The organism is Frankia umida, assembly GCF_023242945.1.
Lineage (GTDB): Bacteria > Actinomycetota > Actinomycetes > Frankiales > Frankiaceae > Frankia > Frankia umida.
This window is the reverse complement of record NZ_JALKFT010000033.1, coordinates 1-57,671: the sequence shown is the minus strand read 5'-3', so window position 1 is coordinate 57,671 and position 57,671 is coordinate 1. Positions and strand designations below refer to the sequence as shown.

Sequence of the window (57,671 nt, the reverse complement as noted above, 5' to 3'; positions counted from 1 at the left end):
GGGCTCGGTGATGTGTATATGAGACTGGTGGGTGAGGTGGTGGTGCCAGTGGTGGGCGGCGGCGTCGGGGTCGTGGTTGGTGAGGTGGGTGAGGAGGTGGTGGTGGGTGGTGTGGTGGTGGTGGAGGGTGTCGAGGGTGGGGGGTTCGGTGTCGTGGGTGGTGGCGTCGAGGATGTGGCGGAGCATGTGGGTGAGGGTGGTGAGGGTGTGGTTGGTGGGGGTGGTGTCGGGGGGTGGGGTGAGCAGGAGGGTGTGGAAGTGGAGGTGGTGGGTGTGCAGGGTGGTGGGGTCGGGGTTGGGGGTGTCGAGGAGGTGGGTGGTGGTGGTGAGGTGGTGGGTGAGGGTGGTGAGGTGGGTGTCGGTGATGGTGGTGGCGAGGAGGCGGATGGTGGTGGTTTCGAGGTGGGTGTGGGCGGTGTGGATGTCGGCGAGGGTGGTGTGCTGGTGTTCGAGGACGAGGGCGGTGTAGCGGGCGGCGACGTCGCCGCCGGGGGTGTGGACGCGGGCGCCGCCGTGGGCGCCGCGGCGGACGCTGATGAGGGCTTCGGATTCCAGGACGCGGAAGGCTTCGCGCAGGGTGGGTCGGGAGACGCCGAACTGTTCCATGAGGACGGCTTCGGGGGGTAGGGCGTCGCCTTCGTGGAGTTCACCGCGCACGATCTGGCGGCGTAGGTGGGCGGCGACGAGTTCGGCGGTCTTGGGTACCCGGACGTGCCGACCGACCCGGTTCGCCGATCCGGTCGCCTGCGCGGGCACCCCTGCGGCGCGCAGGCTCGCGGCCAGTACACCCGGTGCCAGGCCGCGCGCCGTAGTCGTAGTCGTAGCCGTAGCCGGTGCGGGCGGCGCGGACGTCGCAGCCGCCGGCGGGGGCGCTGCCGCCGGCGAGGTCGAACGGGCGCCGCCAGGGTGGGCCGCGCGCGCCGCGGGGGGCCGGGGGGTGACGGTTCTCGCGGTGCGGGTGCGGGTGGGCGGGAACGCGCTCATGGGTTGCACCTTTCCGGGCTGAATCCGGGCTTGGGCTGAATCCGGTTCTGCGTCCAGTGGGATCTGATCCGCGCAGGGACGGTCGACGTCGCCGGTGGGTGCATATCTCCACATCCGGTGCGGTGGGCCATCCGCGCAGGCAAACCGACCAGCCGAACCATACCGCGTCGCATTGCTCAAATAGGCCGCTCGATAAAGAATAAGTGGTCTTTTGGGTAGCGGAGTGCGCTGGGTCGTGAAAATCGCCTACATCGCCCGATGTCAAGTATGCCGACGAATTCTCCGTGTCCTCTGAGTGGTCCGATGATCGGTGCTGGGAGGGCGGTTGACGGTCACGCGCCTGGTTTCGGCCTCATGGTCGGCGACGGGATTCCGTACGGGGCGAGCCGGGCGCGTCGTTTCTTCTTGGCAGCCACCTGAAGGTGGTGGTTTGTCGAACTGGTGCGAGGGTCGGAGCGCCGAGTTCGGGTGCCGGGTCGGTAGGGCTGCTGGTGGAACCGCTGGTCGCGCGCTATCGGTGTGGGTCCGGAGGCATCCAGGGTGGCGTCGAATCGTTCGGGAGGCGGCGTGGATCGTCGCCAATGTCGATCGCCACAGTTGGTTACTCTCCGGGATCGATGCAGGTAAAAAGCGTCGCCGCGAACCTCCGCGGGCGGATCTTCGCGGCCGTGTCAAAACGGTTGGCGTGCGGCGCGCGGGTACCGGATGGGCGGTGCTGGCCGGTTCTGGTGGACGGTGCGCGACCGAGGGGTGCGGCAGTCGCGACATCGCGAGTACGACTTGTCCCTTATGACCGCTATGGCGGTCTTTTTGGTGTCGTGAATATCACCTTGCCTTATCATTTGGTTTTCAATCCCAAGGCGTGCTAAATGTGGTGGTCGGTTGCGCGTCAAGGGGGAGTCAATGATCGTTGCGGCTGCTGTTCACCAGCACGCAAGCCAGGACCTGCTGTTCGTCGCCGTGTCGATCGGCCTCGCCCTGATCGGTTCGTTTGCGGCCCTGGTCAGCGCGATCCGCATCCCCCTGTCCGCCGGGCGGGAGCGTGTCCGGTGGACAGGGGCCGCCGCTGTCTCGCTGGGGGGCGGGGCGATCTGGTCGATGCATTTCATCGGAATGATCGGCTACCATGTATCAGGGCTGGATCTGCGTTACGGCCTGCCCTATACCGGGCTCTCGCTTCTCATCGCCATCAGTGCGTCCGCATTGGGGCTCACCCTGGTCGCCCGGCATCCGCGCAGCCTGGGCTGGCTGGGTGTCAGTGGGCTGGTCGCCGGGCTTGGCGTCGCGGCCATGCACTACACCGGGATGGCGGCGATGCACACCGGCGGCGAGGTGACCTACCGGGTGCCGGTGGTCGCGCTCTCGGTGGCCATCGCGGTCGCGGCCGCCACCGCCGCGTTGTGGATCGCATTCCGTGTGCGGACCGGCCGCCATGTCGTCTTCGCCTCGATGGTCATGGCGGCGGCCGTGTGCGGCATGCATTACACGGCGATGGCCGCCACCCGCGTCTCGGCCGACCCGGCCCTGCTCGCGGGCGATGAACTGCGCATTGACGGTGCGGACCCGATCGCCCTCGCCCCGATCGTCTGCGTGATCGCCTTCTCGGTGCTGGCCGTGGTCATCTTCTCCGCGATGGGCGGTGTGACCGAGTCCGGTGCGCTGTCGATGGCCCGGACCACGCAGGTACGACGGGTCGTCCCGGTCACCCCGGTCACCCCGGTCATCCCGGTGCCCACCTACAGCGACGAGTACCTGCCGCCCGCGCCGGTGCCGGTGTGGCGGGGCAGCTTCTCCGAGCCGCCGAGCTCGCACTGATCGCACGGTCGCGGTCATCGGCCCGGCCCGACGTACCGTGAGTCGGTGAGCCTGTTCGACCCGGCCGACCTGTTCGACGTGGCGGCGGCGTCCCGACCCGCCCGGCCGGGCAGGTCCACGCCCGCCACCTCGGACGCCGCCGCGTCCACCTCCACTGGGACCTCGTCCGCTGGGACCTCGTCCGCTGGGACCCTGGCCGCGGAGCCGCTCGCCTCTCGGCTGCGACCGGCGACGCTGGACGAGATCGTCGGCCAGCGTCATCTGCTGGGAGCGGGCAGTCCGCTGCGGCGCCTGGTCGAGGGCGGCGGCACGACCTCGGTGATCCTCTGGGGGCCGCCCGGCACGGGCAAGACGACGCTGGCCCACATCGTGTCGAAGGCGACCGGGCGGCGTTTTCGGGAACTGTCCGCCGTCACGGCCGGGGTGCGTGACGTCCGGGCGATCATCGACGAGGCCAGGGCCGCGCGGGGCAGCTCGGGCGCCCGCACGGTGCTGTTCATCGACGAGGTGCACCGCTTCACCCGCACCCAGCAGGACGCCCTGTTGCCATCGGTGGAACACGGCTGGGTGACACTCGTCGCCGCGACCACCGAGAACCCGTTCTTCTCGGTGGTGAGTCCGTTGCTGTCCCGCTCGCTGCTGCTCACCCTCGAGCCACTGACCGAGGACGACATCCGTGGCGTGCTCGACCGCGCCCTGCGCGACCCGAGGGGTTACGGCGGTCGGATCGAGCTGACCATCCCGGCGCGCGAGCACGTCGTCCGGCTCGCCGGAGGGGACGCCCGCCGGGCCCTGACCATCCTGGAAGCCGGTGCGGAGGCCGTGCTCGCCGAGGCGGCGGGCGAGAGCGGGGCCGCGGACACGGACACGGGCGCGGCGGCGGGCAAAGCCGAGGCGGCGGTGGCCGTCCAGCTGGATGTGCGGGTGCTGGAGCAGGCGGTCAACCGGGCGGCGGTGCGTTACGACCGGTCCGGGGACCAGCACTACGACGTGGTCAGCGCGTTCATCAAGTCGATGCGCGGCGGGGATCCGGATGCCGCCCTGCACTACCTGGCCCGGATGCTGGCCGCCGGTGAGGACCCGCGGTTCGTCGCCCGGCGCATGATCATTCTGGCCAGCGAGGACGTGGGGATGGCCGACCCGGGGGCGCTCGGAGTCGCGGTCGCGGCGGCGCAGGCCCTGGACCTGGTCGGACTGCCCGAGGCACGCCTCGCGCTGGCCCAGGCGGTGATCCACCTGGCGCTCGCGCCGAAGTCGAACGCGGTGATCCGGGCGATGGACGCGGCCACGGCGGACGTCCGGGCCGGGCTGGCCGGCTCCGTCCCACCGCCGTTGCGGGACGCCCACTACGTGGGTGCCGCGCGCGCCGGCAGCGGGGACGGCTACCGGTATCCGCACGACGAGCCCGCTGGCGTGGTGCGCCAGCAGTATCCGCCGGACGGCCTGGTCGGTACCGACTACTACACCCCGGGCGGCAACGGTTTCGAACGGCGCGCGTCCGAGCGGCTGCGGGACCTGCGCGCCGTCGTCCGCGGCACGGCCACCGATCCGACCACCGGCGCGGCCAGCGGCCCCGACCCCGACGATGCGCGGGCCTGACGGCCGACGATGCGCGGGCCTGACGGCCGGCGATGGACGGACACCGCCAGGACATCGGCGGCGGGGACCCGCGAGTGGTGGTGGGGGCTACCCGTGGTCGAGGCGGCTGCCTCGGTAAGGTCAACCACCGACCCATAACGACGATGATCCCTTTACGGTGATGATCCCCTTACGACGGATGATCCCGCATGACGACGGAGGCAGGGAGCACATATGTCCGGTGGAGCGGTCGCGGGCCTGATCGCGTCCGGCGCGTTCGCGGTGCTCGCGCTCTTCGGCTGTTTCGTCCTGCTCAAACTCGGCCGCATCTTTGACGAGGCGGCAGCGCGCGTGCGTCAGACCGGCCTTGTCATCGACGAGGGGACCGCCCGGGTCCGCCAGGCCGGGGCAACGGTGGACGAGGTCAATGTGGCACTTGCCCACGTGAACAAGGAGCTTGACCGGGTCGACGCGATCACGGCGAACGTCCAGTCGATCACCACGAACGTCTCGTCGCTGACGTCGCTGTTCGCCGCGACCCTCGGCGGTCCGATGGTGCGGGTGGCCGCGTTCAGCTACGGCGTGCGCAAGGCCGCGGCCAAGCGGACCCGATCCGAGGTCGAGTCGCGGGTCAGGACGCAGCTCAAGACCGAGAAGGCGACGCGACGCGGCGGCGGTGCGGCGCCGGGTGGCGACGGTTCGCCGCTGGCGCAGGCCACCGGTACCGCTGGTGGGTCGCGGGGAGGCCACTAGATGTCGCGTGTCTTCTATCTGGCTTTCGGCGCGGCGGCGGGTGTGGTCGTGGTGCGACAGGCCGCGAAGGCCGCCGCGGCGCTCACGCCGACCAGCCTCGCCGGATCTCTCGTACAGTCACTGCAGGAGTTCCTCGCGGATGTCCGTGAGGCCGCGGCGGAGCGGGAGGAGGAGATCCGTGGTGCGCTCGGGCTGGACCGCGACCCGGATGACGACCTCGCCGCTCCGGTCGACGACCTCGAGCGGACGATGCGGCTGGTCCCCGGCGCCCGCCCGTCCTGACCGGCCGCCGGCAGCCGCAGGGGCGGCACCGCCGCTCCGCGCCGGATGACGATGCTCCTCCCACCAGTCTGGACGAAACGATGGACACGGCCGAGATCCGCAGCCGCTTTCTGAACCACTTCGCCGCGCGTGAGCACACCGTGGTCCCCAGCGCCTCCCTGATCGCGCCGGACCCGACGTTGCTGCTGGTCAACGCCGGCATGGTGCCGTTCAAGCCGTACTTCCTCGGTGATCTGGCGCCGCCGTGGCCGCGGGCGGCCAGTGTGCAGAAGGTCGTGCGGACCGTCGACATCGAGAACGTCGGGCGGACCACCCGGCACGCCTCGTTCTTCCAGATGTGCGGCAACTTCTCCTTCGGCGACTACTTCAAGGCCGAGGCGATCCCGTTCGCCTTCGAGCTGCTCGTCGACGGCTTCGGCTTCAAGCCGGACGACCTGTGGGCCACCGTCTACCTCGACGACGACGAGGCCGAGGGGATCTGGCGCGAGCTGCTGCCCGCGGAGCGCATCCAGCGCCGCGACAAGGAGGACAACTACTGGTCGATGGGCGTGCCGGGCCCGTGCGGTCCGTGCAGCGAGATCTACTTCGATCGGGGGCCCGACCACGGCCGCGACGGCGGCCCGGTGGCCGACGAGAACCGTTACCTCGAGGTCTGGAACCTCGTGTTCATGCAGTTCGAGCGCGGTGAGGGCGCCGGCTACGACTATCCGATCCTGCGCGAGCTGCCGAGCCGCAACATCGACACCGGCATGGGCCTCGAGCGGATGGCCGTCATCCTCCAGGGCGTCGAGAACGTCTACGAGATCGACATCTCCCGTCCGGTGCTGGACGTCGCGAGTCGACTCACCGGCCGCCGCTACGGTGCCGACCCGGACTCCGACGTGCGGCTGCGGGTGATCGCCGACCACTCCCGCACCGCCGCGATGCTGATCTCCGACGGCATCACGCCGTCCAACGAGGGTCGTGGCTATGTGCTGCGCCGGCTGCTGCGCCGGGCGGTGCGCGACGCCCGACTGCTCGGCGCGCGCGAGCCGGTGATGGAGCGGTTGTTCGAGGTCATCGGCACCGCGATGGGTCCGATCTACCCCGAACTCGTCAACGACGCCGAGACGATCACCCGGGTGGCGGTCGCCGAGGAGATGGCGTTCGCCGAGACCCTGCGCACCGGCACGACGATCTTCGACACCGCGGTCCGGCAGGTCCGGGCCACCGGGGCGACGACGCTGGCCGGTGACGAGGCGTTCAAGCTGCACGACACCTACGGGTTCCCGATCGACCTGACGCTGGAGATGGCCGCCGAGGCGGGGCTCTCGGTCGACGAGGCGGGGTTCCGCCGGCTGATGGAACGTCAGCGCCAGACCGCCAAGGCCGACCGGGCCGCCCGGCGCATCGGCAACCTCGACCTGTCCGCGTTTCGCCCGATCCTGGCCGCGGCCGGCCCGACGACGTTCACCGGCTACGAGGAGCTGACCCGCGAGTCCTCGGTGGTGGGGCTGGTCGGTATCGCCGACGGGCTGGGCCGCCCGGCCGCGGGGGCCGGTGAGGAGGTCGGCGTCGTGCTCGACGTCACCCCCTTCTACGCCGAGAGCGGTGGCCAGGAGGCCGACCTCGGGATTCTGCGGTTCGACGGCGGCGAGGTGGAGGTCCTCGACGTCCAGCGGCCGGTGCCCGAACTCGTCCTGCACCGGGTGCGGGTGCGTTCCGGTGAGCTGAAGGTCGGCGACCGGGTGCAGGCCCTGGTGGAGGAGAACCGGCGGCGCGCGGTGTCGCGGTCGCACACCGCCACCCACCTCGTCCACGCGGCGTTTCGCCGGGCGCTGGGGGAGGGGGCGACCCAGGCCGGGTCGCTGAACTCGCCTGGGCGGCTGCGGTTCGACTTCCACGCCCTCGGCGCGGTGCCCGCGTCCGTGCTCGCCGACGTCGAGGACGAGATCAACGAGGTGGCGCTGCGCGACCTGCCGGTACGCGCGTTCGTGACCACCCAGGAGGAGGCTCGCCGGCTCGGCGCGATGGCGCTGTTCGGCGAGAAGTACGGCGACGCGGTGCGGGTCGTCGATGTCGGTGACTACGCCCGTGAGCTCTGCGGCGGCACACATGTGGCGAGTTCGGCGCAGCTGGGCGCGGTGAAGCTGCTCTCGGAGGCGTCCATCTCGGCCGGGACGCGCCGCGTCGAGGGGCTTGTCGGTCTGGACGCGTTCCGTTACCTGGCCCGCGAGCATCTGCTCGTCTCGCAGTTGTCCACCGCGCTCAAGGCCCGCCCCGACGAACTGGCCGACCGGGTCAACGACATCGTCAGCCGGCTTCGCGACGCCGAGCGGGAGCTCGACAAGCTGCGCGCCGCCGCCGTGCTCGCCGGCGCCGGGACACTCGCCGAAGGCGCCGAGGAGATCGGCGGCGTCGCCGTCGTCACCGCCGAGGTGCCCGCCGGTACCGCCCCCGACGACCTGCGTCTGCTCGCCATGGACATCCGCGGTCGGCTCGCCGGACGGCCCGCGGTGGTCGCGATCGGACGCGCCGACGGTGCCTCGATCGTGGTCGTCACCGATGACGGGGCGCGCACCCGGGGGCTGCGGGCGGGCGACCTGGTCCGCGGCAGCTGGGCGGCGCTCGGTGGCAAGGGCGGCGGCAAGCCCGACATCGCCCAGGGCGGCGGCGGCACCGCGGAGCTCGTGCCGGCCGCGTTCGTCAGGCTGCGCGGCCTGGTGGCCGAGCTCGTCGGCCGTTAGGTGACCGTTCCACGGGGGGCCCGGCCTGGTGTCCGGGTGGGAGTGGATGTGGGATCGGTGCGGGTCGGGGTGGCCGCGAGCGACCCCGATGGACTGCTGGCGGTCCCGGTCACCACGCTCGCCAGAGACAAGCGTGGCAAAACGGACATTGACGCTCTTGCGGAGATCGTCGCGCAACGGCACGCTGTAGAGGTCGTGGTGGGCCTGCCCCGGCAGCTGTCGGGGCAGGAGGGCCGCGCCGTGGAACTGGTCCGGAAGTACGCCGAGGTGCTTGCCGGGCGAATCGCCCCCATTCCGGTGCGGTTCGTCGATGAGCGGCTGACCACGGTGGCTGCGCATCGCAGAATGGCCGAACGAGGCGTCCGTTCCCGCGCCCGTCGCAGCCTTGTCGATCAGGAGGCAGCCGTGCAGATCCTCCAGCACGACCTGGACAGCCGTCGCGGGTCCGGTGGCTCACCCGGCTGGACGCCGGAAGGCGGGATGGCCGGTTCGCAGGACGCCAGGTGACCCGCCGCGATCTCGAGGAGATCCTCGACGAGGACCCCTACGGCGGTCAGCCCCCGCGCCCCGCTGGCCGTCGCGGGGCGAACCGCCCCGATGCCCCCGGGCGCCGTGGGCCCGGCCGTCCTGATGCCTATCCGCCCCCCGACAGCTACGACGATCCTGCCTTCGGGGGTCGCCGATCCGCCGATCCACGGGCCGGCGAGCCACGGGCCGGCGAGCGCCGGGTCGGCGAGCGCCGCGTGGGGGGCAGCCGCCCAGGTGATCGTGGTGGCCGCGCCGACGGCGATCGGCGTGTCGGTGATCGGCGGGCCGCCGGGAGTCGTCCCTACCCGGAGGAGGCCGCCTACGGGCACGGGGCCGCCTACCCGGACGAAGCCGGCTACGGCGACGAGCGCGGCTACGGCGACGAGCGCGGCTATGGCGATGAACGCGGCTACGGCGACAAGAACGGCTACGGCGACGAGCGCGGCTACGGCGACGAGCGCGGCTACGGCGACGAGGGTGTCCACGCCGACGGGGTGGCCTACCCCGAGGAGGCGGGCGAGCGGTACCAGCGTCAGGGCGCCCTTGGCCCGGGCGCTGGCCGCTACGACGACGATCCGTCCTACGGCCCCGGGGAGCCCTACGACCCCGACGACGACTACGACCCGGCCGGGGGGTCGGGGGGGCGTGGCCCGGCGGCCTCCGACGACGGCTGGGGCGGCTCCTGGGACGACGACCCGCCGCCGCCGCCGCGGCGCCGCGGCGGGCGGGCGCTGCCGAAACTGATCGCGATCCTCGTCGTCGTCGCCGCGCTGCTGGGGCTTGGCATCGTGGGCGTCGGCAAGCTGGTCGGCCACGTCTCGGGCGGTTCGTCCGCCGCGGACTTCGCCGGCTCCGGCGACGGCATCGCCGTCGTGCGCATCCCCGACGGCGCCACCGCCAGCCAGATCGCCCGGGCACTGCACGACGCGAACGTGACGGCGTCGGTCGGTGCGTTCGTCAAGGCCGCCGCGGCCAACCCGAAGTCGCTGGGCATCCAGCCGGGCACCTACCGGCTGCGCAGCCGGATGAGCGCCCAGGCCGCGCTCACCGCGCTGCTCGATCCCGCCTCGGGCGCGCCGTTCCGGTTCGTGATCAAGGAGGGTATGACCGTCCAGGCGGTGCTTGCCGGCATCCACGACCGCCTCGGCACACCGATGGCGGACCTCGAGGCGATCGTGCGTAACCCGGCGCAGCTCGGCGTGCCGGCCTACGCGCCGACGCTGGAGGGCTACCTGTTCCCGTCGACCTACGACATCACGCCCGGGCAGAGCCCGGTGCAGCTGCTGAGCTCGTTCGTCGACCGGTTCAGGACCGAGGCCGCGGCGATCAACCTCGAGCAGGGGGCGGCCGCCCGTAACCTGAAGCCCGCCGAGATCGTGACCATCGCCTCGATCATCGAGAAGGAGGTCGCGAACGCCGACGAGGGCCCGAAGGTCGCCCGGGTGATCTACAACCGGCTGGCCGACACCACCGGCGGGTTCCGTCGCCTCGACATGGACTCCACCACCCGTTACGCCGAGGACGAGTACACCGGCCCGCTCTCGCAGGAGCAGCTGACCCGGGCGAACCCGTACAACACCCGCTCGGTCGCGGGTCTGCCGCCGGGCGCGATCTCCAACCCGGGCCTGTGGGCGTTGAAGTCGGCCCTGGCGCCGGCGGACGGCACCTGGCTGTACTTCGTGTCCATGCCGCGCAGCAACGTCACCGAGTTCGCGACGACCTCCGCGGAATGGACCGCCCTCCAGGCCCGTTACCGCGCCGAGGGCGGCCGCGAGTAGTACCGGCACGGACGGATGTCGCGCGGCGACCTGGTGCGCAGGGCTGGTACGGGACGGGAGATGCAGTGACGCAGGACGTGGACCCCGCCCCGGTGGCCAAGGCCGAAGCCGGGGCCGAAGCCGGGGCCAACGCCGGGGCCGGGGCCGATGATGTGGCCGGACGACGCGGCTGGTCCGCGCGGGTCGCCGCGGCGGCGACGGCGTGGGAGCCGGCCCGCGCCGCGGTGCTGGGCGCCCCGGTGGACCATTCGCTGTCCCCGGTGCTGCACGGTGCCGCCTATGCCCGCCTCGGTCTGGCGGTGCGCTACACCGCCATCCACTGTGAGCCGGTGGGGCTGCCGGCGATGCTGGCGCGGCTGCGCACCGAACCCGGCTGGCTCGGTGTGTCGCTGACCATGCCGCTGAAGACCGTCGTCCTGGACCTGCTGGACGAGGTCGATCCGACGGCGGCGGCGATCGGCGCGGTCAACACCGTCGTCGTCGGCGCGGACGGCCATCTGCGCGGGGACAACACCGACGTCGCCGGCATCACGTTCGCACTGCGCCGGGTGACCGACCGGACACCACGTCAGCCAATGATCATCGGTGCCGGTGGCACCGCCCGCGCCGCGGTGGCCGCGCTCGCCGTCGCCGGCTGCCCGCAGACGGCGGTCGTGGCCCGCCGCCCCGAGGCCGCCGCCGAACTCGCCGAGGTCGGCGAGCGACTCGGTATCGCCGTCACCGGCCTGCCCTGGGAGCTGCTGGCCACCGGCCTGCCCGCCGGACCCGACCTGGTCGTGGCCACCACCCCCGCCGGTGCGACCGATCCGCTGGCCCGCCGCCGCTGGCCGGCCACCAGCCCGCTGATCGAACTGCTCTACCATCCCTGGCCGACCGCGCTCGCGGCCACCGCCTACCGCGCCGGCGCCCGCGTCGCCGGCGGCCTGGAGATCCTCGCCGGGCAGGCCGTCGGCCAGGTCGCGCACTTCACCGGCCACGATGTTCCCGCCGGCGTGCTGTTCACCGCCGGCCAGGCGGCCCTCGAGCAGCGCGCCAGCCCGCCGCCCGGCGACGACCACGCCACCGCCCACCCCTGACGCCACCGGGGTAGCCGGGCGTCACGGGCGTCACGGGCGATGGGCGCGACGGCGGAAGGGAGGCCGGCGTGGGGGAGATCTGGTGTGGCGCCGCGATCGGGCTGGTCGCTCTGGGTGTCGCCGTCCGGTGGGGGCCGTGGGTGGTCGCCCTGTTCACCTCACCGCGGGCGTCCGAGTCGCCGCGGGACCCGCCGCGTGCCTGGCCGCTCGCGCTGGTGACGGCGGCGGTGCTGGGTAGCGTGGTCACGGTGCTGCATCGGCAGCCGAGCTGGGTGCCCGCCTACGCGTGGCTCGGGGTCGTCGGCGTCTGGCTGGCCGCGATCGACCTGCGGGAACATCGGCTACCGGATCCGCTGGTCCTGCCGTCCTACCCGGTGGTCGGCCTGCTGCTCGGACTCGCCGCGCTGCTCGACGACGCCCCCGGCCGGCTGCTGCGGGCCGCGGTGGCGGGGCTGGTGTGTTTTGCCGTGTTCCTCGTGTTGTACCGGTTGGCCGGGGGCGGCCTTGGCCGCGGCGACGTGAAACTCGTCGGGCTGCTCGGGATGGCCCTGGGCTGGCTGGGCTGGCGCAGTGTCCTGTTCGGCATGTTCGCGGGGATCGTCCTGGCCGGAGTGGTCGCGCTCGGGCTGCTCGCCGCCCGCCGGGTGCACCGGCGGGACAGGCTGGCCTACGGCCCGTTTCTGCTCGCCGGCACGCTGCTGGCCGTCCTCGCCACCGGCGGCTGACCGCGGGACAGTACCCGGTGGGGCGGGGCGAGCTTGGTCATGTGGGGCCTGCCCGGGTGCCGCGACGTGCAAGACTGGTTTGCATGGTGCGTTGGTTGACAGCGGGGGAGTCCCACGGTCCGGCCCTGGTGGCCACAGTCGAGGGGCTGCCGGCGGGGATTCGGCTGACCAGTGCGGACATCGCGGCGGAGCTGGCCCGTCGGCGGCTCGGGCACGGCCGTGGCGCCCGGATGAGTTTTGAGCAGGACGCGATCGAACTGCTCGGCGGCCTGCGCCACGGTGTCTCGCTCGGCGGTCCGATCAGTGTCGTGGTGCGCAACACCGAGTGGCCCAAGTGGCAGCAGGTGATGGCGCCCGACCCGGTCGACCCGGCCACGCTCGCGGGCCTCGGCCGCAACGCGCCGCTGACCCGGCCCCGGCCCGGCCACGCCGACCTCGCCGGCATGCAGAAGTACGGCTTCGACGACGCCCGTCCCGTCCTGGAGCGGGCCAGCGCCCGGGAGACCGCGGCCCGGGTGGCGCTGGGCACCGCGGCCAAGGCGCTGCTGCGCCAGGCGTACGGCATCGAGGTGATCTCCCACGTGGTGGCGATCGGCGCCGTCGAGGTGCCTGCGGGCACCCCCGCGCCGACCTCCCTCGACACGGTGGACGCCGACCCCGTCCGCTGCGCCGACAGTGAGACCAGCGCGCGGATGGTCGCCGAGATCGACGCCGCCCACGCCGATTCCGACACCCTCGGCGGCATCGTCGAGGTGCTCGCCTACGGCTGCCCACCGGGCCTGGGCAGCTACGTGCACGGCGACCGCCGCCTCGACGCCCGCCTCGCCGCCGAGCTGATGGGCATCCAGGCGATCAAGGGCGTCGAGTTCGGGGACGGTTTCACCACCGCCCGTAGGCGCGGCTCCGTCGCCCACGACGAGATCGAGCCGATCAGTGGCACCGGTCGACACGCGGTGCCGCAGGTCCGCCGGATCACCGACCGGGCCGGCGGGATCGAGGGTGGGATGACCACCGGCGAACCGCTACGGGTCCGGATCGCGATGAAGCCGATCTCCTCGCTCACCCGTCCGCTGGCCACCGTCGACGTGACCACCGGTGAGCCCGCCGTCGCCATCAACCAGCGGTCGGACGTGTGCGCGGTGCCCGCCGCCGGAGTCGTCGCGGAGGCGATGGTCGCGCTGGTGCTCGCGGGCGCGGCACTGGAGAAGTTCGGCGGTGACTCGGTCGAGGAGAGCCGGCGCAACTGCGAGTCCTACCTCAAGGCGCTCCCCATCCACTGACCAGGCCCGAGAGCACCTCGAGATCCCGACACCTCCGTACCTCCGCGGCGGCCGGACGAGTCCGGTCACCCTCACATGGCCGGACGAGCCCGGCGGGACAAGGACGCACGATCATGGTTGGGGACGCGGTGGCGACGACGCCACCGTCGAAGGGACCGCTGGCCGTCCTGGTCGGCGCGCCCGGCGCGGGCAAGACCACCGTGGGGACCAGGCTCGCGCAACGCTGGGGCGTGACCCTGCGCGACACCGACGCGGACGTGGAGGCGGCCGAGGGCCGCAGCATCTCGGACATCTTCGTCGACTCCGGTGAGGAGTACTTCCGCGCCGCCGAGCACCGCGCGGTGGCCGCGGCCCTCGCCGAACATCCCGGGGTCGTCGCGCTCGGTGGCGGCTCGGTGCTCGATCCGGCCACCCGGTCGCTGCTCGCCGGCCATCGGGTCGCCTACCTGCGGGTCGGCCTCTCGGACGCGGTCCGCCGGGTGGGGTTGGCCCGCGACCGTCCGCTGCTGGTCGAGGGGCCGCGCACCCGCCTGGCCGCCCTGTTGCGGGAGCGGGAGCCGTTCTACCTCGAGGTCGCGGCGATCGTCGTCGACACCGCCGGCCGGGAGCCCGACGAGGTCGCAGACCTGGTCGCCCTCGCCCTCGACAACGCCGGCGCCGGCCCCGGCCCTGGTGTCGGTTCCGGCGCTGGTTCTGGTTCTGGTTCTCAGGGAAGTGGGCGGGTGCGGTCGTGAGTGGGTCGGTGAAGGTGGCTGACGTGGTGCGGATTCCCGTGCGGCCGCAGGGCGAACGTCCCTATGACGTCGTCCTCGGGGACGGGGCGCTCGGCGGTCTGGCCGAGATCGTCACCGGTCGCACCCGGGCGGTCCTGATCCATCCGGTGGCGCTGCGCGCGGTCGCGGCCCGGATCGTCGCGGATCTGCGCGCCCAGGCGGACCTGGAGGTGCACGCCGTCGAGGTGCCCGACGGTGAACCGGCCAAGCGGCTGGCGGTCGCGGGCGAATGCTGGGATGTGCTGGGTCGGCTCGGCCTGACCCGCGATGACGTGATCATCGGGCTCGGCGGCGGCACCGTGACGGACCTGGCCGGTTTCGTCGCGGCCAGCTGGCTGCGCGGGGTGGACGTCGTGCAGGTCCCGACCACGGTGCTCGGCATGGTCGACGCGGCCGTCGGTGGCAAGACCGGCATCGACGTCGACGCCGGCAAGAACCTGGTGGGTGCCTTCCACCAGCCGCTGACGGTGCTGTGCGACCTGGCGATGCTGGCCACGCTGCCCGCCGTCGAGGTCCGCGCCGGACTCGCCGAGGTGGTCAAGACCGGTTTCATCGCCGACGGCGCCATCCTCGACCTGCTCGAGGACGACCCCACCGGCCTCGCCCATCTGCCCGAACTGATCGAACGCTCCATCCGAGTGAAGGCGGACGTCGTCTCCGGCGATCCGCGGGAGGCCGGGCGCCGCGAGGTGCTCAACTACGGCCACACCCTCGGCCATGCGATCGAGAAGGTGGAGCACTTCAGCTGGCGCCACGGTGAGGCGATCTCGGTGGGCATGGTGTTCGCCGCGGAACTGTCCCGACTCGCGGTCGGCCTGGACGAGACCACCGTCGGACGCCACCGCAGGCTGCTGACCAGCATCGGCCTGCCCGTCAGCTACGACGCGGACCGCTGGCCGGCGCTGCTGGACGCGATGCGCGTCGACAAGAAGTCCCGCGGCCGGCGTCTGCGTTTCATCGGTCTGACCGCCCGTGGCGAGACGACCATCGTGGACGATCCGGAGAGCAGCCTGCTCACCGCGGCGTATCGCAGTGTCGCTCGGTAGACTGGCCCGCGGACTGGCAGATCGTGGCGTGTCCGGCTCCGCTGGTGTGGAGCAGCCTGCCTGGGCCCTGGCGGCCCGGTGGTGTGGCGGCCTGACGGGCTGGCAGCCTGGCGGTTGACAGCCCAGCGGTCCGGCGGTGTGACGGCCTACGGGTGTGACGGCGCACTGGCGTGACGGCCTGGTGGCGTGACGGGCCGGTCCCAGGGATTTACGGAGTCTCGCCGCGGCGAGGCATCCGGACAACGACGATCCGCCGTCGGAGCACGGCAACCGAACGGAGAACGCACGCAGTGGCGACGACCAACGACCTGAAGAACGGCATGACGCTCGACCTCGACGGGGTGCTCTGGAACGTCGTGGGCTTCCAGCACGTCAAGCCGGGTAAGGGCGGTGCGTTCGTCCGCACGACCCTGAAGAACGTGCTCACCGGGAAGGTGGTCGACCGTACGTTCAACGCCGGCCTCAAGGTCGACGTCGCCACGGTCGACCGTCGCGAGATGACCTACCTCTACCGCGACGGTCCCGACTATGTCTTCATGGACAGCGAGTCCTACGAGCAGATCCCCATCCCGCCGGCTGTCGTCGGCTCGGTGTCCGACTACATGCTGGAGAACACGGTCGCCACGGTCGCGCTGCACGACGGCGCCCCGCTCTACGTGGAGCTGCCGGCCAGCGTCGAGCTCACCATCGCGCAGACCGACCCCGGTGTGCAGGGTGACCGCTCCACCGGTGGGACCAAGCCCGCCACCCTCGAGACCGGTGCGACGATCAACGTCCCGCTGTTCATCACCACCGGCGAGAAGGTCAAGGTCGACACCCGCGACGGCCGTTATCTGGGCCGGGTGACGAGCTGAGCGCCCGTTCGAAGGCTCGCCGCCGCGCGCTCGACATCCTCTTCGAGGCGGACGTACGCGGCGCGCACGTCTCCGAGATCCTCGCCGCCCGCAAGGTGCGTGCCGACCCGCCCGTCTCGGAGTACACCGAGGGTCTGGTCGTCGGCGTCGTCGAGAACTGGCGTGAGATCAACGACCGGATCGGTCACCACGCCCAGGGCTGGACCCTGGACAGGATGCCCCCCGTCGACCGCAACATCCTGCGTATCGCCGTGTTCGAGCTCGGCTGGCGCCCCGACGTCCCCGGGCGGGTCGTGATCGACGAGGCCGTCGAACTCGCGAAGTCCCTGTCCACCGACCGCTCCCCGAGCTTCGTCAACGGCCTGCTCGGCAGCCTGTTCGACGCCGCCGGCACCGCCGCTCGACCGGGCGGTGTCACGTCGTCCGAAACCGGGACGGAAGTCGAGACCGGGGCTGAAACCGGGGCGGCCACGTCGTCGTCGGCGCCGGTGCCCACGTCGGCGGCCGACCCGGCTTTGTGATCGTCTGGTCCGCGTGTCGGGTAGGCGTCCACTCGGCAGCCGGGATTCGTCCCGAGCACTGAGACCGCCGACCGACCTCTGGATCGACAGGCATTCGCCCGGCTGGCGACGGCGCTGTCCCTGAGCATGCGTGGACAGCGCGCCTGGTGGCTGGACCCGTGAGCACGCACCCCTCGCCTCGACGCCGCGCGCATCGTGCTTGCGCAGGCCAGCGGGGGTCGCGTCGGACCGGGAAGACCGCCCGGGATCGGTGACAGCACGTCGCTGCCGTGCTCTGGAGTGGATGTGGTCGCCGCAGGGCGGCCTGACGACTCCGTGGTCGACGGGAACCCGCCGTGGATGCGGAGGCCGCCGCGGTCAGAGCGGCGGCGGGGGGTACCGACCCGGTACGCCGTCGGTGTGACGGCGTACCGGGGTGTATCCCCGGCCGAGACGTACCGGGATCTCCCCGGCAGGGCTGGCGTTGCGTGTGTACCTGGTGCGGCCGCGATCGGATGGCCGATCGATCCCCGGTCGTACCGTTTTCCCGCCGGCCGATGCTAGTCGTGCCACGGACGAAACCGCAGGTCGCGGTGCCGGCGGGACCGCAACCGAAGCTGCGGGTGGTGCGAGGTGCCAACGGTGCGCGGTGGTGCGGATGGTGCCAGTACTACGGGTGGTGCGGGTGGTGCCTGTGGACGCGGGGCGGGTCAGCGCCGCCCGGCGCGGGCCTCAGACGTCGGAGGCGGTCGCGTCCGCGCCCTGCTCGGGAGACAGGACGCCCCAGGAGACGAGCTGCTCGGTGAGCTTGCTCGGGGAGGTGTCGTAGATCACCGCGAGGGAGCGCAGGTCCTCGTAGCGGATGGAGAGCACTCGGCCGTTGTAGTCGCCGCGCTGGCTCTGGATGGTCGCGGCGTAGCGGGCGAGCGGGCCGCCCTGCTCCTTCGGGACCTGGGAAAGACGCTCGAGGTCAAGCACGATCCGCGGGGACTGCTCCAGCGGGGCGACGGTGGAACCCTCGGGCAGCAGCTCTCCGACGGGAACGCCGTAGAACTCCGCGAGTTCCGAGAGACGCTGTACGGTGACGGCGCGGTCCCCACGTTCGTAGGAACCGACGACGACGGCTTTCCACCGACCGTGCGACTTCTCCTCGACGCCATGAAGCGAGAGCCCCTGCTGGGTGCGTATTGCGCGCAGCCGAGCACCGAGCGCCTTCGCATAGTCGGACATCGGAGTGCCCACTCCTGTCGTGGTTGATCACTGGTACCGGGGCTTGTGCCTCCGGCGGTTACCGATAGTAGTGCCCGGCAGGTTGAGGCTCGACACCCGGGGGGTCGTGTCGCTTCTTTCTTTGTACCACTTTCTGTAGCCCTCCGGTTGCACGCTCTACCTGCCCGGCGGGAACTTTCGCGGATCGCCGTATCGGCGCGTACACGAGACGCCACGGTAACTGGCAGTCACAGATTCGCGATGATAGTTGGCGTCGCAACGATGTGCGAGAGGTACCGCCGGATGGTTGACCGGACGCCCCGCGGGTACGCGGTCTCGTCTGTGGACGAAGCCTCCCGCGCCCGGAGTGCCCTGGTAACGTCGCTAGGACCGCTCCTTTAAGGACCGTCCAGTGAGGCGGGGAAGGAGGGATGCCGCGTGGCCGCAGCCGCCCCGGGCGACCCCGTGTCGCGCCGTCCAGGCGCCGCCAGGACAGTACTGTCCGCCGACGACATCACTCGGATCGTCAGTCGGATGGCACATCAGATCCTTGAGAAGACCACCGGCGGTGCCGGTGTGGTGCTTCTCGGTATACCCACTCGTGGGGTACCCCTCGCGCACCGACTGGTACGCCGCGTACACGCAGTGGAAGGCGTGGATCTTCCCGTCGGCTCGCTCGATCCCACCATGTATCGCGACGATCTTCGTTTGCGCGGAGTTCGGCCACTCGAGGTGACCGAGATCCCCGACGGCGGCGTCGACGGCAAGGTGGTCATCCTCGTCGACGACGTCCTGTTCTCCGGGCGCACCGTGCGCGCCGCGCTGGACGCCCTGGCCGCCTACGGGCGACCGCGTGCGGTGCAGCTGGCCGTCCTCGTCGACCGGGGGCATCGGGAACTGCCGATCAGAGCCGACTACGTCGGGAAGAACATGCCAACCTCGCGTCGCGAGCTGGTGGCCGTGCGCCTGCGGGAGGTCGACGGTGGCGACGGCGTGCTGATCCTGCCGCCCACGTCCGGCCCGACCGGCCCGTCCGGCCCGACCAGCACTGACGAGCCGAGCGGACGGGACCAGCAGTGACACGACAGAACCCGGGTGCGCCGATGGTCGCGGGCACAGCGTGAAACGACATCTGCTGTCCACCGAGGACCTCGGCCGGGACGACGCGCTGCTGGTGCTGGACACCGCCGAGCGGATGGCCCGGGTCGCCGAGGCGTCCGTGCGCAAGCTGCCCACCCTGCGTGGGCGGACCGTCGTCAACCTGTTCTTCGAGGATTCCACCCGTACCCGCACGTCCTTCGAGGTCGCCGCCAAGAGACTGTCGGCCGATGTGATCAATTTTTCGGCGCGCGGGTCAAGCGTGTCGAAGGGGGAAAGCCTGAAGGACACGGCGCAGACCCTGGAGGCGATGGGCGCCGACGCGGTCGTCTGCCGGCATCCGGCCAGTGGCGCGCCGCATCGACTCGCGTCCTGGGTACGTGGCAGCGTGGTGAACGCCGGAGACGGCACCCACGAGCATCCGACCCAGGCGTTGCTCGACGCGTTCACGATGCGCCGACGGCTCGGCCGGATCGAGGGTCTGCGGGTCACGATCGTCGGCGACGTGCTGCATTCCCGGGTGGCGCGTTCGAACGTCTGGTTGTTGGCCACACTCGGTGCCAGTGTGACGGTCGTGGCGCCACCGACACTGTTGCCGCTTGGTGTCTCCTCGTGGCCGGTCGAGGTGTCGTACAACCTTGACGCCGTCCTGCCCAAGAGTGATGTGGTGATGATGTTGCGGGTCCAGCGGGAGCGGATGTCCGCGGCCTTCTTCCCGACCGAGCGGGAGTACAGCCGCCGCTACGGTCTGGACGTCGACCGGGCCGCGAACCTGCCGGAGCACGCCCTGGTGATGCACCCGGGGCCGATGGTCCGCGGGATGGAGATCGCCTCCCAGGTGGCGGATTCGGCCCGGTCGACCGTGGTGGAGCAGGTCGCGAACGGGGTGAGTGTGCGGATGGCCGTGTTGTATCTGCTGCTGGGTGGTTCCGGGGAGGTCGCATGAGCACGTCGGGGCAGGTCCAGAACCGGGGCCAGGGCCGGGGGCGGGCGTGGGTACTGCGTCGGGTGCGGCCGCTGGGCGGTGAGCCCGTCGACGTGCTGCTGGCGGACGGGGTGATCGCGGCCTGGCGGCCAGCCGGCTCGACCGGGCCCGACTCCGAGGGACTGCCGCCGGGCACGACGGTCCTGGACACCGACGGGCTGATCCTGCTGCCCGGGCTCGTCGACCTGCACACCCACCTGCGGGAACCGGGCCGTGAGGACGCCGAGACGGTCGAGTCCGGCACCCGGGCGGCGGCACTCGGCGGCTACACCTCGGTGTTCGCGATGGCCAACACCAATCCGGTGGCCGACACCGCGGGCGTGGTCGAGCAGGTCTACCGGCTCGGGATCGACGCCGGGCACTGCGATGTGCGTCCGGTCGGCGCGGTCACCGTCGGGCTCGGCGGGCAGCGCCTGGCCGAACTCGGGGCGATGGCCGGGTCCGCCGCGGGTGTGCGGGTGTTCTCCGACGACGGCCACTGTGTCTCGGACGCGCAGCTCATGCGCCGGGCGCTGGAGTACGTCAAGGCCTTCGACGGTGTCGTCGCGCAGCACGCCGAGGAGCCGCGGCTCACCGAGGGCGCCCAGATGAACGAGGGTGTGGTCGCGGCGCGCCTGGGCCTGCCCGGCTGGCCGGCGGTCGCCGAGGAGGCGATCATCGCCCGGGACGCGCTGCTCGCCGGGCACGTCGACTCCCGGCTGCACATCTGCCATGTGTCCACCGCGGGCTCGGTGGAGATCATCCGCTGGGCGAAGGCGAAGGGCTGGCGGGTCACCGCCGAGGTCACCCCGCACCACCTGCTGCTCACCGACGACCTGGCCAGCGGCTACGACCCGGTCTTCAAGGTCAATCCGCCGTTGCGCACCGCGGCGGACGTGGCGGCGCTGCGCGCGGGCCTGGCCGACGGCACGATCGACTGCGTCGCCACCGACCACGCCCCGCACGCCGCGCAGGACAAGGAGACCGAGTGGGCCGCGGCCCGCCCGGGCATGCTCGGCCTGGAGACGGCGCTGTCCGTGGTGATCGAGACGATGGTCGTCGGCGGGCGGCTGGACTGGGCCGGTGTGGCCGACCGCATGGCGCTGGCCCCCGCCCGCATCGGCGGCCTGAAAAGCCCCGCCGCCGACGCGAGCGGATCGGTCGCGGTCGGCGCGCCCGCGACCCTGACGCTGCTGGACCCGTCGCCGTGGCAGGTCGTCGACCCGCAGGCGCTGGCCAGCCGCAGCCGCAACACCCCGTACGCGGGACGGTCCCTGCCGGGCTCCGTGCGGGCGACGTTCCTGCGGGGTCGACCCACCGTGCTCGACGGGAAGATCGTATGAGCGGGGCACTACCGGTGGCCGGTTCGGTCGTGCTGGCGGCCGGGTCCGCCCAGGCCCGACTGGGGCTGCGGGTCCTGCTCGGCGTCGGCCTGCTGCTGGTGCTCGTCGCCGTGATCGGCGCCCTGGCCCGGATCTGGCGCAGCCGGGCCGAGCGGGACGAGGAGAACCTGCCCGACCTGCCCGAACCACCGGTCGAACCCGGCACGGTGCTCGCCGCCCCGCTGCGCGGGACCTACCTCGGCACCGTCGACGCCGGCCACTGGCTGGAGTGGATCTCCGCCCGTGGCCTCGGTGGCGGGACCGGCGGCTATCTCAGCGTCTACGAGACGGGCGTGCGGGTGGACCGCGGCGACGCCGCGTTCTGGATTCCGCGCGAGGCGGTGCGCGGGGCACGCCTGGAACGCGCGCACGCCGGCAAGGTGTCCGCACCGGGCCGACTCATCGTGGTGGCCTGGTCCTTCGACGGGCATGAGCTCGAGACGGGCTTTCGCGGTGAGGACCGGGCCCGCCAGCCCAAGACCGTCCGGGCGGTGCACGAACTCATCGGTCCGCCGCCGGCGCACCTGGCCGCCGGCGACGTCACCTCGCCGCACGCCCTGCCGCGGGTCCGCCCCCGGCTGCGCCCACGCGCGATCGTGCCCGGTCACGGCGGTGCGCAGCGGCCCGGCTCGGGTCAGCCCACCGAGGAGATCCCCGCCATCCGCGCCGGTCTGCGTCGGCGCCGCGCTCCGGTCCGCGGCGACGCCCGTCCGGCCGACCCCCGGGCCGTCCCCGCGCGCTCCGAACGGGAGCGGGACTACCAGCCGATGCGCCGGCCGCGACCCGGCTATCCGGACCCCGCCCGCGCCAGCGCCCCGCCGCCACCCACCCGGCCTACCGGGGAATGGCAGGTCGATCCGCGCACCATGGGGACCTGGCGGGCGACCGGCACCGCGGCCGGGTCCGCATCCCTGCCCGTACCCGAGCCCACCGATTCCGGTCAGTACCCGATCGTCGATCCGTTGACCTCGCCGCTGGGTGAGGTCCGCAGGCTGAAGGAGGATCGTTGAGCACCCTCACCTCGAGCGCCGGCGGCGCGGCCGACCCGGGCGCCGGCGACACGGCCATCCCGAGTGCGCAGCGCGTCACCCCCCGTCCGGTGACCCGGGACCGTCCGGCGCGGGCCGTGCTCATGTTGGAGGACGGCCGGTCCTTCACCGGCGAGGCGTACGGCGCGATCGGCGAGGCGTTCGGTGAGGCCGTCTTCTCCACCGGGATGACCGGCTACCAGGAGACCCTCAGCGACCCGTCCTTCCATGGGCAGATCGTCATCATGACCGCGCCGCACATCGGCAACACCGGCGTCAACGACACCGACTACGAGTCCGACCGCATCCAGGTCGCCGGCTTCGTGGTCCGTGACCCGGCCCGACGCGCGTCCAACTGGCGTTCACGCGGCAGCCTCGAGGACGAGCTCAGCGCGGCCGGAGTGGTCGGCATCAGCGGCATCGACACCCGGGCCCTCACCCGCCACCTGCGCGAACGCGGTGCGATGCGGTGCGGCATCTCCAGCACCCTCGACATCCCGGCCGCCGACACCCCGACCACCGACACCCCGACCACCGACATCCCGACCACCGACACCCCGGCCGCCGGCACCCTGGCCGCGGACATCCCGCCGGCTGGTACGTCGTCCGCTGGTACGTCGGCGGTGGCGGGCGCGGCGGACGGCGGCGCGCGGGCCGCGCTGCTGGGACGGGTGCGCCGCTCGCCGAAGATGGTCGGCGCGGACCTCGCCCCGCGGGTGTCGACCCGGGAGCCCTACCTGGTGGCGGCGGCCGGCGACGGACCGGCGCGCTTCACCGTCGCCGCGCTGGACCTGGGCATCAAGCGCGCCACCCCGCTGGCGCTGGCGGCGCTGGGCTGCGACGTGCACGTCCTGCCGGCGCGCAGCACGGGGGAGCAGCTGCTCGCGCTCGCACCGGACGGGGTGTTCCTGTCCAACGGTCCGGGGGATCCGCAGACGGCCGACTACGCCGTCGACGCGCTGCGCACCGTGCTGGCCGCCGGGGTGCCGGTGTTCGGCATCTGCTTCGGCCACCAGGTGCTGGCCCGGGCACTGGGTTTCGAGACCTACAAGCTGACCTACGGTCACCGCGGGGTGAACCAGCCGGTCGGCGACGTGGCCACCGGACGTATCGCGGTGACCAGCCAGAACCACGGGTTCGCCGTGCGCGCGCCGCTGACCGGCACGACCGACACCCCGTACGGCCGGGTGGTGGCCAGTCACATCGGGCTCAACGACAACGTCGTCGAGGGATTGGAGTGCCTGGACGTGCCGGCCTTCAGCGTGCAGTTCCATCCGGAGGCAGCGCCCGGGCCGCATGACGCGGCCGGCCTGTTCGAGAAGTTCCGCGACCTGATGGCCACCACCCGCACCGCGCGGGTGGGCAGTGCGGCCTCGGGCAGCGCGGGTCCGGTCGAGCCGAGTGCGGACGGGGCCCTCTGATGCCACGGCGTGAGGATCTCGCCAGCGTCCTGGTGATCGGCTCGGGGCCGATCGTCATCGGCCAGGCCTGCGAGTTCGACTACTCCGGGACCCAGGCCTGTCGGGTGCTGCGGGCCGAGGGGCTGCGGGTCATCCTGGTCAACAGCAACCCGGCGACGATCATGACCGATCCGGAGCTCGCCGACGCCACCTACGTCGAGCCGATCACCCCGGACATCGTCACCAAGATCATTGATCGGGAGCGGCCCGACGCGATCCTGGCCACCATGGGCGGTCAGACCGCGTTGAACACCGCGGTCGCCCTGCACGACTCGGGTGTGCTCGAACGGTTCGGGGTGCGCCTGATCGGCGCGAACATCGACGCGATCCGCTCCGGTGAGGACCGTCAGGCGTTCAAGGACATCGTCGCCGCGGTCGGCGGCGAGTCGGCCCGCAGCGCGGTCTGCCACACCGTCGAGGAGTGCCTGGCCGCGGGGGAGGAGTTCAGCTTCCCGGTGGTCGTGCGGCCGAGCTTCACCCTCGGTGGCGCCGGCAGCGGCTTCGCCCATGACGCGGCCGAACTCGCCCGGATGTCCGCCGACGGTCTCGCGGCCAGCCCGTCCACCGAGGTGCTCGTCGAGGAGTCGGTGCTCGGCTGGAAGGAGTACGAGCTCGAGCTCATGCGCGACCGCGCCGACAACGTGGTCGTCGTCTGCTCGATCGAGAACGTCGACCCGATGGGCGTGCACACCGGTGACTCGATCACCGTCGCCCCGGCGATGACGTTGACCGACCGCGAGTACCAGCGGATGCGGGACATGTCGATCGCGGTGATGCGGGCCGTCGGCGTCGACGCGGGTGGCTGCAACATCCAGTTCGCCGTGGACCCGGCGACCGGCCGCCAGATCGTCATCGAGATGAACCCGCGGGTGTCGCGTTCGTCGGCGCTGGCGTCCAAGGCCACCGGCTTCCCGATCGCCAAGATCTCGGCGAAGCTCGCGCTCGGCTACACCCTGGACGAGATCCCCAACGACATCACCCGCACCACCCCGGCCGCCTTCGAGCCGACCCTGGACTACGTGGTGGTCAAGGTGCCGCGGTTCGCGTTCGAGAAGTTCCCCGGCGCCGACCCGATGCTCACCACGACGATGAAGTCCGTCGGCGAGGCGATGGGGGTGGGGCGCAGCTTCGCCGAGGCCCTGCAGAAGGCGCTGCGCTCGATGGAGTCCGCCGGCAGCACCTTCACCTTCGCGCCGCCCGAGCAGGACGCCGCCACCCTGCTCGAGATCGCCAGCACCCCGCACGACGGCCGGCTGCGCGTCGTCCAGCAGGCGCTGCTGGCCGGTGCGACGATCGACGAGGCGTTCGCCGCCACCGCCATCGACCCCTGGTTCCTGGACCAGCTTGTCTTCCTCAACGAGATCGCCGCGTCGGTCACCCGCGACCCGGACGGCATCCGCCGCGCCAAGCGGGCCGGCTTCTCCGACGTCCAGCTCGCGGCCCTGCTCGACACCAAGGAAGACGTCGTGCGGGCCTTCCGGCACCGCGCGGGGATCCGTCCGGTGTTCAAGACCGTGGACACCTGCGCGGCCGAGTTCGCCTCCGAGACGCCCTACCACTACTCCGCCTATGACGAGGAGACCGAGGTCGCCCCCAGCGGACGGCCACGGGTGATCGTGCTGGGCAGCGGGCCGAACCGGATCGGCCAGGGCATCGAGTTCGACTACGCCTGTTGTCACGCGGTGATGGCGCTCTCGGACGCCGGCTACGAGACCGTCATGGTCAACTGCAACCCGGAGACGGTGTCCACCGACTACGACACCGCCGACCGGCTCTACGTCGAACCGCTCACCGTCGAGGACGTCCTCGAGGTCGTGCACGCCGAGCAGCAGGCCGGGCCGCTGGCCGGTGTGATCGTGCAGCTCGGTGGCCAGACCCCGCTGGGGATCGCCGCGGCGCTGGCCGAGGCCGGGGTGCCGATCGTCGGCACCCCGCCGAAGGCGATCCATCTCGCCGAGGACCGTGGCCTGTTCGGCAGGGTGCTCGCGGCCGCGAACCTGCCCTCCCCGCCGCACGGGGTGGCGACGTCGTTCCCGGAGGCCCGGGCGGTCGCCGAACGGGTCGGCTATCCGGTGCTGGTCCGTCCGTCCTACGTCCTGGGTGGACGCGGGATGGAGATCGTCTACGACGACGCGATGCTGCGCGACTACATCGAGCGGGCCACGGCCATCTCGCCGGAGCATCCGGTGCTCGTCGACCGGTTCCTCGATGACGCGGTCGAGATCGACGTCGACGCGCTCTTCGACGGCGAGACGCTCTACCTCGCCGGCGTGATGGAGCACATCGAGGAGGCCGGGGTGCACTCCGGCGACTCGGCCTGCGCGCTGCCACCGATCACCCTCGGCCGCGCCGACCTCGAGCGGATTCGCACGTCCACCGAGGCGATCGCCCGCGGCACCGGTGTGCGGGGACTGCTCAACGTCCAGTACGCCCTGCAGTCGGACGTCCTGTATGTGCTCGAGGCGAACCCGCGGGCCTCGCGGACCGTGCCGTTCGTCTCCAAGGCGACGGCGGTGCCGCTGGCCAAGGCCGCCGCCCGGGTCATGCTCGGCGCGACCATCGGTGAGCTGCGCGCCGAGGGTCTGCTGCCGAGCACCGGCGACGGCGCGAGCCTGCCGCTGGACTCACATATCGCCGTCAAGGAGGCCGTGCTGCCCTTCGGGCGGTTCCGGGACGCCAGCGGACGCGGCGTCGACACGGTGCTCGGCCCGGAGATGAAGTCCACCGGCGAGGTGATGGGCGTCGACGACTCGTTCGGCACCGCCTACGCCAAGTCGCAGGCCGCCGCCTACGCCTCGCTGCCCACCTACGGCCGGGTGTTCGTCTCGGTGGCCAACCGGGACAAACGGGCGATGATCTTCCCGATCAAGCGGCTGGCCGATCTCGGCTTCGTCGTCTACGCCACCGAGGGCACCGCGGAGGTGCTGCGCCGCAACGGTGTGAAGGCTGTCGTCCTGGGCAAGCACCGGGCGCCGCGTGAGGGCCTGGCAGACTGCGTCGAAATGATCAACTCTGGTCAGATCGACCTGGTCATCAACACCCCGTGGGGCGTGGGCCCGCGACTGGACGGCTATGAGATCCGCACCGCCTGTGTGAGCGCCGGCGTCCCGTGTATCACCACCATCCAGGGTGCCGCCGCCTGCGTGCAGGGCATCGAATCGCTGGTGCGGGGGGAGCTCGGCGTCCGCCCGCTGCAGGAGTACCACGCGGTTCTGCGCGAGGCCTGGGGTGACGAGCCACTGGCCAACCGGGCCACCGCCGCCCGTGCCGCCGCCGCTGACGGGTCTGCCCCGGTCGCCGCCGCGTCGGCGAGGACCGGACCCGCTGCCCCGGCGGGCTCACCCGGCGGCGCGCCGGACGAGCCGCCGGTGCGGGAGCAGCCGGTGCGGGAGTCGTCGGTGCAGGAGCAGGCGACCACGCGGACGAGCCGATGAGCATCGGGCCGGCCGGGCGGGCGCCGCTGGCGGTCGCCCTGGACGCGCCGGACGGGGCGACCGCGCTGCGTTGGGCGGCGGCGGTCGCCCCCGCCGCGGCGGTTCTCAAGATCGGCCTGGAGCTGTTCTACCGGGAGGGCCCGGCGGTGGTCGACGCCCTGCGTGAGCAGGGACTGCTGGCCGCGGCGCCCGGAAGTGCCAGCGCGCCGGAGCTTTTTCTCGATCTGAAGCTCCATGACATTCCGGCAACTGTCGCCGGTGGCATGCGCTCGGTCGCCACGTTGTCTCCTCGCTTCGTCACCGTCCACGCGGCGGGGGGATCGGCGATGGTACGCGCGGCGGTCGACGCGGCCCCCGACATCGAGGTGGCCGGTGTGACCGTGCTCACCTCGCTGGACGTGAAGGCGCTGGCCGCCATCGGGTTCACCGGGTCGCCGCGGGACGTGGTGCGGCGCCTGGCGGTCCTCGCGGTCGAGGCCGGGGCGCGGGCCCTGGTGTGCAGCCCGCAGGAGGTCCGAATGGTCCGTTCGGAGCTCGGTGATGCCGTGACTCTCATCACCCCCGGAGTGCGTCCGCCAGGTGCTCAGGCCGCCGATCAGGCCCGGACCGCGACACCGCGGGAGGCGATCGCGTCGGGTGCCAACCTGGTCGTGGTGGGCCGTCCGATCACCCGAGCCACCGATCTGGGCGAAGCCGCCCAGGCCATCGCCGACAGCATTTCCGCAGGTCGGGCGCCTGTCGGCACGTGATGGCCGAGGTCAGGGCAGGGTGTGTTCGTCCTGGTGCGGTATGAAGCGGTACGGTGGGGACGTCGTAGACCGAAAGGGCGCGGCACGAGCGGGCCACCCCTTTCGTCCCGTCAAAGCCTTCTCTTGTGCGGACAATATGTCCGCATCAGAGTGTTGTGGCCAAGGCTGGACTGAGGAACCACTTCCTCGCTAGTTTGCGCGGCGCGATCACCGAATTGAGGAGGCGTACCCGTGCCCCTGCCGCCCCTAACGCCCGAGCAGCGGGCCGCCGCCCTTGAGAAAGCCGCGTTGGCTCGTAAGCAGCGCGCAGAACTCAAGGACAGGCTGAAGAAGGCGGAGACGACTCTGGCTGCCGTCCTGGAACAGGCGGAAGCTGATGAGGTCGTCGGCAAGATGAAGGTTTCGGCTGTTCTCGAGTCGCTTCCCGGGGTCGGGCGTGTACGCGCCCAGAAGATCCGGGAACGCCTCGGGATCAGCCCGACCCGCCGGCTGAGAGGGCTCGGCGCGAAGCAGCGCGCCGCGCTCCTCGAGGAGTTCGGAACGGCCTGATCCAAGCGGAGTGGAAATTCACTCTGCGCGCTGGAGGATGGCCGGGTGGGTCGCGGCATCATCGGGTGAGCGGTGTCACGTCCGTTCTTCCGGTGAAGCCGTGGAACCTTCCCCGCGGATCGGGGGACGGTATTTATGCCGTCCCCCGATCCGAAAGTCCTGTAGAAGCTTGTCCCTCCCCGACCGTCCCGTGGAGTACTCCGCGGGCGGACGACCCGTCGTGCGCGCCGCATGGCCACGGCGGCCTAGGGTGTGACCCGTGGGTCTCACAGTGCTCTCCGGGCCGTCCGGAGTCGGGAAGGGAACGGTCGTGGCGGCCGTGCGCGCGCATCACCCTGAGGTCTGGGTGTCGGTCAGTACCACCACCCGGGCACCCCGGCCGGGGGAGACCGACGGTGTCGAATACCACTTCGTTGACGCCGAGGAGTTCGCGCGCATGGTCAAGGCCGGCGAGTTCGTCGAACACGCCATGTTCGCCGGGCACGCCTATGGCACGCCACGGCGACCACTGGCCGAACGGCTGGCGGCGGGCATCTCGTGCCTGCTGGAGATCGAGCTACTCGGTGCCCGGCAGGTCCGCTCGGCGATGCCCGACGCCCGCTTCGTCTTCCTGGCCCCGCCCACGTTCGACGAACTGGTGCGGCGACTGACCACCCGTGGCACCGAAGCGCCCGAGATCATCGCGCGTCGCCTGGACCGGGCGCGGATCGAGCTCGCGGCCGAGACCGAGTTCGACCACGTCATCGTCAACGACGATGTGCAGGCCGCGGCCGCCCGCTTGGTAGCATTGATGATCGACTAGCCCAGCCGTGTCTGGTTGAGCTGCGTGGCACTCAGGAAGGACACCGTGGCCGGTACCGTCGCCCACCCCGAAGGCATCACCAACCCCCCGATCGACGAGCTGCTCGAGGCGACCGACTCGAAGTACAGCCTGGTCATCTACGCGGCCAAGCGCGCCCGTCAGATCAACGCCTACTACTCCCAGCTCGGCGAGGGTCTGCTCGAGTACGTCGGGCCGCTGGTCGAGACGACCAACGCCCAGGAGAAGCCGCTGTCGATCGCGCTGCGCGAGATCAACGCCGGTCTGCTCACCCACGAGACCGTGGCTGACACCCTTCCCCCGATCGCCTGAGCCGCACGTCGGTGAGCAGGGTCGTTCTCGGGGTCGCGGGCGGGATCGCCGCCTACAAGGCGGTCGAGGTGCTACGCCGGTTCACCGAGTCCGGCCACGAGGTGCGGGTCGTGCCGACCGCGGCCGCGCTGCGGTTCGTCGGCGAGACGACCTGGGCCGCGTTGTCGGGCAATCCGGTGACCACCGGTGTCTGGGAGGACGCCGACGAGGTCGCCCACGTGCGCATCGGCCGCACCGCCGACCTGGTCCTCGTCGCGCCGGCCACCGCCGACCTGCTCGCCCGGGCAGTCGCCGGGCGGGCCGACGACCTGCTCACCGGCACCCTGCTCACCGCCACCTGCCCGGTCGTGTTCGCCCCGGCGATGCACACCGAGATGTGGCTGCACCCGGCCACCCAGGCCAACGTCGCCACCCTGCGTTCGCGTGGCGCGATCGTCCTCGACCCGGCCGTCGGTCGCCTCACCGGTGCCGACTCCGGCCCCGGCCGGCTGCCCGAACCCGCCGAGATCGCGGCCCTGGGCATGTCGGTGCTCGCCCGGGGCGCCGCGGCCGTCCGGCCCGACCTCGCCGGGCGGCACGTGCTCGTCACCGCCGGGGGTACCCGCGAGTACGTCGACCCGGTCCGGTTCCTCGGCAACGCCTCCAGCGGGCGCCAGGGTTACGCCCTGGCCCGCGCGGCGCTGGCCAGGGGAGCCGCGTCCGTCACGGTGGTGGCGGCCAACGTCGCCCTGCCGGAGGTCGCCGGAGCCCGGACCATCGGCGTGGTCTCCGCCGCCGAACTGCGCGCCCGGGTGCACGAGGTGGCGCCGTCCGCCGACATCGTGGTGATGGCCGCCGCCGTCGCGGACTTCCGTCCCGCCGACCCGGCGACGCACAAAATCAAGAAGGATTCCGCCGCCCCTGACACACTGGCGTTGACCCGAAACCCTGACGTGCTGTCCGAGTTGCTGGCGAACCGCCGGCCAGGTCAGTTGCTGGTCGGTTTCGCCGCCGAGACCGGCGGGCCGGACGGCGGCGTGCTCGAGCTCGCCCGGGCGAAACACGCCCGCAAGCCGGTGGACCTGCTCGTGGTGAACCAGGTTGGCAACGGCCGTGGCTTCGAGGTCGCGGACAATGCCGCCGTCGTGCTCAGCCTGGGCGGCGGCGAGACGACGATCGACCGAATGAGCAAGGACCTGGTCGCGCACCGGATCCTCGATCTGGTCGTCGAGCACGGAGATTGAGCCGGTGCCCGTGCAGGTGCGCGGTCCTCGGTAAGCTTCGTCGGAATCAACCTTCCAGGGGGTAGGACCAGTGGCGACGCGCCTGTTCACATCCGAGTCCGTCACCGAGGGACATCCGGACAAGATTGCCGACCAGATCAGCGACTCGATTCTCGACTCGATGATCAAGGACGACCCGAAGAGCCGGGTCGCCGTGGAGACGCTCATCACCACCGGCCAGGTGCACGTTGCCGGCGAGGTCACCACCAAGACCTACGTCGACATCGCCGCCGTGGTGCGGGAGCGCATCCTGGAGATCGGCTACGACTCCTCCAAGAAGGGCTTCGACGGCGCCTCCTGTGGCGTGAGCGTGTCGATCGGCGCGCAGTCCGCCGACATCGCGCAGGGTGTCGACACCGCGCACGAGTCCCGCGTCGAGGGTTCCCTCGAGGACGAACTCGACCGTCAGGGCGCCGGCGACCAGGGCCTGATGTTCGGCTTCGCCTGTGACCAGACCCCCGAGCTCATGCCGCTGCCGATCGCGCTGGCCCACCGCCTGGCCCGCCGGCTGTCCGCCGTCCGCAAGGACGGTCAGGTCGGCTACCTGCGGCCCGACGGCAAGACCCAGGTCACCATCGAGTACGCCGACGGCAGGCCCGTCCGTCTCGACACGGTCGTCGTGTCCACCCAGCACGCCGCCGACATCGACCTCGACACGCTGCTCGCCCCCGACATCGCCGAGTACGTGGTCGAGCCCGAGCTCGCCCTGCTCGACATCTCCACCGAGGGTCGCCGCCTGCTGGTCAACCCGACCGGCCGGTTCGAGATCGGTGGCCCCATGGGCGACGCGGGCCTCACCGGCCGCAAGATCATCGTGGACACCTACGGTGGCTACGCCCGCCACGGTGGCGGCGCCTTCTCCGGCAAGGACCCGTCCAAGGTCGACCGCTCCGCCGCCTACGCGATGCGCTGGGTCGCCAAGAACGTCGTCGCCGCCGGCCTCGCGACCGCCTGCGAGGTCCAGGTCGCCTACGCCATCGGCAAGGCCCACCCCGTCGGTCTGTTCGTCGAGACCTTCGGCACCGGCACCGTCCCCACCGAGCAGATCCAGGACGCGGTCACCCAGGTCTTCGACCTGCGCCCGGCCGCGATCATCCGTGACCTCGACCTGCTGCGCCCGGTCTACGCCCAGACCGCCGCCTACGGTCACTTCGGACGTCCCGAGCTCGACTTCACCTGGGAGTCGACCTCGCGCGCCGAGGCGCTGCAGCGCGCCGTCAAGGGCTGATCGCGCTTTTCCGGGTCCGCCTTCGCACGTCCGCATGTCCGCATGTCCGCTGGGAGCCTGGCTTTCCAGCGCCCGGTTCCGAGGCCGGGCCGATCCGCCACCGCGGCCGATCGGCCCGGCCTCGGCCGTTCCGGCGGCGCGTCGCATGAGCAGGTCGGCGGGATCGGTGGGTGTCGCGAGCTCGGTCCCTGTCCGCCGGGCGGGTTCTGTCGGGGGTGGCTGGTAGGAATGCCGTCATGACCGAACCGTCGGGCACGCTTCCCGGCCTCGGCCCGGGGCCTGACCGGGTGGCCTCCGTGCGTGGGGCCGGTGGCCGTCCTACGTCGGGTGGGCGGTCGTCGCAGGGGGCTCGGTCGTCGGGGGGAGAGCGGGCGTCCAAGGGTGGGCGTCGGCGGGCGGTGGGCGCTGCGTCGCCGGCTGCCGAGGTGCTGCCGGTGGCCCGGGTGGCACTCGACATCCCACTGACCCATCTTGATCGTCTGTTCGATTATCTGGTGCCCGCGGAGTTGGCTGATGCGGCGGTGCCTGGCTCGCGGGTTCGGGTTCGCTTCGCCGGCAGGCTGGTTGACGGGTTCGTGCTGGAGCGGGTGGCCAGTTCCGAGCATGACGGGCCGCTGGCCCGACTGGAGCGGTCGGTTTCGGCGGAACAGGTGCTCTCCCCGGCCGTCGTCCGGCTGGCCCGTGCGGTCGCCGACCGTTACGGCGGGACGCTCGCGGATGTGCTGCGCCTGGCCGTCCCACCTCGGCATGCCCGCGTCGAGGCGGCGACGTCGGGGGGAAAACGGTCCCCGGCTGATGTGAAGGCTTCGGCTGCCGAGACCGCCGAGACCGATGGAGCCGATGGGGTGGTCGCGGCCGGCGGGATTGTCGATGCCGACGGAGCCGATGGGGCTGTCGAGGCTGATGGGGCTGTCGAGGCTGATGGGGCTGTCGAGGCTGATGGGGCTGTGGAGGCCGGTGGGGTTGGTGAGGTTGGCGGGGTGGTGGCTCCGGGGGAGTGGGTGCGGTATCCGGCGGGGCCGTCGATGTTGGCGGCGCTGGGTGATGGGCGGTGGCCGCGGGCGGTCTGGTGGGCGCCGCCGGGGCCGGCCTGGCCGCGGATGATCGCGGCGGCGGTCGCGGCGGTGGTGCGCTCCGGGAGAGGGGCGATCGTGGTCGTTCCCGATCATCGGGATGTGGATCGGGTCGAGGCGGCACTGGTCGCGGCGGTGGGGCGGGAGACGACGGTCGCGTTGCGTGCCGATCTTGGACCGGCGGCGCGGTACCGGGCGTTTCTGGCCGTGCGGCGAGGCCAGGCCCGGGTGGTGGTGGGTACCCGGTCGGCCGTGTTCGCACCGGTCGAGGCGCTCGGGTTGATCGTCACCTGGGATGACGGTGACGATCTGCATGCCGAGCCGCTGGCCCCGTACCCGCACACCCGCGATGTCGCGGTGCTGCGCGCCGGGCAGGAACACGCGGCGTTGCTCGTCGGCGGGTTCTGCCCGACGGTGGAGGCCGAGGCGCTGGTGCGGGCGGGCTGGGCCCGTGCGCTGGTGGCCGCGCGGGTGCAGCTGCGGGAGCTCGCGCCCTGGGTGGAGGCGACGGGTTCCGATCACGAGGTCTCCCGCGATCCGGCGGCCCGCGCGGCCAGGCTGCCGTCACTGGTGGTGCGCACGGCGCGGGAGGCGTTGGCGGCGGGCGCCCCGGTGCTGGTGCAGGTCCCCCGGCGTGGCTATCAGCCGTCGCTGGCCTGCACGGGCTGTCGGCGTCCGGCCCGGTGCGGGCACTGCCAGGGGCCGCTGGGGCGACCGGGTGGGTCGGGGCCGCCGGCGTGTGGGTGGTGTGGGCGTCCCGTGGCGGCATGGCAGTGCCCGTCCTGCGGCGATCCGCGGCTGCGCGCGTCGGTGACGGGTGATCGGCGCACGGCCGAGGAGCTTGGCCGGGCGTTTCCCGGCGTACCGCTGCGCACCTCGGGGCGCGACGGTGTGCTGGCCACCGTTCCCGCCGAGCCGGCGCTGGTCGTGTCCACACCGGGTGCGGAGCCGGTGGCCGAAGGCGGCGGGTACGGCGCGGTGGTGCTGCTCGACGGCTGGGCGCTGCTCGGGCGTCCGGATCTACGCGCGGCCGAGACAGCGCTGCGGCGCTGGGCGGCGGCGGCGGCGCTGGCGCGTCCGGGGGCCGCGGGTGGGCGGGTGATCGTCGGCGCTGACGCGGGGCTGCCCGCCGTACAGGCGCTGATCCGCTGGGACCCGGTGACCTTCACCGCGCGGGAAGCCGACGAACGCGCCGCGCTCGGCTTCCCGCCGGCGAGTCGGATCGCCGCGGTGGACGGCACCGCCGCGGCCGTCGCCGAACTGCTCGACGTCCTGCGGTTGCCCGAACCCGCCGACGTCCTCGGCCCGGTGCCGTCGCCCGCGCCGCGGACGGCCGCCCGGGCCGGCGACGAACCGGAGCCGCACCGGCTGCTCATCCGCGTCCCCCGGGAGCGAGGTGGTGAGCTGGCCGCCGCCCTGCACGCGGCCCGCGGTGTGCTCGGGGCCCGTCGCAGCACCAGCGGCCTGCGTATCCAGCTCGATCCGCTGGTGATCGGGTGAGCAGCGCGGGCGGCGGGTGGGCGCTGCGCGCCCGGCCGTGCACGCTGGCGCAGCGCGGTCGCGATAGGGTCGGTCGGTTCCCGGCCGTGGGTTCGTCGGCCGTGGTTCGCGGTCGTGCGACCCGGCCGGCCTTTCTGGATCATTACGCTGAACGGTGTTCGGGTATGCGTCTTGTCTTCGCCGGCACGCCGGCGGTTGCTCTGCCCAGTCTGCGCGCGCTGATCGACAGCCCGCAGCATGACGTGGTCGCGGTGGTCACCCGGCCGGACCGGCCGGCCGGCCGGGGCCGCAAGGTGACCCCGCCGCCGGTGCATCTGCTGGCCGACGAGGCCGGCATTCCGGTGCTCAGCCCACGTCGTCCGGGCGACCCCGAGTTCCTCGCTGCCCTCACCGAGCTCGCACCCGACTGCTGCCCGGTCGTCGCCTACGGCGCGCTGCTGCCGCCGGCGGCGCTGGAGGTCCCGCGCCTGGGCTGGGTCAACCTGCACTTCTCGCTGCTGCCGGCGTTTCGGGGGGCGGCCCCGGTGCAGCGCACCCTGCTCGCCGGCGACGACCTGACCGGCGCCACCGTCTTCCAGATCGAGGCGGCGATGGACTCCGGCCCCGTCTTCGGTGTCGTCACCGAACTCGTCCGCCCGTCCGACACGTCCGGTGACCTGCTGGGGCGGCTCGCCGATTCGGGTGCGCGCCTGCTCGTCACGGTGCTGGACGGTCTGGCCGACGGCAGCGTGCAGGCGGTCCCGCAGCCCGCCGAAGGCGTGTCGTTCGCACCGAAACTCACCGTCGCGCAGGTCGGGGTCGACTGGGCGCGCCCCGCCCTCGCCGTCGACCGGCTGATCCGCGCGGCCACCCCCGCTCCCGGTGCCTGGACGACGTTTCGGGGTCGGCGGCTCAAACTCGGACCGGTCCGGATGGGCCCGCTGCCCGCCGACGCCGCGACCCGTGGGCTGCGCCCCGGCCAGCTGGCGGTGCTCGTCGACGGGTCCGTCGTCGTGGGCACGGGCACCGACCCGGTGCTGCTCGGCGAGGTCCGTCCCGAAGGACGGGCGCCGATGGCCGCCGCCGACTGGGCCCGTGGCTCCCGGCCGAACGCCGACGACCAGCTGATCACCCCGCCCCCGGAGGCGGAACCCGCGCCACCAGCGCCAGCGGCCGCGGCCGCGGGGCCGGTAGCCGCGGTGGACGGCGGGCGGGGCGCGTGAACCGTCCACCGAGTCGCCCCCCGGCCCGTCCCTCGAGTTCGCCGCCGAGCCGATCGCCCGACCGGCCGCGCCGGATGGCCTGGGAGGTGCTGCGCGCCGTCGACGAACGTGGGGCGTACGCGAACCTGTTGCTGCCCTCGATGCTGGCCGGCAGTGGACTGTCCGCGCGTGACCGCGGGTTCGTCACCGAACTCGCCTACGGTGCGCTGCGCGCCCAGGGCACCCTGGACGGGATGCTCGACACCGCCACCAGCCGTCCCGTGGCGGGTATCGACCCGCCGCTGCGGGACGCCCTGCGTCTCGGCGCCTACCAGCTGCTGCGGACACGGGTGCCGGCGCGGGCCGCCGTGGCCACCACGGTGGACCTGGTGCGCGCGACCAGCGGGGAACGTCCCGTCCGGTTCGCCAACGCCGTGCTGCGCCGCGTCGCCGCCCGGGTCAGCGAGACCGGCGGTGACCTCGCCCAACTGCTGGACGCGCCACCGTTCGCCACCGACCCGATCGGCCATCTCACGGCGGTGTGCACCCATCCGCGCTGGATCGTCGAAGCGGTCGCCGAGGCGTTGGACGGAGACCTGGACGAGACCCGGGCGGCCCTGGTCGCCAACGACATCCGGCCCAGCACGCATCTGGTCGCCCGACCCGGCCGGATCACCCGGGACGACCTGCTCGCCGAATGCGTCGAGGCGGGCCTCGACGCGCACCCCGGGCCGTGGTCGCCCTACGCCGTCCGGCTCGACGGCGGCGATCCGGGTCGGCTGCCGTCGGTCGCCAGCGGGGCGGCCGCGGTGCAGGACGAAGGCAGCCAGCTGGTCGCGCTGGCCCTGGCCGCCACCCCGACCGTCGGGCCCGACCGGGGGCTGACCGTCGACCTGTGCGCGGGACCCGGCGGGAAGGCTGCGCTGCTCGCGGGCCTGCTCGCCGGTGGGCCGGACGGCGCCGGACTGCTCGCCCTCGAACCGCGGATGACCCGGGCGGCGCTGGTCGCCCGCTCCCTGGAAGGTATGGCGGGCGCGTGGGTCGCCCGCGCCGACGGCCGGGCCGCGCCGCTGGCACCCGCGAGCGTCGACCGGGTACTGGTGGACGTGCCCTGCACCGGGCTCGGGGCGCTGCGTCGCCGGCCCGAGGCCCGCTGGCGGCGCACCCCCGAGGATGTCGCCGCCCTCGTGCCGCTGCAACGCGCGCTGCTCGTCGCCGCCGCCGACCTGGTGCGCCCCGGCGGGGTGGTCGCCTACGCCACCTGTTCGCCGCATCCGGCCGAGACCAGCGAGGTGGTCCGCCAGGTCGCCGGGCAACGCCCGGAACTGTCCCTGCTGGACGCGACCCGCGTCCTCACCGACGTTTCGGGCGGCGACGTTTCGGGCGGCGACGCGCCTGGCAGCGGCGTCACCGGGGCCGACAACGGCACCGACGCCGAGACCGGGGCCGACGCCGAGACCGGGGCCGGGCTTGGGCTTGGTGACGGCCCGTTCGGGCAGCTGTGGCCGCACCGGCACGGCACGGACGCGATGTTCGTCGCGCTGCTGCGGGTGGGCCCCCGATAGTCTCGGCCGGTGGCCACCGCACAGATATATCCCAGCATGCTCGCCGCTGATTTCGGTCGGATCGCCGAGGCGGCGCACGCCGTCGAGGGACGGGCGGACTGGTTGCACGTCGACGTGATGGACTACCACTTCGTCCCGAACCTGGCGTTCTCCCCGGACACGGTGACCGCGCTGCGGGCGACCACCCCGACCCCGCTCGACTGCCACCTCATGATCGCCGATCCGGACCGTTGGGCGGCCGACTACGCCGAGCGGGGCGCGGCGAACGTCACCATCCACGCGGAAGCCGTCGACGACCTGCCCCGGACCACCGCGTCCATCCGCGCGGCCGGGGCGCGCACCGGGCTCGCGGTGAAGCCGAACACCCCGGTGGAGCGCTACCTCGACGATCTGCACCGGTTCGACCTGTTGCTGCTCATGACGATCGAGCCGGGTTTCGGCGGCCAGACGTTCATGACCGAGGTCCTGCCCAAGATCGCCGCGGCCCGCCGCCTGCTCGACGACCGTGGGCTCGACCTGTGGTTGCAGATCGACGGCGGGGTCAACGAGCGCACCATCGAGGCCGCCGCCGCCGCCGGTGTGGACGTCTTCGTCGCCGGCACGGCGGTCTTCGGCGCCAGTGACCCCGGCGAGGCCGTCGAGAAGCTGCGCGCGCAGGCGCTGCGAGTCGCCCCCCGCCTCACCCCACCGTCCAACGAGCCAAACTAGGTCGTCCACCAGGCAATTCATGCTGCGGGACAGGTGGCCACCCCTGATCTGGATGACTCCGGTCACATGTTCGGGGCGGGCGCGGTCCGGCTTCGTATGCCAAAATGGGGCAGCACAAACAGTTGCACGCGCGCTCCGGGGTCGGTGAAATTCCGAGCCGGCGGTGATAGTCCGCGACCCACACCCGCACAGTTCGGGGTGTGGCTGATCCGGTGAAATTCCGGAACCGACGGTCAAAGTCCGGATGGGAGGACGCGCGCGGGCCCCTTGTGCCCGCATGCGCGGTGTTTCCTGCCGCCGTGCCGCGGGCGCGCGCCGGCCTGAGCCCGCCGGCAGGTCCCGCGTGGTTCGCCCATGTCCGGGGAGCGGTGCCCGGGACCGAAGGGCACGGGTCGGATGTTCACCGGCATCGTCGAGGAGCTCGGCGTCGTCACCGCGGTAGACGCGCGGTCGGAGGCGGCCTCGCTCACCATTTCCTGCCACACCGTCCTGGCGGACGCCTCCCACGGCGCGTCCATCGCCGTCAACGGCGTCTGTCTGACCGTCACCAGCCTGCTGCGGGACGGCGTGGCCCTCGACGAGACCGCGAGCCGGGCCGGCCCCACCGGCATATCCACGGGCGCCACGGCGTTCACCGCGGACGTGATGCGCGAAACGCTCGTGCGCTCCGCCCTGGGCGTCCTCACCGCCGGTGACCGGGTCAACCTGGAACGTCCGGTGCGCCTGACCGACCGGCTCGGCGGGCATCTGGTCCAGGGCCATGTCGACGGCGTCGCCGAGGTGCTCGACCGCCAGATCGCCGAACACTGGGAGCTGGTCCGCTTCGCGCTGCCGTCCGGGCTGGACCGTTACCTGGTCGAGAAGGGTTCGGTGACGGTCGACGGTGTCAGCCTCACCGTCGTCGAGGTCGTCCCGGCCGTCGGCGACGCCCCAGCCTCGTTCACCGTGAGCCTCATCCCCACCACACTCGAGGACACCACCCTCGGCCACCGAGTGCCCGGTTCGCGGGTCAACCTCGAGGTCGACGTCCTGGCGAAGTACGTGGAGAAACTGCACGCCGGCGTGGCCGGCACCCCCGAACCGAACGGACTTCCGCGATGACCACAGGCAGCCAGGGCGAGGACGTGGTCTTCGCCGACATCGAGTCCGCGCTCGCCGAGTTCGCCGCCGGACGGCCCCTGGTCGTCGTCGACGACGCCGACCGGGAGAACGAGGGCGACCTGATCTTCGCCGCTGAGGCCGCCACCCCCGAGCTGGTCGCCTTCATGACCCGCTACACCTCCGGGGTCATCTGCGTGCCGATGGACCCGGCGGACACCGACCGACTCGAACTCGACCAGATGGTGCCGCACAACACCGAGCGCATGGGCACCGCGTTCACCATCAGCGTCGACGCCCGCGAAGGCGTGACCACCGGCATCTCCGCGGCCGACCGGGCCCGCACCATCCGCCTGCTCGCCGACGCCGACACCACCCCCGGTGACCTCAGCCGCCCCGGCCACATCTTCCCGCTGCGCGCCAAGGACGGCGGGGTGCTGCGCCGCCCCGGCCACACCGAGGCCGCCGTCGACCTCGCCCGGCTGTCCGGCCTGCACCCGGCCGGCGCCATCTGCGAGATCGTCAACGACGACGGGACGATGGCCCGCCTGCCCGAACTCGTCGCGTTCGCCCGCGAACACGGCCTGCTGCTGATCACCATCGCCGACCTGATCGCCTACCGGCGCCGCACCGAGAAGCAGATCGTCCGGGTCGCCGAGGCGTCCATCCCCACCCGCTATGGCCCGTTCCGCGCGGTGGGCTTCCGCAGCATCCTCGACGGTGTCGAGCACATCGCGCTGATCCGCGGTGACCTCGGCGACGGTGAGAGCGTCCTGACCCGCGTGCACAGCGAGTGCCTCACCGGTGACGTGTTCGGCTCGCGGCGCTGCGACTGCGGCACCCAGCTGGACGCCGCCCTGCGACTGGTCGCCACCGAAGGCCGTGGCGTGGTCCTCTACATGCGCGGACATGAGGGTCGAGGCATCGGCCTCATGCACAAGCTGCGTGCCTACCAGCTCCAGGACGCCGGCCACGACACCGTCGACGCCAACCTGGCCCTCGGCCTGCCCGCCGACGCCCGCGACTACGGCACCGGCGCGCAGATCCTCGTCGACCTCGGCGTGCGGGGCATCCGGCTGCTGTCGAACAACCCGACCAAGCGCGCGGGCCTCGAGGGCTACGGGCTGCGCATCGTCGAGCTGATCGCGATGCCGGTCAACCACACCCCGGAGAACCTGCGCTACCTGACCACCAAGCGCGACCGGATGGGCCACCTGCTCCCCGGCCTGCCGGTCCTGCCCGACCTGCCCGCGCGGCCGCTGGCCGACCTGCCACTGGCCGTCGGGGATGACGCGCCGACCGCGGTCGCCCGGCGTGGTCCCGGCAGCGGTGGGCCCGCCCTGGTGTCGGCCGCCCTCCCCGCCGGTGAGCTGTCCGTCGAGGGGGAGGGGCTGTGAGCGGCCACGGCGCACCGGCGGAGGTGCTCCCCGCGGCGGACGGCCTGAGCCTCGCGATCGTCGCCACCCGCTGGCACGCCGAGATCACCGACGCCCTGCTCGCCGGCGCGCTGCGGGCCGCCAAGGACGCCGGGGTCGCCGGCGAACCGACCGTCGTGCGGGTCGCGGGTGCCATCGAACTGCCCGTGGTCGTCGCCGCCCTGGCGCAGAGCCATGACGCGGTGGTCGCCCTCGGGGTCGTCATCCGCGGCGGGACACCGCACTTCGACTATGTCTGTCAGTTCGTCACCGCCGCGCTCGCCCGGATCACCGTGGACGCGCGGGTACCCGTCGGTTTCGGCGTCCTGACCTGCGACACCATCGAACAGGCCCGTGACCGTGCGGGTCTGGCCGGCTCCAGCGAGGACAAGGGCCGTGAGGCGGCCCTGGCCGCCCTCGAGACCGCCGCCCTCCTGCGCGACCTCACTCCCGCCAGCTGAGCTTCCCTGCCGGCTGCGATGTCGGCGCCACGCTGACGCCACGCTGAACGCAGATGCAGGGCGCATTCACACGGACGGTGTGAGCCCGATCCGTCCTGGTGACATGGCCTCGGTATGGTGTTGCCATCACGTGGCGATTCCGAGTGGATCAGGTGTGCTGACGGTGGGTTCACCCCTCGTGGTCTGGTTCTCGACGGTTCCGCTCATTGCGGAATCCCTGTCGGGACGATCCGACCGCGAGACGGTGATGGCACGTCGCGGCGCCCTGCGCGCGCTTCGGCATCGTCCGGCTGGGTCGATCCGGTGGTGAGGGCGAGGTGGCACGGATGGCGGGTCATGGCGGCGACCAGAATGACGACGACGCGCAGGCCGAGCCGACCACCAGGCGCCCCGCCGCCGGCTCCGGCGGCCAGGGCGGCGACGCCCGCCCGATCTCCCTGCTCGGGCTGCGCCTGACCGACACCCAGTCCCCCCGGGACGCGATGGTCACCCGCCGCAACGCCCGGCCCCGCCCCGCCCCCACCACCGCCCCGCCCCGCACCCCTGACCCCGGCCCCACCCAGCCCCCCGCCTTCCCTCCACCCCCGCCGCCACCACCCCCCGTGGCTTCGCCCCCCGCGTCCGCCGCGCCCCCGGTGGCTTCGCCGTCCCCATCTGACTCCGGCTCCGCGCCGCAGGTGGCGTACCCGGCGCCGGCTTACGGATGGTCCCCGCCCGCCTTCGCCCCCGCGGACGCAGGTGCCTTCCATCCCGACGAGTCCCCAGGCTTCGAACCCGCGCCGCACGACGGATTCGGCCCAGCACCCGCCCCGAGCACCGACGACGGCGCGCCCGCGCCGTCCCCCGCCCGCCCCACCACCGGCTGGACCCCCGACCTGGCCGCTTTGACCCCACCAGCCCCACCAGCCCCACCGGCCCCACCCCCGCCCCTGCTTCCATCCAGGTTCGCGCCGCCCACACCTACCGCGCCGCCCACACCTACCGCGCCGCCTATGCCTGCTGCGCCACCAGCCCCGCCGGTACCTCCGGGGTCTGTGGGGTCTGTGCCAATGCCGCCCGCCTCCGCACCAATGCCGCCCGTGCCCGCGCCGACGTGGGAATCCTCGCCGTTCGGTCCCCCCGGGATGGTCCTGCCCTCAGCGCCCAGCAGCGCCGCGGCGACCAGCGGCCCAGGCAGGCTCGTCCTACCGGACGGCATGATCGCGCCGTCTGTGCCCGCTGGGCCGGCCGCCGCGTCGAGTGCGGCCGCGCCGTCTGGGCCGTCCGGTGAGCCCGGAGGTTCCGCGTCAGCTGGCCGGCCCACGACGCCGGTGGTCCGCCGGGTGCCAGGTCCGCCGCCGACCATCCCACCGCCGGGGGAACGGTGGGGGAGCATGACGGTTCTTGTGCCGGCTGCCGGCGAGCCGGGACAGCCGACGGGGCCGCCGACACCCGGTGAGTCGCTGTTGCCCGGCGAGCCGCCGGCGCCCGGCCAGCCGCCTTCGCCTGACGAGTCGCTGGCAGCCGGTCAGCCGTCTTCGCCTGGTCAGCCACTCGAACCGTGGGTCGCTGGCTTTTCCGGATCCGCTGCCCTGCCCGTCGAGTCTGCCTCGGCCGCGCCCGAACTACCGCCGCTGCCCTTCCCGGCTGCCGCCTCGACGCCGTCGAGCCCGCCCGTCCGGCCGCCCGAGCAGATCCCGCCGCCACCGAGCCCCGCGCCGCCCCCGTTCGCCGCGCCGCCCCCGTTCGGTCCGGCAACGCCCACGCCGACCTCGGCGGACGGATCGCCGGGCTATCACGGAGCCGAGATCACCGTGTCCGGTGGTTCCGCGGTGGCCGGGCCTGGGCCCGCGCGGCAGGACGGGCCCTGGGTGGCACCGTCCGGTGGGCCGCCGGCAGGGATCACCATGCCGGCGGCGCAGCCAGGGCCGGGGCCAGGGCCAGGGCCTTCGACGATGTCGGACGGGTGGGCCGGGTCGCCTGCACAGGCGGGGTCGGCATTCGCGGTGGGAGCGGCGGCGGGAACAGAGGCGACGGTGGCCCGCGGGGTGGTGCCACGACGGTTCGCCGGGCTGCCGGAGCGGGTGCGCAGCGCCGCCGTCCTGGCGCGGGGAGCCGCGGTGCAGCATCGGCCTTCGGTCGGGTTGGCCGGCGGGGCCGAGGTGGACGCGATCAGCGCGGCGTTCGCGCGGACGCGAGGCGGTGGCCGGCGGGTGCTGGTCGGCGGCTTCGGGGGCGGTGGCGGGCGGACGACGGTCGCCGCGGGCCTCGGTCTCGCGATGGCCGCACACCATGGTCATCGGGTGGTCGCCGTTGACGCCTCACCCGACCAGTGCGGGCTGCTGGCACACCGGGTGGGGCTCATCCCGCCAGGTGTCGGCCTGCGTGAACTCGCCGCGGCCCGCCCACCGGTGTCGTCCCTGGACGACGTCCGCCGCTATCTCGCCTCGGATGGTTCCGGTGGCCTCGACGTCCTCGCCGGGATGCGGGACCTCGTCGGCCCGGGGCTCGTGCCCGAGGAACTGGCCTGGTCGCTGGACCTGCTCGGCCACTGGTACCCGGTGATCGTCGCCGACGCGCCCTCCGGCTGGAACCAGCCCGTCCCCGCGACCCTGCTCGCCCGCGCCGACCTGCTGGTGCTCACCGTCCGGGCCGGCGAGGCGGAGATCGCCGGGGCGGACGACGCCCTGACCTCCCTCATCGCGGCCGGCCGCGGCGACCTCGCCACCACGGTGATCGTCGCCGTGGTCGAGACCTACCCGTCCCGGCTCAGTCGCGGCGCGCGGATGCGCCTGGAACATCTCGAGGACCGCGCGTACATCACCGTGCCCGTGCCGTTCGACCCAGCGCTGGCCGACAGCCGCCCGATCAACTGGCTGCGCCTACGTCGCCGCACCCGTTTCGCCTTCCAACGCCTCGCCGGCGCCATCGCCACCGCCCCCCTCCCCGGCAGCGGCCCCGCCCTGGCCCTCGCCCGCCCCGCCCTGACCGCCGCCAGCGCGGACAACCGTCCCGCCAGCATCGGATAGCGACCGCCAGCCGGTTCCGCGGAACCGCCCCCTCAGAACCCGTCCTCCGCCGCGCCGCCGAGGCCGAACTCCGCCTCAAGCGCCGCCGCGGCCTCAACCTCACCAAGCTGGTGCAGGTCGAGGGCGAGGTTGTTGGCGGAGGCCAGGGTGTCGGGGTGGTTGTCGCCGAGGGTGTGGCGGTCACGAATGTGGATGGTGCGGTCAAGAGCGGCGGCGGCCTGGTAATCACCGTGGGCAGTCAGGAAAATGCCGACCTGTCGGACAAGATCGCGGCTGTCGGGGTGAACGGGATCGGTGGGGATGTCTGGATGCAGGGCGGGGGCGGTGGTGAGATGTGTGGACAGCTCCTCCCAGACCTGCCAGTCAGCCGGAATTTCGGGATTGGTATGGCGAAGGCGGGCGGTGAGCATCCGGCGAATGGTGGCGGCGGCCGTATTCCGCTCAGCATCGGACTGTCGGGTGCGGATGACCGCGGCGAGCAGCCGGTGCAGGGTGAGGCTGCTGTCGGTGCGGCGGGCAAGGGAGTAGACGGCGATCGTGTCGAGCGCATCGGAAATCCCGCCGGGAATCTCCGCAGCGCCTGAGCTCTGCCGCGCCCACCATCGGCGGCGGCGTTCTGGCCGTATCATCTCGGCCCGCAACAGTGTGAGCGGGATTGGTTCCGGCGCCAGCTGGGCGCACAGCTCCAGGAGACGGACGGCACCCGGCTGACTCTGCTGGAGCCTTTCCAGGGTGACCGCCCACAGGCTGGCGATGGTGCCGCCGTGGGCAAGATCCGCACCCTTGCCCAGCATCGCGGCCTGCTCCGTCCGGAGCCGGGCCAGATACCGCGCGGCGGAGGTTCCGGTCGCGTCGAGATAGGCGGCGGCCTGTTCCAGCGCGAGTGGTAGATCGCCCAGTACCTCGGCCAGCTCGTCGGCCACACCAGGATCGAGGGCGGGGCGGCGCCGCACGAGCAGCGCGATCGCCTCGGCGCGGTCCATCACGTCGATCTCGAGTGGGTCGGCCAGCGCACCCCAGCCGGTCTGCCGGGATGTGATCAGGGTGTGACCAGGTCCGGTGGGAAGCCACGGCCGCAGCCCGGCCGGAAGTTCGGCGTTGTCGTAGATGAGCAGCCACCGCCGGTGCCGTCCCAGCCAGGTGAGTACCGCGGCGGCATCATCGGCGACCTGGCCGACGGACGGTACGTCCAGCCGGGCCGCGAAGGCGGCGAGCCGCGCCGGGATCAACGCGGTCCGCTCGGCGTCCACCCACAGGACGAGGTCGTAGTCGGCGGCGTGCCGATGGGCGTACTCGATGGCCAGCTGGGACTTGCCGACCCCGCCGAGGCCGTACAACGCGGTAATGGCCACCCGCCGGCCGGCCACGCCCGACGCGGAGCCGGAGCCGGAATCGGCGCGGTGATCGGTGAGCCCGGATCTGATCTGGTCGAGCAGAGGCTGACGGCCGGTGAAGCGGCGCAGCCTCGGCGGCACACTGAACACCACGGGAATCCGGCCCGGGAACACCTCCTCCGCCGCTCCTACCGCCTCCTTCGCCTCGGTCGCCGTTCCGTTCCCTGGCGCCATGCTCGTACCGGGAAATCCCTGGGACTGACGTGCCACGGCGGCGAGGCCGACAGCTTCCAGCAGGCGTCTGCGGGCGAGCGTCTCATCAATGCCACCGTGCAGGTCGCGGTAGCCGATGGTGGCCAGAATGGTCGGTATTCCGACGTCGGTTACGCGCAGCGGGATGATGGCGCGCCTGTTCAGGGCGGCGGTCCATTCCGCGGTGCACCAGTGGGAGTCGAAATAGGTCGGAGAACAGATCGCGATGGTGCTGGCGGCGGCGTCCATCTGGTCGCTGATCCAGGTGACGAAGTTCGCCCCGGCGGGGGAGTCCCATGCCTGCAACCTGACTCGCACCCGCCGGCCGTCCGCCCGGACCTGTTCTTCCAGAACGGCCCCGACCCAGGTGGCCCAGGCCTCATCCGCGCCTGTGTAGGAGACAAAGAAATCCACCGGTTCGACATCGCCCGCCGGGGGCGGGCCGGCCGTGCGCTGTTCTCCTGTGCGCTGTTCCCCCGTGACCACACGGATCAGCCTGACATATCCGCCGCGGATGGTCACCGGTGCGTCACCCCACCATCAAGGGGTGGTGCCGACGGTTCCGCGGAACCGTCACCAGGGTGCGCGGCAATAGGCTGGGCAGCATGGCGCGGGATCTGCTGAAACCGGCGGGGCAGGGTGACCAGGGGGAGGCCGACGCGGAGCTCGCCCGGGTGCTGGCCGCGGCCGGCGATACCGGGCGCATCGACCCGGCGGCACTCACGGTGGCGCTGCGGGAGGCCCGGGTCTTCGTCGGCGTGGAAGCGCAGGCCACCTCGGTCGACGAGACCACCGGAGCCGATCGCGGCAGCGAGATGGCGCTGATCACGCTGCGTACCGCGTCCGGAGCGAGCGCCCTGCCGGTCTTCACCAGCGTCGCCACGCTCGCCGCCTGGCGTCCGGCCGCCCGGCCGGTTCCCGTCGCCGGGCCAGACGCCTTCGCGCAGGCCGCGCAGGAAGGCCTCGGCGCCATGGTGATCGACGTCGCCGGCCCGCACACCGCCAGCCTCGACCTGCTGCCCGCCCGCGAACCCAGCCCCGAGCTCGATGACCAGTCGCTTTCCGCGCTGCGCCCGCCGACCGATCCGGACGGCCCGCTGTCGCGCACCCGCGTGCGGTCCGCACTGCGTGCCCTCGCACTGCCGATCACCGCCTGGCCGGCGGAACTCACGGCGCGGCCCGCCGCCGACCCCGCACCCGCCAGCTCCGCACCCGCCAGCCCCGCCGCCGCCGCTGCCGAGGCCGCTTCCGCCAGCCCTGCCGGTGGAGCCGAGAGCGGTGGGAGGCCGGTGCTGGTCGTGATGCCGCGTGGCCGGGCGGGGCGTCAGCTGGACGGAGTCGAGGTGGCCCGGCTGCTGTCCGAACAGCTCGGCGGCGGATCGGGCATCGCCGTCCTGCTGGTCGGGGCGGGCCTCGGTCAGACCCTGGCGGTGCGCCGCCAGCTCGGTCACGGCCTGCACGCCTGACCTCGCACATCCCGCCAGCTCGACCTGCCCCGGCGGTGCCGCCGCGCCAGCCAGCCGGATCCACGAACAAACCGCCCAGGGGGAGTTCGGGGGTGCGGTGCGTCGGGTGCGAATGATCGTCACTTGGGCGGGCTGGGTGCTAGTCTTGGCAGAGACCGATGCCGGTCGGCTCCAGCTGTCCGACGGTGCCGTCGTTTGCGACGGTTCCGAACGGGGGCGCGGAGCCTGTCCGGCAGGACCAAGCGGGGGTTCGCCCTCCACCCGAGTCACCGGAGTTCCTGCGGGCCTCGTTCGAGGCGGTAGGCGCGGTGGCCGGGTCGCCGGTCGGCCGAGCCGTTCCCGCGGTTGTCGGCCGGGAGCCTGGTGTCACCAGGCTCGGTGCTCCGCTGCGGTGAGGTCGCGCCCGCGCGTCGAGCAACGGAGGAACACATCAGCACAGAGTCCCGCATCAACGACCGGATCCGCGTTCCCGAAGTGCGCCTTGTCGGCGCCGAGGGCGAGCAGATCGGCATCGTCGCGATCGGCGAGGCCATGCGTATGGCCCAGGAGGCCGACCTCGACCTCGTCGAGGTGGCGCCGACGGCGCGTCCGCCGGTCTGCAAGCTGATGGACTTCGGGAAGTTCAAGTACGAGTCCGACCAGAAGCGTCGGGAAGCTCGGAAGAACCAGGTCCAGACCGTCATCAAGGAAATGAAGCTGCGCCCGAAGATCGACCCGCACGACTACGAGACCAAAAAGGGTCACGTCGTGCGGTTCCTGAAGGCCGGCGACAAGGTCAAGATCACCATCATGTTCCGTGGCCGGGAGCAGTCCCGTCCGGAGCTGGGGATCCGCCTGTTGCAGCGGCTGTCCGTCGACGTGGCCGAACTCGGCTATGTCGAGGCCCAGCCCAAGCAGGATGGCCGAAACATGACCATGGTGATGGCCCCGCACAAGGGTTCTTCCACCAAGCCACAGCGGCTGCCGGAGTCCGCGGCTGGCCACCTCTGATCAGGCCTGACCGGCTCGGCCCGGCCTGATCCGTCAGGTCTGGCCACCGCCGGTCCGGGTGCGCCCGATATGGGTACGTTCGGTTAGATGTGCCCGGCCTGTTTTTTGGCCCGGTCTGGCCGGAGACGGCCTGACCTGCGCGGTCGTACCGCATGTGGGCGGGGAGCCCCGTCGCGCGGCGGTATCGCCATGCCGGTCGTTCGACCAACCACGTCCACCGTCAGGATGTTGACATGCCCAAGCAGAAGTCCCACAGCGGCGCGAACAAGCGGTTCTGGATCACCGGCTCCGGCAAGGTGATGCGGCGGCGGGCCGGCCGCAACCACCTGCTCGAGCACAAGTCGAGCCGCCGCACCCGTCGCCTTGAGGGTGAAGTTCCGCTGACCAAGGCCGACGACCGCCGGATCAAGCGCCTGCTCGCCCGCTAGGGCGCCCACACGATTCCGGCCGCACCCGAACGAAGGAGACAGGTGCCCTCATGGCACGCGTGAAGCGGGCGGTCAACGCCCAGAAGAAGCGTCGCACGGTCCTGGAACAGGCCAGCGGCTACCGGGGCCAGCGCTCCAGGCTGTACCGCAAGGCCAAGGAGCAGATGCTCCACTCGATGACCTACTCCTACCGGGACCGTCGCGCGCGCAAGGGCGACTTCCGGCAGCTGTGGATCACTCGGATCAATGCCGCGGCGCGGGCCAACGGCATGACCTACAACCGCTTCGTGCAGGGCCTGAAGCTGGCCGGCGTCGACGTGGACCGCAAGATCCTCGCTGACCTGGCCGTCAACGACGCCGCGGCGTTCGCGGCGCTGGTCGAGGTGGCCCGGGCAGCCCTGGCCGCGGCGCCGGAGCCGAGCGCAGCCTGAACCCCGCACGAGATCGGACGGTGCACGCCGCGGGTGACCCCGCCGTGGCTCCTGCCGCTGTCACCGCCCCTGCCCACGCCCGGGCCGCCGCCGCTGGTGCTGCTGCCGCCCAGGCCAGGGCAGGGGTCGGGGCCGCGGCCGCGGCGATCGGGCCGCGGTCGGTTCGGGTAGGCGCCGCGCGGCGGCTGCACAAGGCCGCCGAACGGCGGGAACAGGGACGGTTCCTGGTCGAAGGCGCGCAGGCGGTCGGCGCCGCGGTGGCGGCGGGCGCGCTGCTCGAGGTGTTCGTCGGGGCTGCCGCCGCGGCACGCCACGAGGCGTTGCTGCGCACGGCCGGTGTTCCGGTCCGGGTGGTCACCGAGGCGGCGGCCGCGGCGCTCTCGGAGACCGTGACCCCGCAGGGGCTCGTCGGCGTCGCCACGCTCCCACGGCATCGGCTCGCGGATCTGGTCGCACCCCGGCTGGTCGCGGTGTGCGTGGCGGCGAACGATCCCGGTAACGCGGGCACCGTGATCCGCAGCGCGGACGCGGCCGGGGCGGACGCGGTCGTGTTCACCGGCAGCGGCGTCGACCCGTTCGGTGGCAAGTGTGTGCGCTCGTCCGCCGGCAGTCATTTCCACCTTCCGGTGATCGTCGAAACAGAGCCGGTCGAGACGATCGCCAGGCTGCGCGCCCAGGGGTGCCGCATCGTCGCCACATCGGGCGGCGCGGCGCGCGACATCGACGCGGCGATGGCCGCCGGCGACCTCGACGGACCGACAGCCTGGCTGTTCGGCAACGAGGCACACGGACTTGACGCGGCCGTGGCGGCTGCCGCGGACGCGACACTTCGGGTCCCGGTGTACGGTCAGGCCGAGTCCCTGAATCTTGCGGTTGCGTCCGCGCTGTGCCTGTACGCGTCGGCGCGGGCGCGGAGAACGGCCGGTACCGAAGGCACCGGAGGAGGTGGTCGGCGGTGGTGAACATCATCGCGTCGACGTCCGCCTCGGAGGGTTCGACCAGCACCGCTGATCCGGCACCAGGCGAGGCCATGACTGCTGACGACGAACCCGCCGGCCCGGCCATGTTGGACGGGCCCCTCCCCGTGGCCGCCTTCGACCTGTTGCCCGACGCCATCGTCGTCACCGACGCGGCCGGCACGGTCGAGGTGTTCAACCGCGCCGCGTCCCGCCTGTTGGGCGTACCCGCGCGTCCCGCGCTGGGGCGTCACCTCACCGAGGTGCTGCCGCTGCTCGACGAACGCGGCAACGACTGGTGGGAGTGCTCGGCGGTCAGCCGCCGGATGCCCCGGGTCGTCGGGCAGCCGGAGCGGCGCCTCACCTACGCGGGGCCCGACCACGACCGGGACTTCCACGTCACCGTCCAGTTCACCCGGGTCGCCGGTCGGCTCGCACGGGTGTCCCTGGCGCTGCGCGACACCTCCAGCCGGGAACGGCTCGAGCGCAACCGGGCCGATCTGGTCGCCACCGTCGCCCATGAGCTGCGCTCGCCGCTGACCAGTGTGAAGGGCTTCACCGCCACCCTGCTCGCCAAATGGGACAGATTCACCGACGAGCAGAAGAAGCTCATGCTCAACACCGTCAACACCGACGCCGACCGGGTGACCCGCCTGCTCGCCGAGGTGCTCGACGTCTCCCGGATCGACTCCGGGCGCATCCAGGTCCGCAAGCAGATCATCGACCTGCCCGCGCGGCTGCGCGCCGTCCTCGAGGGAAAGATCGCCTCCGGCGCGGCCGGGGCCGGCCGGTTCGTCCTCGTCGAAGAGGGCGAACTGCCCGAGATGTGGGTCGATCCGGACAAGCTGGAGCAGGTGCTGCACAACCTGGTCGACAACGCGCTGCGCCACGGAGCGGGTACAGTGACCGTGCTGTTGCGCGGTGAGGAGTCCGGCACGGAGGTGCGCGTGTCCGACGAGGGCGAGGGTGTTTCCGAGGCGAACGCCGCCCGGGTGTTCACCAAGTTCTGGCGCGGTGCCAGCCGCGGCAACGGCACCGGCCTCGGCCTCTACATCGCCAAGGCGCTGATCGAGGCGCATGGCGGCACGATCTCCGTGGGCCGGGCTCCCAGCGGCGGCGCCGAGTTCCGATTTTTCGTGCCCGCCGGCGGTCCGGTCTTCGGCTGAGGTCAGCCGAACCGGGCGTTCCCGGCGGGCGCCCCGGGCCATTCCTGTCTGCGTCACCGACACCACCGGTGAGCGTCACCCCTGGAGAGTTCCGTGCCCGCCCCTGGAGAGACAGTCGACCCGTCCCGGGTCCACTCCCTCGACCCTGACCAGCTGGCCGCGGCCGTCACCGCGGCGCTGGCCTCGATCACCACCGCCACCGATCTGGACGCCCTCGCCGCCGTGCGGACCGCCCATGTGCAGGGCGACAACGCCCCGCTGGTGCTGGCCCGCCGTGAACTCGGCGCGCTGCCGCGGGAGGACCGTGCCGACGCCGGCCGCCGGCACAACGCCGCCCGTGCGCAGGTACAGGCCGCCTACGACACCCGGCTGGCGCAGCTCACCGCCGAACGCGACACCCGGGTGCTGCGCGAGGAACGGGTGGACGTCACGCTGCCGCCCGCGCGGCGCCGTCGTGGCGCGCGCCATCCGCTGAGCTCGCTGTCCGACCGGCTCGTCGACGTGTTCGTCGCGATGGGTTACGAGGTCGCCGAAGGCCCCGAGGTCGAACACGACTGGTTCAACTTCGAGGCCCTCAACATGGCCCCGGACCACCCCGCCCGCAGCATGCACGACACGCTCTACGTCGAACCCGCCGGCTCCGGCCGGCTGCTGCGCACCCACACGTCCCCGGTGCAGATCCGGTCGTTGCTGGCCCGGGACCTGCCCGTGTACGTGGTCGCCCCCGGGCGGACCTACCGCAACGACGCCATCGACGCGACCCACTCGCCGGTGTTCGGCCAGCTCGAGGGCCTCGCCGTCGACGAGGGCATCACGATGGCCGACCTGCGCGGCACCCTCGCGACCTTCGCCGAGGCGCTGTTCGGGACGGGGCTGTCCACCCGGCTTCGTCCGTCCTACTTCCCGTTCACCGAGCCATCGGCCGAACTGGACGTGCAGTGTTTCTCCTGCCACGGCGAGACGGCCCGCCAGCCGTGTCGGGTCTGCTCCGACGAGGGCTGGATCGAGATCCTCGGCTGCGGCATGGTCGACCCGAACGTGCTGCGGGCCGCCGGTGTCGATCCGACTCGTTACAGCGGATTCGCGTTCGGGATGGGCCTGGAACGCGCCGCGATGATCCGCTATGGCGTCCGCGAGATCCGTGACTTCGTCGACGGGGACGTCCGTTTCGGCCTCCCGTTCGGAATCGAGGACTGACGCCATGCTCATCGTGATGTCCTGGCTGCGGGAACACGTTCCCGGTCTGCCGCCCACGCGGCCGGTCGCGGACGCGCTGATCCGCGCCGGTTTCGAGGTCGAAGGGCTGCGCACGGTCGGCGGCGACGTCTCCGGTGTGGTCGTCGGCGAGATCGTCAGCTTCGAGGCGGTCGAGACGAAGAAGAAGACCGTCCGCTGGTGCCAGGTCCGCGTCGCCGACTCGCCTGTCGCCGAGGACACCGCCGGCGCCGCCGCTGCGGCTGGGGCTGGGGCTGGGGTCGAGGATGACGCGGGTGCGGTGCGCGGGGTCATCTGCGGGGCGTTGAACTTCGCGGTCGGCGACCGGGTGGCCGTCGCGCTGCCGGGGGCGGTGCTGCCCGGCGGGTTCGCGATCACCGCACGCAGGACCTACGGCCATCTCAGCGACGGGATGATCTGCTCGGCACGCGAGCTCGGCCTCGGCGAGGACCACGACGGCATCCTCATCCTGGAGCCGTCGACGCCGCTGGGCGCGGACGTCGCGACGCTGCTCGAGCTCGCCGACGAGGTGCTCGACATCGCTATCACCCCGGACCGCGGCTACGGACTGTCCGTGCGTGGCATCGCCCGGGAGGCCGCCACCGCGTTCGCGCTGCCCTTCGATGACCCGGGCCGACCCGAAGCCGCCGTCGACGGCGGTGCCGGAACGTCCGGTGCTGGGACGTCCGGTGCTGGGACGTCCGGTGCTGGGGCCGGCTATCCGGTCGTCGTGGCGGACACCGTCGGCTGCGACCGGTATGTCGCCCGGGTGGTCACCGGTGTCGACCCGGCGGCCGTGACACCGATGGGGTGGGCGCGGCGACTGACGCTGTCCGGGATGCGTTCGATCTCGGTGCCCGTGGACGTGACCAACGCCGTGCTGCTCGGCCTCGGCCAACCGCTGCATGCCTTCGACCGGGCGAAACTCACCGGGACGATCGTCGTGCGCCGCGCCGCGCCGGGCGAGACGCTGCGCACCCTCGACGACGTCGAGCGCGTCCTCGACCCCGAGGACCTGGTCATCGCGGATGAGTCCGGGCCGATCGCGCTGGCCGGGGTGATGGGCGGTGCCAGCACCGAGATCTCGGCGACGACCACCGACATCGTGCTCGAGGCCGCGCATTTCGACCCGATCAGCGTCGCCCGGACCGCGCGGCGCCACCGGCTGTCCTCCGAGGCGTCGCGCCGCTTCGAACGCGGTGTCGACCCGGCGCTGCCCGCGGTCGCCGCCGCGGCCGCCGTCGACCTGCTCGTCTCGCTCGCCGGCGCCACCAGCGAGCCGGGTGTCACCGACATCGATCATCGTCTGGTCACCCCGGTGGTGCCGTTGCCGCTGGGTGAGGCGCAGCGACTGGCCGGACGTCCCTACCCGGTCCAGACGGTGCTGCACCGGCTGGCCGACGTCGGCTGCACCATCTCCGGGGTGACCGAGGACGGGTCGGGGCTGGCCGAAGGGGCAGAGCCGACTGAGGGGTCAGGACTGGCTGAGGGGTCAGGACTGGCTGAGGGGTCAGGACTGCCCGAGGAGGCGGTGCTGGCCGTCGTCCCGCCGCCGTGGCGGCCGGATCTGACCCGGCCGGCGGATCTCGTCGAGGAGATCGTCCGGCTGGAGGGGTACGACACGATTCCGGTGACGCTGCCCCGGCTGCCCGCCGGACGTGGCCTCACCACGGCGCAACGGCTGCGACGAGAGGTGGGGCGGGCGCTCGCGCACGCCGGCTATGTCGAGGTGCAGACGCTGCCGTTCGTCGCCGAGGACGCCGCCGACGCGCTGAGCCTGGCCGCGGACGACCCGCGGCGCGCGGCGGTCCGGGTCGCGAACCCGATCGCCGAGGACGCGGCCTACCTGCGGACCACGCTGCTGTCGGGGCTGATCGGCGCCGCCGTGCGCAACCTCAGCCACGGCCAGCAGGACCTCGCCCTGTTCGAGACCGGCCTGGTCTTCCGGGAGCGCCCCGGCGGCCCGGCGCGGGTCAGCGTCCCACCGGTGGATCGCCGGCCGAGCGCCGACGAGATCGCTGACCTGGACGCGAGCCTGCCCGAGCAGCCCCGTCATCTGGCGGTGCTGCTCACCGGCCGAGCCGAGCCGGCGGGCTGGGCGGGACCGGGCCGAGCGGCTGACTGGGCGGACGCCCTCGACGCCGCCCACCTCGTGGCCGAGGCCCTCGGTCTGAGCCTGACCGTCACCGCCGGTGACACGATGCCGTGGCATCCGGGCCGGTGCGCGGCGCTGTCGCTGGCCGGACGGCCGGTCGGGCACGCCGGTGAACTGCATCCGCGGGTGCTCGCCGACGTGGGTCTGCCGGCGCGGTCGGTGGCGCTGGAACTGGACCTGGACGCGCTGCTCGAGGTCGCCGCGGTCGCCCCGCCGGTCGTCGCACCGTCGATCTCGACCTATCCGCCGGCCGATCGGGATGTGGCGCTGGTCGTCCCCGTCCAGGTGCCCGTCGCGCGGGTCACGGCGGCGCTGCGGGAGGGAGCCGGTGCGCTGCTGGAGTCGCTGACCCTGTTCGACGTGTTCGAGGGCGCGCAGGTCGGGTCGGGGCAGCGGTCGCTGGCCTTCGGTCTGCGCCTGCGGGCCACCGACCGCACGTTGACCGCCGCCGAGGCGAACGAGGTCCGCGACGCCGCCGTCGCGCTGGCCGCCGACCGCACCGGTGCCACCCTGCGCTCCTAGCAGGACCGGCCGGTCCTGGCCGGATTGGCCGGGATTAACCGGAGCGGTCGGGACTAGCCGGAGCGCCAGAAGCGGATGGTGTGGTCCTCGGAGGCGCTGGCCAGGGTGTGGCCGTCCGGGGAGAACGCGACCGACCACACCCCGGCGGTGTGTCCGGACAGGACGGCCACCGGCTGGCGCCCGCCGCTGCCGCTGACATCCCACAGCCGGATGTCGCGGTCGCGGAAGGTGTTGGACGCACTGGCGAGGATGCGGCCGTCCGGCGAGAACGCGACGGTCCGCACCGCGCCGGTGTGCCCGGTGAAGGTCGCTCCCAGGATCGGATGGGTCGGGTCGGCGAGGACGCACAGCCGGACCAGACCGTCGTCACTGGCGCTGGCCAGGGTGCGACCGTTCGGCGCGAACGCCAGCGACCGGATGGGGCCGCCGCTGGTGCACAGGGTCGCCAGGCGCCGCGGGTCGTTCGGCTGGGTGACGTCCCACAGCCAGCTGGACCCGTCCCTGGCGCCGCTGGCGAGCATCCGTCCATCCGGGGAGAAGGCGAGTGCCCACACGCCGCTGTCCGCCCCGGGAAAGGCGCTGAGGCGCTGCGGGTTGGCGGGATCGGACACGTCCCACAGCCAGATCGACCGGTCGGTCCCGCCGGTGGCGACGAGGGGTCGCGCCGGCGAGAACGCCACCGACAGGATGCCGCTGGCCTGCTGGTCGAAGGGGACGGGCAGGGCCTGCGGCCGGGTCGGATCGGCGATGTTCCACAGCCGGGCGATGTGGCTGGCCGGCAGCTGGGCTGCGGTGGCCAGCAGTTGTCCGTCGAGGGAACCGGCGAGGGCGCGCACCGGGGAACCGTCCCGGGGCAGTTCACCGATGGTCGCCGGATGGGCGGGATCGGCGATGTTCCACAGCCGTGCCTCGCCGTCCTCGGTGCCGGTGACGACACTGCCGTCCGGACGGAACATCACCGACGTGGCCGTGTCCGCGCGGGCGGGCAACGTGAGCAGCGGGCGTGCCTTCGACCAGTCGGCCGCCCTGGCCGGATCGTGGCCTGGATTCGGGCTGGGCACCGCCGCCGGCGGCGGGCCCGCACCGCCCGCGGTGGAGCCCTGGCCGCCGAGCAGCACCACACCCGCGAGCACCGCGAGCACCGCCACGCCGAGTACACCCAGAACCGCCGCTGTCCGCGCCCGTTCGCGGCCCGGTCGCCCGCCTGAAGATCCCGTCGCGTCGTCCCGCACGCGTCGGGCACGTGCCCGATCCGCTCTGCCGGCCGCCCCTCGCCCCTCGCGCCGGTGCTGCCGGGACGGCCGGTGAGGGTCGACCGGCGGCGGCGTGGCCGGCGGCAGGGTGGAGGCGTCCGCGGAAGCGTCGGTCGGCGCACCCGGGCGCGCCACCGGTACCGCGGGCGGGATGGTTGTTGCCGTGGGCAGTGCCGCTACCGCGGGCAGAGCAGCCGTGGACGTGGACGCGTGGCCGCTCGTGACGGGGGCCGGTGCTGGCGCTGCGTCCTGCAGGGCGGCGCGGACACCGGGGGACAGGTGCAGGACGAGCCTTACCCGGTCGGTCCAGCCGGGACCATGACTCAGGGTGGCGGCCCGGGCGAGGGCGCGGGCGAACATGTCGGCGTCGCGATGCCGCCTGGTCGGGTCCTTCGCGAGCGCGCGTAACACCACCCCGGCGATCGGGGTGGGTACTCCCGTCAGGGGCGGGGGCGGATCGTGCAGATGCTGCTCCCACAGGGCCTCGACCGACTGGAGCGGATCGAAGGGCGGTCGTCCGGTGAACAGGTGGTAGAGCAGGACACCGAGGGCGTACTGGTCGGTGGCCGGACCGATCCGGCCGCGGCGGATCTGCTCGGGCGCCATGTACATGGGGGTGCCGGAGACGCTGCTGGCGGTGGCCGCGACCCCTTCGAAGATCTTGGCGATACCGAAGTCGGTGACCTTCACCGCGCCATCGGCGGCGAACATGATGTTGTCGGTCTTGATGTCCCGGTGGAGCACGCCGCGGGTGTGCGCGTGCTGCAGGGCGGCCGCGACGGCCAGGCCCACGGCGGCGATCTCCGGCGCGGTCAGCTCGGCGCGGCTGTGGGTGAGGGTGCCGCCGGCGAGCAGTTCCATCACGACCAGGCAGAGCCCCTCGGCCTCCACATAGTCGTGCACACGCACGATGTGTGGATGGTCGAGCCGACCCAGCGCCCGTGCCTCGGCCGCGAACTCCAGGCGGACCGCCTCGGCCCGGTCCGCCTCCATCACCTTGATCGCGACCGGCCGGCCGATCTGCCGGTGCTGGCCGGACAGCACGAGCCCGAACTGACCCGAGCCCAGCCGATCGCCGACCTCGTAGCCGGGCAGGGCGCGCTCGACCCGGTCCCGATCGACGATCACCGCTGTGTCGGGCGGGCATGTCGCCCGACCCTCGTCTCCCCCGTCATCGGATTTGCGCCGTGGATACCCTGGCCTTCAGGCCGGGGAGGAAACGGTGCCCCACGCTGGAACGCATGAGCGAATCCTTTCAGTAGAATAGAAGCATGTCCCGTTACCGTCTCTCTCCGACGCCC

46 protein-coding genes and 1 riboswitch (1 of these 47 running past the window's edge) are annotated in these 57,671 nt (G+C 72.6%); of the genes, 42 read left to right on the top strand and 4 right to left on the bottom strand.

Annotated elements, in window-relative coordinates:
• The coding region annotated (locus MXD59_RS22140) for a FadR/GntR family transcriptional regulator (RefSeq protein ID WP_248826535.1) crosses the window boundary (this coding region is incomplete at its 3' end): on the bottom strand, positions 1 to 984 show 984 of its 1,038 nt. Its footprint begins 54 nt before the window's first position.
• A 903-nt stretch (positions 985 to 1,887) separates the two neighbouring features.
• Between MXD59_RS22140 and MXD59_RS22135 the strand changes: the two genes are divergently transcribed.
• The 14 genes from MXD59_RS22135 to nusB all read left to right on the top strand — a co-directional run bounded on the left by MXD59_RS22135 (position 1,888) and on the right by nusB (position 16,719).
• A complete protein-coding gene (locus MXD59_RS22135; protein ID WP_248826534.1) occupies positions 1,888 to 2,799 on the top strand; it encodes an MHYT domain-containing protein in 912 nt (303 codons plus the stop codon).
• Positions 2,800 to 2,844: 45 nt separating this feature from the next.
• Positions 2,845 to 4,398: a replication-associated recombination protein A gene (locus MXD59_RS22130; protein WP_248826533.1), complete on the top strand. Its 1,554-nt coding sequence runs from the start codon at positions 2,845 to 2,847 to the stop codon at positions 4,396 to 4,398.
• Positions 4,399 to 4,611: 213 nt separating this feature from the next.
• Entirely contained in the window at positions 4,612 to 5,130 is a 519-nt protein-coding gene (locus tag MXD59_RS22125; RefSeq protein ID WP_163547889.1) for a DUF948 domain-containing protein, read from the top strand.
• On the top strand, positions 5,131 to 5,412 hold the full coding sequence (locus MXD59_RS22120; protein WP_163547890.1) for a hypothetical protein: 282 nt from the start codon (positions 5,131 to 5,133) through the stop codon (positions 5,410 to 5,412).
• 80 nt (positions 5,413 to 5,492) lie between these two features.
• Complete coding sequence (gene alaS / locus MXD59_RS22115; RefSeq protein WP_248826532.1) at positions 5,493 to 8,138, top strand: alanine--tRNA ligase; 2,646 nt, start codon at positions 5,493 to 5,495, stop codon at positions 8,136 to 8,138.
• Positions 8,139 to 8,645, top strand: coding sequence for a Holliday junction resolvase RuvX (gene ruvX, locus MXD59_RS22110; RefSeq protein ID WP_248826531.1), 507 nt, complete (start codon positions 8,139 to 8,141; stop codon positions 8,643 to 8,645). It begins immediately after the preceding gene.
• Positions 8,642 to 10,444, top strand: coding sequence for an endolytic transglycosylase MltG (gene mltG / locus MXD59_RS27080; protein WP_248826530.1), 1,803 nt, complete (start codon positions 8,642 to 8,644; stop codon positions 10,442 to 10,444). The genes ruvX and mltG overlap by 4 nt, the downstream gene beginning before the upstream one ends.
• Before the next feature lie 224 nt (positions 10,445 to 10,668).
• Complete coding sequence (locus MXD59_RS22100; protein WP_248826540.1) at positions 10,669 to 11,520, top strand: shikimate dehydrogenase; 852 nt, start codon at positions 10,669 to 10,671, stop codon at positions 11,518 to 11,520.
• A 68-nt stretch (positions 11,521 to 11,588) separates the two neighbouring features.
• Positions 11,589 to 12,245 (top strand): prepilin peptidase, encoded by a 657-nt coding sequence (locus tag MXD59_RS22095; RefSeq protein WP_248826529.1) that lies wholly within the window; start codon positions 11,589 to 11,591, stop codon positions 12,243 to 12,245.
• 83 nt (positions 12,246 to 12,328) lie between these two features.
• A complete protein-coding gene (gene aroC / locus MXD59_RS22090; protein ID WP_248813941.1) occupies positions 12,329 to 13,525 on the top strand; it encodes a chorismate synthase in 1,197 nt (398 codons plus the stop codon).
• 113 nt (positions 13,526 to 13,638) lie between these two features.
• On the top strand, positions 13,639 to 14,259 hold the full coding sequence (locus MXD59_RS22085; RefSeq protein ID WP_248826528.1) for a shikimate kinase: 621 nt from the start codon (positions 13,639 to 13,641) through the stop codon (positions 14,257 to 14,259).
• A complete protein-coding gene (gene aroB / locus MXD59_RS22080) occupies positions 14,256 to 15,344 on the top strand; it encodes a 3-dehydroquinate synthase (protein WP_248826527.1) in 1,089 nt (362 codons plus the stop codon). Before MXD59_RS22085 ends, aroB begins: the two co-directional genes overlap by 4 nt.
• Before the next feature lie 290 nt (positions 15,345 to 15,634).
• Entirely contained in the window at positions 15,635 to 16,198 is a 564-nt protein-coding gene (gene efp / locus MXD59_RS22075; RefSeq protein ID WP_248826526.1) for an elongation factor P, read from the top strand.
• Positions 16,195 to 16,719 carry a transcription antitermination factor NusB gene (gene nusB / locus MXD59_RS22070; protein WP_283097310.1) on the top strand — a complete coding sequence of 175 codons (525 nt, stop codon included), beginning with the start codon at positions 16,195 to 16,197 and terminating at the stop codon, positions 16,717 to 16,719. Before efp ends, nusB begins: the two co-directional genes overlap by 4 nt.
• 711 nt (positions 16,720 to 17,430) lie before the next feature.
• Here nusB and bldD read toward each other — a convergent pair.
• The gene (bldD, locus tag MXD59_RS22065; protein ID WP_009742788.1) at positions 17,431 to 17,928 is read right to left on the bottom strand and encodes a transcriptional regulator BldD; all 498 of its coding nucleotides are present in this window, start codon (positions 17,926 to 17,928) and stop codon (positions 17,431 to 17,433) included.
• Between the two features lie 417 nt (positions 17,929 to 18,345).
• On the opposite strand from bldD, the gene pyrR reads away from it, so the two are divergent.
• The 20 genes from pyrR to MXD59_RS21965 all read left to right on the top strand — a co-directional run bounded on the left by pyrR (position 18,346) and on the right by MXD59_RS21965 (position 44,202).
• Complete coding sequence (gene pyrR, locus MXD59_RS22060) at positions 18,346 to 18,987, top strand: bifunctional pyr operon transcriptional regulator/uracil phosphoribosyltransferase PyrR (RefSeq protein ID WP_308301758.1); 642 nt, start codon at positions 18,346 to 18,348, stop codon at positions 18,985 to 18,987.
• Positions 18,988 to 19,027: 40 nt separating this feature from the next.
• Positions 19,028 to 19,951, top strand: a complete 924-nt coding sequence (locus MXD59_RS22055) for an aspartate carbamoyltransferase catalytic subunit (RefSeq protein WP_248826524.1) — start codon at positions 19,028 to 19,030, stop codon at positions 19,949 to 19,951.
• Positions 19,948 to 21,312 (top strand): dihydroorotase, encoded by a 1,365-nt coding sequence (locus MXD59_RS22050; RefSeq protein ID WP_248826523.1) that lies wholly within the window; start codon positions 19,948 to 19,950, stop codon positions 21,310 to 21,312. Before MXD59_RS22055 ends, MXD59_RS22050 begins: the two co-directional genes overlap by 4 nt.
• On the top strand, positions 21,309 to 22,361 hold the full coding sequence (locus MXD59_RS22045; RefSeq protein ID WP_248826522.1) for a PH-like domain-containing protein: 1,053 nt from the start codon (positions 21,309 to 21,311) through the stop codon (positions 22,359 to 22,361). The genes MXD59_RS22050 and MXD59_RS22045 overlap by 4 nt, the downstream gene beginning before the upstream one ends.
• Positions 22,358 to 23,800 (top strand): carbamoyl phosphate synthase small subunit, encoded by a 1,443-nt coding sequence (locus MXD59_RS22040; protein ID WP_372512169.1) that lies wholly within the window; start codon positions 22,358 to 22,360, stop codon positions 23,798 to 23,800. Before MXD59_RS22045 ends, MXD59_RS22040 begins: the two co-directional genes overlap by 4 nt.
• Entirely contained in the window at positions 23,800 to 27,273 is a 3,474-nt protein-coding gene (carB, locus tag MXD59_RS22035; protein ID WP_248826521.1) for a carbamoyl-phosphate synthase large subunit, read from the top strand. Before MXD59_RS22040 ends, carB begins: the two co-directional genes overlap by 1 nt.
• Positions 27,270 to 28,022 carry an orotidine-5'-phosphate decarboxylase gene (pyrF, locus tag MXD59_RS22030; RefSeq protein ID WP_248826520.1) on the top strand — a complete coding sequence of 251 codons (753 nt, stop codon included), beginning with the start codon at positions 27,270 to 27,272 and terminating at the stop codon, positions 28,020 to 28,022. The genes carB and pyrF overlap by 4 nt, the downstream gene beginning before the upstream one ends.
• Before the next feature lie 231 nt (positions 28,023 to 28,253).
• On the top strand, positions 28,254 to 28,571 hold the full coding sequence (mihF, locus tag MXD59_RS22025; protein WP_163547901.1) for an integration host factor, actinobacterial type: 318 nt from the start codon (positions 28,254 to 28,256) through the stop codon (positions 28,569 to 28,571).
• 259 nt (positions 28,572 to 28,830) lie between these two features.
• Entirely contained in the window at positions 28,831 to 29,373 is a 543-nt protein-coding gene (gene gmk / locus MXD59_RS22020) for a guanylate kinase (RefSeq protein WP_248826519.1), read from the top strand.
• Between the two features lie 45 nt (positions 29,374 to 29,418).
• Positions 29,419 to 29,703, top strand: coding sequence for a DNA-directed RNA polymerase subunit omega (gene rpoZ, locus MXD59_RS22015; RefSeq protein ID WP_163547909.1), 285 nt, complete (start codon positions 29,419 to 29,421; stop codon positions 29,701 to 29,703).
• A gap of 11 nt (positions 29,704 to 29,714) precedes the next feature.
• Complete coding sequence (coaBC, locus tag MXD59_RS22010; protein WP_225438112.1) at positions 29,715 to 30,926, top strand: bifunctional phosphopantothenoylcysteine decarboxylase/phosphopantothenate--cysteine ligase CoaBC; 1,212 nt, start codon at positions 29,715 to 29,717, stop codon at positions 30,924 to 30,926.
• Between the two features lie 70 nt (positions 30,927 to 30,996).
• The gene (gene metK, locus MXD59_RS22005; protein ID WP_248813960.1) at positions 30,997 to 32,193 is read left to right on the top strand and encodes a methionine adenosyltransferase; all 1,197 of its coding nucleotides are present in this window, start codon (positions 30,997 to 30,999) and stop codon (positions 32,191 to 32,193) included.
• 236 nt (positions 32,194 to 32,429) lie between these two features.
• The gene (locus MXD59_RS22000) at positions 32,430 to 34,766 is read left to right on the top strand and encodes a primosomal protein N' (RefSeq protein ID WP_248826518.1); all 2,337 of its coding nucleotides are present in this window, start codon (positions 32,430 to 32,432) and stop codon (positions 34,764 to 34,766) included.
• A 164-nt stretch (positions 34,767 to 34,930) separates the two neighbouring features.
• Positions 34,931 to 35,968, top strand: coding sequence for a methionyl-tRNA formyltransferase (fmt, locus tag MXD59_RS21995; RefSeq protein ID WP_248826517.1), 1,038 nt, complete (start codon positions 34,931 to 34,933; stop codon positions 35,966 to 35,968).
• Positions 35,969 to 36,042: 74 nt separating this feature from the next.
• Positions 36,043 to 37,512: an RsmB/NOP family class I SAM-dependent RNA methyltransferase gene (locus tag MXD59_RS21990; RefSeq protein WP_248826516.1), complete on the top strand. Its 1,470-nt coding sequence runs from the start codon at positions 36,043 to 36,045 to the stop codon at positions 37,510 to 37,512.
• A 9-nt stretch (positions 37,513 to 37,521) separates the two neighbouring features.
• Positions 37,522 to 38,220, top strand: a complete 699-nt coding sequence (gene rpe, locus MXD59_RS21985) for a ribulose-phosphate 3-epimerase (protein WP_248826515.1) — start codon at positions 37,522 to 37,524, stop codon at positions 38,218 to 38,220.
• Positions 38,221 to 38,346: 126 nt separating this feature from the next.
• Positions 38,347 to 38,480: riboswitch (FMN riboswitch) on the top strand.
• Positions 38,481 to 38,616: 136 nt separating this feature from the next.
• Positions 38,617 to 39,321 carry a riboflavin synthase gene (locus MXD59_RS21980; protein WP_248826514.1) on the top strand — a complete coding sequence of 235 codons (705 nt, stop codon included), beginning with the start codon at positions 38,617 to 38,619 and terminating at the stop codon, positions 39,319 to 39,321.
• A complete protein-coding gene (locus tag MXD59_RS21975) occupies positions 39,318 to 40,715 on the top strand; it encodes a bifunctional 3,4-dihydroxy-2-butanone-4-phosphate synthase/GTP cyclohydrolase II (RefSeq protein ID WP_248826513.1) in 1,398 nt (465 codons plus the stop codon). The genes MXD59_RS21980 and MXD59_RS21975 overlap by 4 nt, the downstream gene beginning before the upstream one ends.
• Positions 40,712 to 41,194 carry a 6,7-dimethyl-8-ribityllumazine synthase gene (gene ribH, locus MXD59_RS21970; RefSeq protein WP_248826512.1) on the top strand — a complete coding sequence of 161 codons (483 nt, stop codon included), beginning with the start codon at positions 40,712 to 40,714 and terminating at the stop codon, positions 41,192 to 41,194. The genes MXD59_RS21975 and ribH overlap by 4 nt, the downstream gene beginning before the upstream one ends.
• Positions 41,195 to 43,221: 2,027 nt before the next feature.
• Positions 43,222 to 44,202 (top strand): MinD/ParA family ATP-binding protein, encoded by a 981-nt coding sequence (locus MXD59_RS21965; protein WP_248826537.1) that lies wholly within the window; start codon positions 43,222 to 43,224, stop codon positions 44,200 to 44,202.
• A 32-nt stretch (positions 44,203 to 44,234) separates the two neighbouring features.
• Here MXD59_RS21965 and fxsT read toward each other — a convergent pair whose 3' ends face one another.
• The gene (gene fxsT, locus MXD59_RS21960; RefSeq protein ID WP_248826511.1) at positions 44,235 to 46,274 is read right to left on the bottom strand and encodes an FxSxx-COOH system tetratricopeptide repeat protein; all 2,040 of its coding nucleotides are present in this window, start codon (positions 46,272 to 46,274) and stop codon (positions 44,235 to 44,237) included.
• A gap of 119 nt (positions 46,275 to 46,393) precedes the next feature.
• Here fxsT and MXD59_RS21955 point away from each other — a divergent pair, with 119 nt between their 5' ends.
• From MXD59_RS21955 to MXD59_RS21920, 8 genes are all read left to right on the top strand, one after another.
• On the top strand, positions 46,394 to 47,254 hold the full coding sequence (locus tag MXD59_RS21955) for an SseB family protein (RefSeq protein WP_248826510.1): 861 nt from the start codon (positions 46,394 to 46,396) through the stop codon (positions 47,252 to 47,254).
• Positions 47,255 to 47,617: 363 nt separating this feature from the next.
• Positions 47,618 to 48,244 carry a translation initiation factor IF-3 gene (gene infC / locus MXD59_RS21950; protein ID WP_248826509.1) on the top strand — a complete coding sequence of 209 codons (627 nt, stop codon included), beginning with the start codon at positions 47,618 to 47,620 and terminating at the stop codon, positions 48,242 to 48,244.
• A gap of 233 nt (positions 48,245 to 48,477) precedes the next feature.
• On the top strand, positions 48,478 to 48,672 hold the full coding sequence (gene rpmI / locus MXD59_RS21945) for a 50S ribosomal protein L35 (protein ID WP_163549632.1): 195 nt from the start codon (positions 48,478 to 48,480) through the stop codon (positions 48,670 to 48,672).
• A 50-nt stretch (positions 48,673 to 48,722) separates the two neighbouring features.
• Complete coding sequence (gene rplT / locus MXD59_RS21940) at positions 48,723 to 49,103, top strand: 50S ribosomal protein L20 (RefSeq protein ID WP_163549631.1); 381 nt, start codon at positions 48,723 to 48,725, stop codon at positions 49,101 to 49,103.
• Between the two features lie 146 nt (positions 49,104 to 49,249).
• Positions 49,250 to 50,065: a TrmH family RNA methyltransferase gene (locus MXD59_RS21935; RefSeq protein WP_248826536.1), complete on the top strand. Its 816-nt coding sequence runs from the start codon at positions 49,250 to 49,252 to the stop codon at positions 50,063 to 50,065.
• Between the two features lie 68 nt (positions 50,066 to 50,133).
• The gene (locus MXD59_RS21930; RefSeq protein ID WP_163549634.1) at positions 50,134 to 51,225 is read left to right on the top strand and encodes a sensor histidine kinase; all 1,092 of its coding nucleotides are present in this window, start codon (positions 50,134 to 50,136) and stop codon (positions 51,223 to 51,225) included.
• A 93-nt stretch (positions 51,226 to 51,318) separates the two neighbouring features.
• A complete protein-coding gene (gene pheS / locus MXD59_RS21925; protein ID WP_163549630.1) occupies positions 51,319 to 52,422 on the top strand; it encodes a phenylalanine--tRNA ligase subunit alpha in 1,104 nt (367 codons plus the stop codon).
• Between the two features lie 4 nt (positions 52,423 to 52,426).
• The gene (locus MXD59_RS21920; RefSeq protein ID WP_248826508.1) at positions 52,427 to 55,117 is read left to right on the top strand and encodes a phenylalanine--tRNA ligase subunit beta; all 2,691 of its coding nucleotides are present in this window, start codon (positions 52,427 to 52,429) and stop codon (positions 55,115 to 55,117) included.
• A 53-nt stretch (positions 55,118 to 55,170) separates the two neighbouring features.
• Here MXD59_RS21920 and MXD59_RS21915 read toward each other — a convergent pair whose 3' ends face one another.
• Positions 55,171 to 57,498: a WD40 repeat domain-containing serine/threonine protein kinase gene (locus MXD59_RS21915; RefSeq protein WP_248826507.1), complete on the bottom strand. Its 2,328-nt coding sequence runs from the start codon at positions 57,496 to 57,498 to the stop codon at positions 55,171 to 55,173.
• Positions 57,499 to 57,671: the final 173 nt, after the last annotated feature.

Excerpts from the sequence above, each read along its gene's own strand:
- MXD59_RS22085 (WP_248826528.1), top strand. The coding sequence starts at position 13,639 with ATGGTTGGGGACGCGGTGGCGACGACGCCACCGTCGAAGGGACCGCTG.
- aroC (WP_248813941.1), top strand. The coding sequence starts at position 12,329 with ATGGTGCGTTGGTTGACAGCGGGGGAGTCCCACGGTCCGGCCCTGGTG.
- alaS (WP_248826532.1), top strand. The coding sequence starts at position 5,493 with ATGGACACGGCCGAGATCCGCAGCCGCTTTCTGAACCACTTCGCCGCG.
- MXD59_RS22135 (WP_248826534.1), top strand. The coding sequence starts at position 1,888 with ATGATCGTTGCGGCTGCTGTTCACCAGCACGCAAGCCAGGACCTGCTG.
- MXD59_RS21975 (WP_248826513.1), top strand. The coding sequence starts at position 39,318 with ATGACCACAGGCAGCCAGGGCGAGGACGTGGTCTTCGCCGACATCGAG.
- MXD59_RS21930 (WP_163549634.1), top strand. The coding sequence starts at position 50,134 with ATGACTGCTGACGACGAACCCGCCGGCCCGGCCATGTTGGACGGGCCC.
- carB (WP_248826521.1), top strand. The coding sequence starts at position 23,800 with ATGCCACGGCGTGAGGATCTCGCCAGCGTCCTGGTGATCGGCTCGGGG.
- fmt (WP_248826517.1), top strand. The coding sequence starts at position 34,931 with ATGCGTCTTGTCTTCGCCGGCACGCCGGCGGTTGCTCTGCCCAGTCTG.
- MXD59_RS22045 (WP_248826522.1), top strand. The coding sequence starts at position 21,309 with ATGAGCGGGGCACTACCGGTGGCCGGTTCGGTCGTGCTGGCGGCCGGG.
- MXD59_RS22050 (WP_248826523.1), top strand. The coding sequence starts at position 19,948 with ATGAGCACGTCGGGGCAGGTCCAGAACCGGGGCCAGGGCCGGGGGCGG.
- MXD59_RS22120 (WP_163547890.1), top strand. The coding sequence starts at position 5,131 with ATGTCGCGTGTCTTCTATCTGGCTTTCGGCGCGGCGGCGGGTGTGGTC.
- MXD59_RS21955 (WP_248826510.1), top strand. The coding sequence starts at position 46,394 with ATGGCGCGGGATCTGCTGAAACCGGCGGGGCAGGGTGACCAGGGGGAG.
- rpmI (WP_163549632.1), top strand. The coding sequence starts at position 48,478 with ATGCCCAAGCAGAAGTCCCACAGCGGCGCGAACAAGCGGTTCTGGATC.
- MXD59_RS21980 (WP_248826514.1), top strand. The coding sequence starts at position 38,617 with ATGTTCACCGGCATCGTCGAGGAGCTCGGCGTCGTCACCGCGGTAGAC.
- MXD59_RS22000 (WP_248826518.1), top strand. The coding sequence starts at position 32,430 with ATGACCGAACCGTCGGGCACGCTTCCCGGCCTCGGCCCGGGGCCTGAC.
- pyrF (WP_248826520.1), top strand. The coding sequence starts at position 27,270 with ATGAGCATCGGGCCGGCCGGGCGGGCGCCGCTGGCGGTCGCCCTGGAC.
- MXD59_RS21920 (WP_248826508.1), top strand. The coding sequence starts at position 52,427 with ATGCTCATCGTGATGTCCTGGCTGCGGGAACACGTTCCCGGTCTGCCG.
- rplT (WP_163549631.1), top strand. The coding sequence starts at position 48,723 with ATGGCACGCGTGAAGCGGGCGGTCAACGCCCAGAAGAAGCGTCGCACG.
- MXD59_RS21990 (WP_248826516.1), top strand. The coding sequence starts at position 36,043 with ATGGCCTGGGAGGTGCTGCGCGCCGTCGACGAACGTGGGGCGTACGCG.
- MXD59_RS22125 (WP_163547889.1), top strand. The coding sequence starts at position 4,612 with ATGTCCGGTGGAGCGGTCGCGGGCCTGATCGCGTCCGGCGCGTTCGCG.
- bldD (WP_009742788.1), bottom strand. The coding sequence starts at position 17,928 with ATGTCCGACTATGCGAAGGCGCTCGGTGCTCGGCTGCGCGCAATACGC.